Here is a 57,671-nt window from a genome sequence, read left to right on the forward strand (position 1 = left end):
AGTTGAAAACCGAACCGATAAACGTCCACAACTCTCCGACTTACGTGAATCTGGTTCAATTGAGCAAGATGCCGACATTGTTCTGTTCGTTTATCGTGAAGAATATTATCTCAAAAATGAAGAACCCAAAGAAAGCACTGCTGAGTATAACAAATGGCAAGAGGCAATGGAGCAAGCCAAGGGTAAAGCCGAGGTTATTATAGCAAAACAACGCCATGGTCCGACAGGAATCGTTCCCCTTGCCTTTCAANAATGCGTTAAAGAGAGCTTTAAATACCCTTTGAAAAGCATTTGAAGACCCTTTGAGAACATCTTTAAAACTCTTTGAGAAAAAATAAATTGGTACAAAACCTAGTGGCAAAATATACAAAACCTGCTGGCAAGCTACACTGCTGGCAAGCTACAGCTACACTGCTGGCAAACTACACACACAATAAAAAAGTAATGGTAGCGGAGGAGGGATTTGAACCCCCGACACAAGGATTATGATTCCTCTGCTCTAACCTACTGAGCTACTCCGCCAAAATAAGCAATCATAATTGTCAATAATTACATCTTTTGCGGATATAAGGGGTAGAATAGTAAGATGTCAAGCATCGTTTTTAAGCTTTTCTCTTGTCATTCTATTTTATCCTCGATATGTAAAAGTGTAATTTTCATATGATAAAGTAAGGTAAGGCATGAAAATGGTGCCACGTGTAGCGGTTTTAGGATGCGGTCATTGGGGTGAAAATCATATACGGACACTCCACTCTCTCGGGGCTTTAGCAGCAGTTTCTGATATTGATAATGATCGTGCTGCTAGTTTTGCAACACTGTATGGTGTAGAGGTTGTTACACCAGATGATCTTTTTACTCATCGAGATATTGATGCGCTGGTATTAGCGTTGCCGCCACAATTGCATACGCAAAATGTGCTCCGTGCTGTTAAAAATGGTAAAGATGTTTTGGTGGAAAAACCAATAGCCTTGAATGTTTCTGATGCTAAACGCCAAGTTCAGGAGGCTGAGGCCTATGAGCGAGTTTTTATGGTGGGCCATATTTTGCGTTTTCATCCAGCTTTTGAAAAAATGTGTGAATTGGTGAAAAACGGAGATGTGGGAGATGTGCGATATATTTATTCTCATAGATTAGGCTTTGGAAAATTTCACACACACAGTGATGCTTTATGGGATCTTGCCCCTCATGATCTTTCAATGATTTTGGCGTTGACAGGATGTGAACCTTCCGAAATTCGCGGTGAGGGGGCTGCTGTCGTTGATCAGATTTCTGATTTTTCTCATATTCATATGATTTTTCCAAATGGTGTGCGTAGTCATCTTTTTACTTCACGCTTGAGTTCTTATCGTGAGAGGCGTTTAACTGTTGTTGGAACAAAGGCTATACTCGTTTTTGATGATATGGAACCGTGGAGTCGTAAATTGGCAATGCACCATTTTGCCGTTTGGAAAGAAAATCAAGAGTGGGCTTTTAGCATGGATGAGCTGAATTACATTGATGTTTGTGAAGATTTGCCGCTTACTTGCGAATTACGGCATTTCCTTCATTGTATTGAAACGCGTCAATCACCTCGTACAAATGGTGATGATGCTGTTGCTGTTTTACGGATTTTAACAGCTGCTGATGTCAATTATGATAGATAAAAGAGATAGGTAGCGCTTTTGCATTCTTGTGATGATCAATGGAGTTAATATGCAATTCATCGACCTTGGGGCGCAGCGTGCGCGTATTGAAGATAAAATTAATTCTGCAATTGCGCATGTAGTCGCTAGTGGTAAGTATATTTTGGGGCCAAAAGTAACGGAATTTGAAGAGAAATTGGCAGAATATCTTGGCGTTAAACATGTGATTGCATGTGCTAATGGAACAGATGCTTTGAAGATGCCTCTTATGGCTAAAAATATTGGTCTAGGGGATGCTGTTTTTTGTCCTAGTTTTACATTTTCAGCAACGGCTGAAGTGGTTGCTTTGGTGGGGGCTGAACCTGTTTTTGTCGATGTTTTACCTGATACATTCAATATTGATGTTGAAAAACTTTCTCACGCTATCGAAATGGTAAAAAAAGAGGGACGTCTAAAGCCAAAGGCTATTATTGCCGTTGATTTATTTGGGCTTTCTGCTGACTATGTGCAAATTGCTCAAGTGGCTGCAAAGGAAAATCTTTTTGTAATTGAAGATGCTGCTCAATCTATGGGGGGGAGAAGCGATAATACTATGTGTGGTGCTTTTGGTGATGTGGCTGCTACAAGTTTTTATCCTGCAAAACCATTAGGATGTTATGGTGATGGAGGCGCTATGATGACCAATGATGATCATTTTGCAGAACTTTTACGCTCTATTTTGTTTCATGGTAAAGGTGAAACGCAATATGACAATGTACGTATTGGTATGAATTCGCGCCTAGATAGCATTCAGGCTGCAATTTTACTAGAAAAGTTTGCGATTTTTGAAGATGAAATGGAAAAGCGTGTAGAAATTGCTCAACGCTATTCCAATGGCTTAAGAGATATTGTTACAGTTCCAGAAATAGGAGAAAATATTCGTTCTGCTTATGCACAATATACGATTAAGGTAAAAGAACGGGATAAATTAAAAGATTTTTTACAAAAAAATTCTATCCCTACAATGATTTATTATAAAACTCCTTTACATCAACAGCCAGCTTATAAACACTTCCCTTATGTAAAAGATTCCCTTTCTGTTTCAGAGTCTTTAGGAGAGTGTGTTTTAAGTTTACCAATGCATCCTTACTTGACACAAACGGATCAGGATATGATTATCAAAAAAATAAGAGATTTTTATCACTCTTGAGAGCGTGTTTTTATCCTTAAAATTATGGTCAAAGCTTTATTGGTGATCCATCTTAGAAGGTATTTTTTGTTAGAGTGTGTGGCCAATGTTTTGGTATTATTTCCTTTCTAGGACCTATGAAATGTTGTCCTTTAGAGCGGTGATATGATTAGAAAGTGAAGCTTCTAGACAAGAAGATATTTTTTAACAGAACGGTATGGGCTAAGAAACTTTGTCCTTTAGCTTAGCAAAAAAGTCACGTTTAGTAAAAAGGATTTGGGTTATGAAAGTTACAATGAACCTTTGTTGATTTTACTCTTCATTTAAGGTGTTTTAAAAGATAACTTATTTAACAGGGCTTTTGGAGAGAAAAGTTATTTTTTGGCGAATACGTGATGCTAGGTCATTTTTGCTTTTGGATTTTTGAATCAATGTGTTGATGGGTGATGTATTCCCCTCTTGTAGCGCTATTTGAGCTGCCAATGTTGCTGCAAGTTCTTTTGTTTCTTCTCGGAGTTCTTCTAGCAATTGGTGGTTGGCGGTCGTGTCCAGCTCATGAGTTTGGATTTTTTGTAAGCGTTGCTGATAGTGTGCGACTTTTTCACGCATCATTTGTCTTTCCTTTGGAAGTGTATAGTGTGGCGATATTTTGTTTGATTGCTATCGCTTCTTTGGTGAGAGTATCTTTTGTGGGGAGGCATAGCCGATAAAATTGTTCTGTTACTTGGCTCAGTTGTATTTTTTGTTGGACATATTTTTTTTGCAAAAATTCGTACTTTTGTTGGTTGTTTGCTAATTCTACAGCATGTTGTGCACGAAGAAAATCGTGATTTGCTTCTATTTCCGCGAGTGATAATGGCATTTTCGCACAAACATCTTTATACGCAAAATGAACGGCTTTACGCCAAATAAAAGGAGATAAAAGCACCAGTAACCAGGAAGTGAAAGCAACTCCAAGTATAAAAAAAAGAAATGATTGAATAAGCATAATACCCCTTTTCAAATAAGAAACCGTTTAAAACGGATTCCATGTCGGTCTATGTGTTAATTTTAAATATCCTATATTGATACCAAGGCGTGCGCCGACTCCTGTACGTATTGGGATTAACAAGGTATTGTGGTATTTTAGGACATGAAAACCAACACCTGCAATTAAATAGGCCGAACCTGAAATACCACCATAGCGTCTCCATAAATTATTTATGCCATTAAGATTGTAAACTAAGATCATTAAACGGGAGCCTTGGCCGCCAAAATCCCATCCTACTGAGGGACCTTGCCAAAAAACTTTATGTTGACCATAGCTTTTGGTAAAAACCATTCCTTCGCCATAGGTTAATCCAGCAAAAAAGGCACCAGAAGCTTCTTCTCCTAAAATATAGGCATTGGGATAACCGTATTTTGAAAAAATATTTTGAATTGCAACAGCCAGACCACTGGCTGTTTTTCCAAAAAAAATATGACCAGAATCAATAATTTCTTGGAGTGAATAATGAGGTTCGTTTTGCTCTATTGGTTTTAGTCGAGCTTGTGTAGTGTTTATGGTGATGAATAAAAGGAAGATTAAAGATATAATATTTTTGTACCAGTATTTGAGCAGAGAGAGAGCCATGGAGTTTTCTCCTTTTATTAGTGATAAACAAAAAGATAATATTAGAATTTTCATTCTATTCAAATAAAAAATAAGATATAAGGTTATTTAAATTCTTGAATTTATTTCTGAATTTTTTAGCATGATTGTTAATGTTTCCTATTATGCATCAGATGTTAAGAGTTTTTCTTTAAAATAAAGTTTGTTTTTTTGAATCTAGGAGTTTTCAATCATTATGACGTTAGATATTTCTTTGAAGCCTATGGATCTTGCTGCTTTGCTTTGTAGTCGTATTTGCCATGATTTGATTTCACCTGTGGGGGCTATTCAAAATGCAATGGAGCTTTATGATGAAGGAGGAGCTGAAGAAGATGCTTTACAATTGGTGCGTTTATCCGTTGCGAGTGCTGCTGCACGTCTACAATTTGCGCGATTGGCTTTTGGTTTTGCTGGTGCAAGTGGAGGACAAATAGATACACGGACTGCAGAGCAGGTTGCTCAACAATATATGAAAGAAGAAAAAGCAACTTTAAAATGGCAAGCTTCTTCTTTATTGTTAGAAAAAGATGAAGTTAAACTTTTGCTTAATTTATTATTGATTGCAAACGCAACAGTTTCTCGTGGTGGTGAAATTGTTGTTATGATTTTGCAAGAAGAAAATAAACGTTCTTTTCGATTTGAGGTTTTCGGTAGAACTCTCCGTATACCCCCTCATTTTCTTGCGTTATTTTGTGGAGAAGTTCAAGAAGAGCTTATTGATGCACATGTCATCCAATTTTATTACACAATGTTACTTGCTCAGATGACAGAGATGAAAATAAATATTGATGAAAGTGATGGTTGTATTGTTTTAGAAAGTGTAAAAAAGCTTTGAATAAGAGAGAAGCGCTTAAGCTGTGTTGGGAAAAGTGGCTTCGATTGAACTTATGAGCGATAAGGTTATATGTGTAAATTGGGTGTGGTTACTTCTTAAGCTTTAAGCGCTTTCTATATGAGATTTTTGGTGTGCGAGTTTTCTATTTTTAACAGAGAAAAGATCTCGGGAAAAAATCTCGGCCCGCTACACTCCGAGATTTTACAATGTGCATGTTCACTGCTTAAGCGGTTTTTCGTACGTTCTCTTCAACTGGATCACGTAATACATAACCACGTCCCCAAACTGTATCAATGTAATTTACACTAGAAGAGACTGCTTCCAATTTTTTCCGCAATTTACAGATAAAAACATCGATAATCTTTAGTTCTGGTTCATCCATTCCACCATAGAGATGATTGAGAAACATTTCCTTGGTAAGGGTGGTACCTTTGCGTAAAGAGAGAAGCTCTAACATTTGGTACTCTTTACCGGTTAAATGAACAGGGCGCCCTGCAACTTCGACAGTTTTTGTGTCAAGGTTAACGGTGAGATCTCCGGTAACAATAACCGATTGTGCATGTCCTTTTGAACGACGAACAACTGCATGGATACGTGCAATGAGCTCATCTTTATGAAAAGGCTTCGTCATATAGTCGTCTGCTCCAAAGCCAAAACCACGAACCTTGTCTTCAATGGCATTCATACCAGAAAGGATTAAGACAGGAGTTTTTATTTTTGCTAACCTTAGAGTCCGCAAGACATCATACCCTGACATGTCAGGCAAATTCAGATCAAGCAAAATGATATCATAATCATAGAGTTTTCCTAAATCGATACCTTCTTCACCCAGATCAGTGATATAAACATTAAAGTTAGCCGACTTTAACATCAACTCAATGCTTTGAGTAACTGCTCTATCATCTTCAATTAATAATACGCGCATTTTAGATCCCTCACTTTGCTCCTTCACGAATCATAAGGAGCATTTCTATTTTATATCAGTTAGCAAAACCACTGTTATAAAAACAATTCATTAAATCAAACACTTATAACAAAGCGTTTATGAACATTTCAGTAGTACGCGTAACAATCACTACTAAATTCCCCACTATCCATGATAGTGGTTAACAAAATATTTTTATTTTTGAAAGAGGCTACAAAATTATTTTAGAAAAATCCTATATTTTTTAACATAATAAAAAAGGAGGGCTTTTTCTATAAACTTTAACTTAAAAAAATTTGTAAAAGAGCTTTATAAATTACTTTTTTACAATTTCAGTGTTTATTTACTGAGCTTTAAACCTCTTCAGTTTATAATGGGGGAAAAGTTAAAGAAATAGTTATTGCTCTTTAAAGCAGATTGTATTTTCAGATGCTTTAATGCAAGGCAAAAATTATTATAATTTCAAGTTAATAGACTGTTTTTGTCGGATAGATATATAACTAAAAGATATTTATTGGGTGTGAATGCGAGTTTTGAGTTGGCGCAATCAAGGAGTAGTGAGTATGAAGCCACGAGAAAATATGGTGCGATTGAGGATGTTTCAAGTGCGTGGAAAGCGCCGTGAAATTGCACAGCTTGAGATGATGATCGCAGAATTTGAACGAATGGTGTTAGAGTTGGAAGCACAGATTACTCATGAAGAACGTAAATCTGGAAACAATGATGTTCACCATTTTGCTTATTCTGCTTTTGCGCGTGCAGCGCGGCAAAGACGTGATAATCTGATCAATTCAATTCGTGATTTAGAACTTCAAAAAACAAATGCTGAAATTGCTCTCCATGAAGCTAATACAGAGCTGCAACGTGCACAGCTTTTGGAAGCACGAGAAAAGAAGATTGCTGCGGATGATAAGGATATTTTGATTCAATCTAATTCAATGGTTGGCTAATTTAATGGCTGGATGATAAAAGCAATTATTGAAAAATCCATTCTTTCAGGTTTATCTTTTGGATATAGTATAAAACAGCCAAACTTTTATCAAGTTTGGCTGTTTTATAGATTGCTTTATGTTATTAATCAATGGCAACTTAATGCCTGTAGTGTTGAATCTTGGTCGTTCGTAATCCCGCTAAACCGTGTTCATCGATTAAACTTTGCCATGAAAGAAATTCTTCTACGGTCAAAGTATAACGGTGGCACGCTTCGTCAAGACTTAACAATCCACCTCTGACAGCCGCAACAACTTCAGCTTTGCGACGAATCACCCAGCGCCGTGTTGTTTGCGGCGGTAGGTCGGCAATTGTAAGCGGACTTCCATCTGGCCCAATAACATATTTCATTTGTGTTTTTATCAAGTTGCTCATTCGTATCCTCTACCTTTAGTCAAGGACTTGATTCGTTTATAGAGCATGAAATTTAAAAAAGAGCTAAAAGCGCTGAAAGAAAAAATTAATAAAGTGATTGGGTATGTAAAAAGAAGCTCAAGTTGAAGTGTGTAGAAGAGATTCTTGCAATATTTTACCGGATTTTTCAAAAGAGAAAAAAGGTTTTCTCCTAAACGATTACCATTATGCCTTATTTCTATCATTCTTTTTTTGTTTGCAGCAGCTTTTAAGAAAGTAATGCCTATGGTTGTGGAAAGGATAAAAAAATAATATAAAGGCAATCAAACGTGTAAAAGTGCTAAAGAGCGTGCATCAGAATGTCAACATATGGCTAGCCATTAAACAGAGCATTAAATAGAGAATGAATACATGTTTTTAAACAGTCTTGATTTACCAGGACAACCTGAGGATTCTCGCATTGTTGTTGCAATGTCGGGGGGGGTTGATTCATCGGTTGTTGCAGGTCTTTTGAAAAAGGAAGGGTATAATGTTATTGGCATTACGTTGCAGCTTTATGATCATGGGGAAGCAACGCATCGGGTGGGGGCGTGTTGCGCAGGACAAGATATTGAGGATGCACGCCGCGTTGCAGAAACACTAGGAATACCGCATTATGTTCTTGATTATGAAAAGCGCTTTCGCGAAGCTGTTATTGATCCTTTTGCAGAAAGTTATGCTCATGGAGAGACCCCAGTACCATGTATTGCATGTAATCAAACGGTTAAGTTTGCTGATTTATTAACAACGGCACGCGAATTGGGAGCAGATGCTTTGGCTACGGGACATTATATTCGTTCGCGTTCCCACGGAGCGCATCGAGCACTCTTTCGTCCTCTCGATAATGATCGTGATCAGAGTTATTTTCTCTTTGCAACGACACAAGAACAGATTGATTATTTGCGTTTTCCACTTGGTGACCTTCCAAAAGCCCGCGTTCGTGAAATGGCAGCAGAAATGGGCTTTGTGGTTGCCAATAAGCATGATAGTCAGGATATTTGTTTTGTTCCACAAGGAAAATATTCAGATGTTATCGCAAAACTGCGTCCAGAAGCAGCTAATCCTGGCGTTATTGTCCATATTGATGGAAAGATTTTAGGTAAACATTCGGGAATTGTTAATTATACGGTTGGTCAACGTCGTGGTATTGGGGTATCAACGGGTGAAGCGCTTTATGTGGTTTATCTCGATGTGGAAAATGCACGTGTTATTGTTGGACCGCGTGAAATGTTAGAAACGCATAAGCTTTTTTTACGTGATGTGAATTGGCTTGGTGATGAGTCGTTAGATAATTTCCCTTCTCAAGGTATTGAGGTGGCTGTAAAGGTGCGTTCAACGCGTCCTCCTCACCTTGCGCGCTTACATTATAAAGAAGGTATTTTTTCCGTTGATTTATTGGAATGTGAAAATGGTGTGGCACCAGGGCAAGCTTGCGTTCTTTATGATGGAAATGGTCATGAGGCGCGTATTCTTGGGGGAGGATTTGTAACACATTCAGAACGTGCAGCCGATACTGAAATGATGTTGAAGCGCGTTTTATGTAATCTCGAAACAAAAGATTCTGTTTCCTCAGAACTAAAAACAACAGCTTTATAAAGCATAGTAAATTGATTTATAATGATATTTTTTAATCTTAAACTTGAATGAGAGACTTCCGGAAGATTTTCTCATTGAAAGTTTGTTTTATGATTGAATCCATCAAAATTATATCTTTTACACGTCATAAGCGGGGTTAGGGTGTGGAAAGTGATGATAAAGAAAATGTAAAAATGTTTTTTATCAATGCTTTCAAAGGCTAGGGAACGGCAATATTATTGGAGACTGATAGATAACATACAACATTGGGTATGTTTTATAACTTGAAGTGTTATCATCTTTAGTGGTCAAAGTTGGTAAAATGAGCAAGTGCAATACCTGAGGCTGTGGCAACATTAAGGCTGTCAAAACCGTCAGTCATGGGAATACGTAAGGTGTTTGATTGTTGTAGTATATGGGGTGGTAAGCCATCGCCTTCTGTTCCAAAAATAAGTGCCATTCTTTTGGTTTTGTTGGCTTGCTTGAGAGTGTGTGAGGCAGAAGGGGAGAGTGCATAAAGATGAAAGTTTTCATCGTTTAGAGCAGCTATAATGTCATCTATATCAGCGTTTTGCGTATAGGGTACTTTTAAAGCAGCGCCGGCAGACACTCTTATTGATTTGCGATAAAGTGGATCGCATGAGGTTTTGTCGACAATAATGCCATTACTGGCAAAGGCTGCTGCATTACGAAAAATTGATCCCATATTATCGTGATTCGAGATACCACATAAAACAAGAATCAAAGCTTTTTCTGGAAGATGTTGTAAAAAACTTTGTAAGGGTGGCAGTATTTTGCGTTTACCAATACCCAGAACACCACGATGAACATGGAAGCCGGTGATATTATCCATAACTTTTTGTGGAACGCAATAAATGGGACATAGAGGCTGTGTTTTTTCTAAAAGCGGTAGAAGTCCAGAGAGACGGTTTGCTACGATGAGCAGTGAGATGGCAGAAAACTCTTTCGAATGTAGTAATGCGGACAATGTTACTTTGCCTTCAGCAATAAATTGATGTTGCCGTCCAACAAGATCTTTTTCACGGATATTATGATAGGCTTTTAGGCGTGGATCATCTGTTTCATTGATTGTTATGATATTCAAATGCATGCGAGATTTTTAGTGCTTTTTTCTTATGATTTCCAGATGTTAGAATTTGTTTTATTTAAAAAGAAGAGATAAAAAAATATTTCTTAAAACTTATGGTAGAATTTATGTTGACAATATACAACCATAGGTATAATGTAAAAATACTGATACGGAATCATATATTTTTCTTGTATCGGGTGCAGTGTCTTGGGTCCCCGCTATTTCCCAAGTTCTGTATGCCCTTAATTTCTAAGGGAAAAGAATCTGGGTCCCCAATGCCCAGATTCTTTTTTTTGAGGGTAATCATTGTTCTTCTTTTTATATCTAAATTTTTTAGTAAATCATATTTTAAAATCCTATTGACCTGTAAGATTACCGTAGAGTGCTAAGATATTTTTTCTAAGGTGCAAAGATGGCTTATAGATGGGTTATAATGCACATCATAAGACTGAAAAATAATGCATGATCATGATAGATTTGAGCAAAAACAAGTTTTTCGTTTATGAGAAGTGAGATGGCTTTAAGTTATTCAGAAAACGATTAATAATGAAGGTTATGTGTTTGATTGCTCTTGGGAAAACTCTTCTTTCTATTATTTTCTCTCTTCTTTATTTATTGGTGCTGTTCGTGTAACTGAGCAGTTTTTACGATAATAATGGTGAGCTGAGGCGTTTATTGTATGATGAAGCTTCTGTAATATTGAGGAAAGATCGTCGTTATGCCAAAAGTATAATGATATGGTTGAAAATATTAATTCCCTATTTCGTGAAGAAAAGGATGAGGTTCATGGATGTAAAAATCAATATACAAAGCTTAACTTTATACTCTATTTTTATTGCGTGTATTGTTTTTGCTTTGAAATATTGGGCATATCACATCACAGGTTCGGTTGCACTTTATTCTGATGCATTGGAATCAATCGTTAATATTCTTGCGTCATTAGCAGCATGGTGGGCTGTTAAAGTGAGTATGAAGCCAGCAGATCATGATCATCCCTTTGGGCATCATAAAGCGGAATATTTTTCCGCAATTCTTGAAGGGGTACTCATTATTATTGCGGCAATTGTTATTTTAAGAGAAGCATGGATAGCTCTTTCTACCGTTAAATTGTTGCAGAAGCCTGGAATATGGCTTGCTATTCATCTTATTGCAACTGTCATAAACTGTATGTGGGGAATGGTTCTTATTGGGCAGGGAAAACTCCATCGCTCACCGGCTCTTAAAGCTGATGGAGTACATTTTATAACTGATGTTTTTACGTCGCTTGCAATTTTAATTGGTTTGATTGCTGGTTTTGTCGGAGGATGGGGAGCTTTAGATCCAATTTTAGCGATAATCGTTGCCGTTAATATTCTCTTACAGGGCTGGAAGGTGATTAGAAGTGCTGTTCAGGGATTAATGGATGTTGGCGTTGAATTGAATGAAAGCATGCGGATTCGGGAGCTGATTTCTGCAAATGCATCGGGTGCGCTTGAGGTCCATGATTTACGGACGCGTGTTGCTGGGAGGGTTACTTTTATAGAGTTTCATTTGGTTGTGCCTGCTATAATGCAGGTAGGAGAAGCACATAAAATTTGTGATAAAATCGAAGCTGTTCTTCAAAAAGAATTTGATAATGTGCGTATTTCTATTCATGTCGAGCCTGAAGATGAGGCAAAATTGCCTCCTGGTACAACGGTGATCCCTTTTATATAAAAAGATTTTTTCAAATTGTCTGTTATGTTATAAGGGCTGTTTTTTTATGATGGAGCGATTCATACCTTTCGAAAATACGATGATGCTCTTTTGTTCATTTTATTTTTGCATCAATCAAGTATACAAGGTTAAACAGAGTATTTAAGGCAAGATTTATTCTATTTCGTTAAAACACTGTCATTTAAGGTGTGGTGAGATAAGGCATATAAAATTGATCTATTAAGTGTTTTTAGAGTATGGAGTAAATATTCAAAATAGGACTTACCGCTGTATTCTTTTGTAAGTGAATCTCATGAAATGGTTAGCAGCTTAAATCCACTTAAGAGAACGGATTGTTTACAGACTTTCAGGAGTAGATGTTTCGTCTCTTAGGGCGAAGAGGAGTGAAGCCTTCGTAATAAGTTTAATGAGATTTAATTATAAATTTTATATAAAAGTTATGAATAGGGTTTTAAAGTTTGTGATCATAGATTAATCATCATTATTGTTGCTAATAAATGTATTGTTTTATCGATACAATGGATTCTGTTTAGAGTGTTCTTTATTGCATGAAGGATGGGGACTCATTAAAGAATGAAAAAAAATAATGCTCATGTCTCTACTCTTTGAAGGATATTATTGTCGTTGCTGTAGAAAATCGCAAAGCTGAACTAAAGAATGATGCTAAAGATAGAAACTGGTTTTAATTGATGCTTTCATATTTTCATTCCAATCTGGCATCAAAATTTTACAAGGACTCGTACAGTATTGGTGCATCCTAATCATAAATATGCTTCTACATTAGAGCTATTTTAATTGATAGACAATAACAAAAAGCAAAGACTTTATAAGGAAAACAATGCTATAAAGTCAAAAATTTATATGCAATAAATTAGAGAGGTAGATTGAATTTTTATAAAATACTTTATGAAACAACACCAAACATATCTGGCTTTACTTTTACTTATTTTTACAAACGTTCGTTTGTGTTTTTTGCGTTATATTCGTAAAGATCAGATTAGCGGTAATCTAAAGATAACTCTTGGTTGAGAATATGAAAGGAAAGCGTGATACTATAATAGAGTCTTTTCTGTCTTTAATCTTTCAACCAGTAAAAGTGATTACAAATCCGTGATTTCTCAAAAAATGATTTTGTCATACCTATAAACAAAGTTAGATCAAAACGACTTTTTTCTCTTAAAACTGTAAACAAATATATTATATCCGTATAGCTTGAACGAAGTTAGATGTTTACCTGAATAACGACAGTATATATTTTAAGAATAGAGAAGATATTTCATATCGCTATGATGTTATTCAAGAGCTCTTAAAACAATGATTCCTGGTGTTTTTTCAACATAATTCATAAAAGGAGAATCAACGACTTTTTCGTTTTCTTTTCGTGAAGAAGCATTTCTTAACATTGGCCCTTTATCTGTCATGATAAAGAAGCCCACATGTGTTACATCCAATCCAGCAAGTTTCGTATAAATACCAATGAAATCACCAGACTGTAAATGACCTATAACCTCCTCATTAATAAAGTTACTTAGAATATACGTTATCGTGCGTTTCACAACTGGCAACCCTGGTAGATAGCTTTCACCATCAGCTTTTTTGTTGAGATATTTTTCTATTTTTACCGCATGGGGACTTATTTCAGCGGTAATATCAGTGGCGAGTTTATATTCTCTATAAGCCCAATCTGTAAAAAAATGTTTCCGATTTAAAAAATGAACATTACCGTTAATATAACGTGTTTTTATGACGTTATTTATGAATTCTGTTTGGGATGTTGATTTGCGCAATGCTTCAACATAATCCAGATAAGTGAAGCAATCTAAGCCTCTAAAGTCAATAATCAGTTTTTCTGGTGTATTTTCTGAGCCATGTAACATATTTGCTTGGTAAGGTGTCCCTAAAAAAGCTTCAGAAAGAAAGTCAATTAGTGCCCCTTTTTCCTGATAATTTGTTTCTGAACGTTTTTTGAGAAGAGTATTTAATTTATTTAGAGTATAGGGATCTAGGTTTACGTTGGTTGTTTGTTGTGTTTTTATTTTATTTTCTAAAATACTCTCTTGTGAATCAGAATCCTGAACATCACATCCTGTTACCAACATTAATATGAGAATTAATAGGGATATTTTTCGCATTTTATACACCATTTTTGAATTAAAAATTCATGACGAACTATTTCTAAAAGTGCTATTTTTTTAAATGCTTATCATGATCATCGTTAGATTTAATGGTAGCATACAATCATTAAGAGTATCAATGAATATAAAGATAAAATAAGGTTCCACAAATTGCAAGCGATATGAATATTTTCTAAGATTATAGAATTAAAGAACTTTCTCTATAATATACTTATTTTTTAATCAAAATTATTGTCAAATAAATACTTTTAAAAATATGATGAGCTTTTTACGTTGTTAAGCTATTCTGGTAATGCTGCTTTAACCTTATAGCATATTCTGAGGGTAAGAAAATTTTTTAAGAGCTTATCTTTTAAAAGGTTTCAATTACTATAGTATATCTAACGTATCTGATGGAATTGAGATTCCTGAAAACGGTGGGATGAGAGGGGGAAACGATGTCTGATAAAATTCATCATAATGTCTCTAAAACTATTGGAAATACTTTGTGTTTCATGAAATTTTGTTCATGAGTTTGTCGCACAAATATTTTGTTCGTATAATGCAAAAAAATTTTTATTCTTTGACAATGAGATAGCAATTAAATATATACCAATTAAAACGTAATTTTATAGTTTTATCTTGACTCTTACTTAAATTTTTACTTTGTTATTATTTTGTATGTGAAAAGTATACGGTATAGAATACTTTTAAAAGGAAACGGGAGTTAAAAGAGAGCGGGGGAGTCATTGTATGCGTAAAATAGTGTGTATGTTATGCCAGACCAAATGCTCAATCCGAAATTTGTTCAGCGTGGGCTCGTTTTAGTGTTCATCACTTTATTGTTAGATATTCTTTGTATTGCGATCATTTGTCCTGTTTTGCCTGAATATTTTTCTCAATTAACTGGAAAAGAGGTCAGTACATCTTTTGTAGAAAGAGGAAAATTACTTGCAGCTTATTCAGTGATGCAGTTTTTGTTTGCTCCTGTTATTGGCAATCTCTCTGATCGTTATGGTCGTCGTCCTATTTTGCTTCTCTCTATTATTTGCTTTGCTCTTGATAATCTCATATGTGCTATAGCATGGAGCTATTCTATGTTATTTATCGGGCGTCTTTTGTCAGGGATAAGTGGCGCTAGTTTTGCAACTTGTACAGCTTATCTTGCGGATATATCTGATGATAAAACCCGTACACGCAATTTTGGTTTGTTAGGCATTGCATCCGCATTGGGGTTTATTTTAGGATCGTTTATTGGTGGTTTTTTAGGTCAGTTTGGTCCGCGTATTCCGTTTTATTTTGCTGTTGGTTTTTCACTCATTAATTTTATTTTTTCTTGGGTTATGCTTCCAGAAACCCTTTCTTTATGGAATAGGCGCTTTTTTGATATTAAGCGGGCAAATCCCTTAGGTGCTTTTTGGCATCTGAAACAATACCCGATGGTTCTTTGGGTGTTATTGGTCTTTTTTCTTTATTGGTTTGCGGAATCTGTATGGTTAAGCATTTGGGCTTTCATTGCAAAAGAACGCTATGATTGGAGTTCTTTTTCTATTGGACTCTCCTATAGTGTTTTTGGGATAGGCCAATTTATTGTAGTCGCTCTCATTTTGCCTTATTTTTCTAAACGATGGAGTGATTGGCATATTGTTATAGTAGGGCTTTTGTTTGCCTCTGTTGCTATGCTGGGTTATACATTTGCGACGCAGGGGTGGATGGTTTATATGGTTTGTGTGTGTACTATGCTTGAGTATCTTGTTCATGCACCTATACGTGCTATTGCTTCAGCGCAGGTACCGACAAATGTACAAGGAGAACTGCAAGGAGCGATGACATCTGTTATTTCGTTGAGTTTAACATTTGGTTCTGTTTTTTATGTGTTTCTTTTTGAATGTTTTACAGATAAAAATGCACTGTTTTATTTTTCTGGTGCTCCTTTTGTTGGAGGCTTTTTTCTTCTTGTTGTTGCGACAGTTATTTTTGTCTTGCGGGTACGTTAATTTGTTGAGAGGGGCTGGTACGTACTATTTTGCTAAAGAATGCACAAGATAAACAAAATGTATCATTTTATAGGCAGAAAGTTTTTGTGATATTTGTTTCACAAAGTGTTGTATAAAATATCGATATATCCTTCTCATTTAGTAAAAATAATTTTTTTATTTTGTGATATTGTTTGTAGAGGGGGAGTCCGTATTTTTTCTATTGCTTGCAAATTAATATCCAGTGCTAATGCAGCAGCATATTGAAAACAAAGATTAAAACGTATCTGAGTTAGATGTATCAGTATTGTATGAACAATTCCAAATTTTATATGGCAAATTGGAAGTAAAATATTGCTTATATTTGTTGGCATCACTTCTGGAATCGAAAGAAAACCTCATTTTGGAAGAATATAAAGTTGTAAAATTGAAAAGATGTTTTCTGTTTTGCTATTACTTTTTTATTCGGCTTTACAGTTTTCAAAACCATCTACGGCAATATCTTTTAAAAAGTAGAGATTTGTTGCATTGTCTCACACTTTAATTTTTTTTTTATTCTTTAGGAGGAGTTATGCTTCTCATGCACAATAGAATGCTTAAAATTGTATTGTGAATCAAATGCTTATTTGAAGTTTAGACACTTTACTCTTTTTAAAAATAGTTTTTATCGATACACTTACCTTGCTTGGGGGGAGAAGCCAATGATTTTGATGGATACGACCTTAAGAGAAGAGGAGGGAGAAAAATTTAAGTTATTCAGTGCGCTCTTTTTAGTTTTAGAATGATCAATAAGAATATTTATTCAATAAGTTGTAGGTATAAAAATAATATAATTGTGCGTAGGAAGATGATATAATTTAAAGGAGAGAAGTTAAAAGGTGAGGCTTTTTATTTTAAGATATTTTTTTATAATTCATAATGAGATCACTAAAATGCTGAAAGAGGTAGTGGCTATCTTGTGGTCCAGGAGAAGCTTCGGGGTGATATTGAACAGAAAAAACAGGTTTTCCAATGATTCGAATACCACAGTTTGAACCATCAAAGAGAGAAATATGTGTTTCTTGAACATGTTGTGGTAAAGAGGAAGAATCTACGGCAAAACCGTGATTCATCGATACAATCTCAACTTTTCCAGTGTTAAGGTCTTTAACTGGGTGGTTGGCACCATGATGTCCTTGGTGCATTTTCACGGTCTTTGCACCAACCGTAAGAGCGAGAAGTTGATGACCAAGACATATTCCAAAAATTGGTAAATTATGATCAATTAATGTTTTGATTGTTGGAATGGCATATTGAGCCGTAGCTGCGGGGTCTCCTGGTCCATTAGAAAGAAAAACGCCATCAGGGTTTATTGCCAGAATTTCTTTTGCAGTTGTGTGAGCAGGCACAACAGTAATGCGTGCTTTTTGTGTTGCCATAAGGCGAAGAATATTACGTTTAATACCGTAGTCAATTGCAATGATATGAAGATTGTGCACATTGTTTGTACCGTATCCTTTATTCCAACTCCATGGTTTTTCATTCCATTGCATTGATGATTGAGATGTCACGTCTTTCGTAAGGTCAAGATTGACGAGACCTTGCCATTTTTGCGCACGTTTCTTTAAAGAAGGAATATCAAAGTTTCCATTAGCATCGTGTGCAATGACAGCATTTTGTGCACCTTTTTCACGAATAAGAATTGTGAGTGCACGTGTATCAATACCACAAAGTGCAATAATTTTACGCGTTTTAAGCCATTGATGAAGATTTTCATTGGATCGATAATTTGAGGGATGTGTAATGTCTGCTTTGAAAATAGCGCCAACAGCACCATGACAATTGAGAGGAGAGAGATCTTCAATATCTTCGCTATTTGCCCCTACATTTCCTATATGAGGAAAAGTAAAATTAACGATTTGTTGTGTGTATGACGGGTCTGTGAGGATTTCTTCATAGCCTGTGATGGCGGTGTTAAAACACACTTCAGCTTCAGCTATACCTGTAGCACCTGCTCCTTTGCCTTCAATAACGGTTCCATCTGCTAAGACTAAGAGGGCTGTCGGTTTTTTGATACTCCAAGGGTGGCTGGGTGAAGTCGCTTGTATCATAGTATGTATCCACAATTTATTCTCTGAAAGGTATAATGATCAACTTTACACAAAAATCATACCTTTAGCAGATGCTGTGTATATTATTCTGGTAACGTTTCGCTTGAAGTAGGCAGTATAAGTACATTCCATGAAGAGGTAAAGTCTTGTTTTAGCTTTTCGAAGATCGAGTCCTTAATTATTTTTTATTCTCCATTGCAAGATGGATAAAGATTGGTTAAAAGGCATCTTCTTCTTGAACAAAAATTGGATAAATTTATGTTGCGTAACCAGATTGATGGGGCTCTTAGGGCTGCTTTGAAAGCGCAAGATAGTGCGCGTCTTGCTACACTTCGTTTAATGAATGCTGCAGTTAGGGATCGTGATATTCTTTATTATGATGAAGGGAAGCTAGAAGTGGATGATCAGCAGATACAGTCTGTTTTCACTAAAATGCTTCAACAGCGTGAAGAATTGATGCGAGCCTATAAAGAGTCTGGTTGCTTGGAATTGGCAGAGAGAGGACAAGCAGAAATAGAAGTTATTCGTGAATTTCTTCCCTATCAACTTAAGGAGATGGAAGTAGAACAGGTTCTTTGTGAAGCTTTGGCACAAACAAAGGCAGAAAAATTACGCGATATCGGTAAGGTGATGGCATGGCTTAAGGAACGGTATGCGGGGCAAATGAATTTTTCTAAAGTGTGCAATAGTCTTCGTCAAAAATTGCAATAGATCTTGTTAATTCAAGGGGATTGGAAAATATTTTTTATTGTGCGTCGCCTTTGTAAGTCAGTAGGATGTTGATAAATATCATTTATTTTTTATATACATACTATTATCAAAAAAATATTTTTTTGATATCAACTAAACTTTTTGGGCTCTCATAGAGCAATGAAATATCTTTTATGTATTATATTTTTCTGTTCTTCAAAGCTGTTAGACCATTAAAAAACAAAAAGATTATAGAGTTTTTACTTTTTTAAAAAGATCTATTGTCAGCACTGTTAAAAATTTTTAAACAGGATGATTAAGCTAATTGATACAGATTTCCAATTTTGGGGAGTGTATTATTGTCTTTTTTGCTGTTTCAAAGCATTTGTTTGATAAAGAGTTACCGTATTTTAGAGTGGTGATTATTCAGCAAAAAATTTAAACGTAGATGGTTTTATCAATATGGTGTGTATCTTTTTAATTCAAGTGCTGGTTTTAATGATAAGAAAATCAGAACTTTAAAACGTTTTTTCTAGGGGAGACATTTTTAAGCTGAGTTGATGAAATAAAAGGATATTTTGAAAAGAAATCTTTGTTTTTAATGTGTTCTTGAGATAATTTTGAAATTCTTTTCTCTGATTAAATCCCTTATAAGCTATATGAAATCTATAAGTTATGCAGAATAAAATGAGTAACCTCTATTTGTGGGGATACAGTGGTGAATCTGTTAAAAATAGTTCAGTTAGCAACAATGGCTTACCCGTTAACCGCAAACGGGAACGGCGTGCCCATAGCGCACCTTGTTGACCAATATGAATGTAATCGCGGGTTAATTTGTCATTGTTAAATAAATAATGTCCTAGAGGTACAGTTCCCAAATGCATCAAGGCTTGATTGTGTAGGAGGGTTTCTTGTGGAATTACAGTGCGTCCAAGGAGCCAAGGTTTATTATCTCCCATTAATATGACTTCGCGTAGCCAATAACGCGCATTTTCGGGGAGATGCTCTGCTTCTTCTGTTAATTTATCTCGCGTAATAAAACATTCGCGTTGTGGTTGAACTTGGAGGCAGGTACAATATTTCTTTAATCGAAGCGTCATTGAGCCCGATTCCATGAGCCAATCGCGAACATTTTCTGGTATTGGAGGATTTTGATCAGAGAACCACTTTAGAGGTGGTAAGATGGAATCTTCAAGATCAGACATCGTTTTACTCCACAGCTAAAGTCTTATTCCATATGTTATGTTGGGTTAAATAGATAGCTCTATTGTAATACAAGGAGTATAAAAGCAGCAAGATTTTAACAGGAAGATATCAAAGGGAAAATCGAAAGCAAAGGTCTTTAAAAGAAGATATGCAGGAAGTATATATTATAGGATTATTTTCATTAAAAAAGCAAATAAGGTATTATGTTTTATCCAAGGTACTTTCACAATGCATTACGGAAATTTCTTTATCGCATGAGAGCAATGGGAAAAATGTTTCGTGCTTTAAAATTCGTTTGTAACGCATATAAAGAAGAGCTAAAAATTCATCTATGCAAGATGATATAAAGAGGAAGTTTTAAGAGGAACAAAACTTTATTTTATACTTTAGAAAGTGAAGAGATATTCAAATCTTTTGAATTGAGATGTAAAGAAGATCGTATTATTTATAATAAAGAAGTTTATATTAATGCATATATTTTGATAAACTTTAAAATATATTATATTGTTAAATATTTTGAAATATTACATCACATAATGTTTAGTAATTATATAATAAAGTTGCATTAATATTATTCATGTTTACTTATATATTTTTATTATTAAAAATAAATTTAAAACAAATCATAATTTAATTTTCATATTTATTTTAGATACTATTTTATTTCATAGATTAGAAAAAATATTTATCATTTTATTCTTGCCGTCTCTCTTTATTTCTTAAGAATGTAAAAAAGCGCTTCGAGTTTTTCGGTAAAAAGGGTATTGTTGATAGAGTGTATAGGTGTTAAGCATTATACGGTAGAATTTTTAATCATCGTTAGTGATTTTTGTAACCTTATGAATTGTTATTACAGTGAGATATGCTGGATTTGCGCACGTGGTACATAAATCAGTTCGTATTTCGTTAAAATAACGCAACATATCTCTCCTGATATGCGTAAGTTTATATAGGTATGAAATGGTGCGTTATAAAGTTCTTTACTGCATTTCGTTTTATAATACGGTGATGGTGTATGCCTAAAATCGCAGCTTAAGCATCTCACTATCATATCAAAATTGGTAACACCAAGTTACAAGAAAATATTTCAAACTCTGCTAGTTGTTTCCTAGTTTTGTATTGAATTCCAAAAGGTGTAAAAAATAAATACTCTATGATCGAATTTTTTGTCCTATCCATATAAGAATACAGGCTCCTATAAAACCTGAAATAAGATAGCCAAGCCAACCAGCAAAACTTACACCTAAAAGACTAAAAAGAAAGCTTGCTAGCGCAGCGCCAATAATTCCTAAGATAATATTTAACAATATTCCTGTTTGGCTTTTCATAATATACTGTGCTGCCCAACCTGCAATCCCGCCGATAATAATAGCAGCAATCCAACCGATGTTTGCATTTTCCATGATACCCTCCTTTGCCTGAATTTAAATTGTAACTAGAGTAAACTTTGTAAAAATCAAGGTTTATTCCTTTTTTAACCAGTGGAAAGGATATTTCTTTTAGATATTTTACTTATTACTTTCCTTTATATAAAAATAATATTCACATTTATATCATAATAATACTTAATAAGTATAAATATACAACATATTTTAATTTATAAATAAATTAATTAATTGATAAATATGAATAAAAGAAGAAAATATTAGTAGAAATGTTCTAAGAACTCATAAAGTGTATTTATAAGCTTTTTAAATCTCTCTCTTACATTAAAAAACAATTGTGATTAAAGCAATAAGTAAAATGGATATTTAAAAGTTTGGAGCTTGCCAATTGATATCAATGATGTTTGAAATGAAAACTGTTTCGTTGATACGTTATAGCATGGCTGTATAGGTTGAACCTCTACCAATCTTGATATAAATGTTGCATTTTTGTGGGGTTTTGTATTTCTTATAGAGTATTTCTGTTTCGCTGCTACTGTGAAGCGGTTCCCTTTTTACAAGGCGGGTTTAGGTTGGAACTATCATACTCTTGACCTACTCTTTATGTGTTTAACAGTCTTGGCTTTGAGATGGTTAGGCATTTTTACGTCTTTCTTCAAGAGTTCTATTCTACATGCTGCTTTGTTTGTAATGTGCAAGCAGATGACTTTGAGCAATTCATCATGTATAGATTTTAAATGAAAGAAACTTACGATGCAGAAAGCTCATTTAAATTGTCGAATAATAAGATATTTTGATTAAATCAATATCTTGACCATATTCAAAATTGAATAATCGATGTGATGTGTGTTTTATTCAAGTTATTTGAAAGGTTTAAGTTTTTTCTGTTTGTTCTTCAGCAGGGTTGCGTAGACGAGAACTTTGAAGAAGTCCCTGTTCTTCTAAAATGGGGTAGATCATTGAGGTCAAAAGAGAGTTGATTTGTTTGAGGTCGCGCACAGTGTCGAGATGAAGACTGGATGATTCTACATTTTTGAGATCCCCTTCACGCAGACGTTTAAAATGTTTTAAACTCATCTCTTTTTCTAAGTTTCGTAGTTGATCTTTTTTTTGTACCAATAGGTGTGCAGTGTGTGTATCACGTGAGACGAGAACGTTAAATGCTATATGCGCGTTAGCTAGTACAATGGCGTGGAAACGAAGGAGGTCACTCCAGCCCTCGCTGCTGAACTGTAAACCTTTTTGTTGTTTCTTTTTAACCAGCATCAACATATTATGAATAATGATATCGCCTGCTTGGTCTAATTTTATACAGGCACCTAGAAGTTCTTGCGTTTGAAGAGCTTCTTCGTCAGATAATTTTTGTCCCGCTAATCGTGCAAGATAAAGTTTGATGGCGATATGTTTTTTGTCCAATATGGTGTTGAGTTGGTTGAGTTCACGAATAATATTGGGATCAGGCTTTTCATAAAGTCCCATAATTTTTTCTAGCATGATGTCTACAAGATCACAAATATGAATGACTTCACGCATGACATTCGAGAGGGCGAGAGTTGGGCGATCAAGAACACTGTCATCAAGAGCTGTTTGATCGGATAAATTGAGCGTTTTATCGGTTTGCGTTTTTTTTGCACTGATATGAACAATTTGAGTGGTCAATTTTAAAACCCACTTTGAAAGCGGTATTCCAGCAAGGAGAATGAAAACATTAAAAATGATATGGGCATTAATCACTTGAGTAGGGGTGTTCTTGCCAAGCCATGTGATGGGTGGTTGAAAGGAGAGAAATAAGACAAGTACAAGGATTGAACCAGCTCCACGCATGAGTAAATTTCCCAAGGGAACGAGGCGGGTATTAGGAGAAGCGTTGCGCGTTAAAAGTGGTGCTATAAGAGAAGAGCCAAAGTTGACACCAAGAACCATAACAATGCAAAGTTGCGTATGGATAAGATCGTAGTTGGCGAAATTGACCAGCAAAATGATTCCTGCAATGGATGAATGTAAGAGGTAGGTTAAGGCTGCAGCCAACAAAAAAGTGGAAACAGGATCGGTTGAAAGATAACGAATGATGCTAGGCAAAATTTTGCTATCGCGTAGAGGTTCTGTCGCTGTACTTATCATTTGTAAAGACAAAATCAAAAGACCAATGCCGATGACAATACGTCCTATTTGACGCCATTCACGTTTTTCTGTTGTCATGAAGATACAAGTGCCAATTAAAAGACAAAGGGGCACCACAAGTGTGAGATCATAGGTTAGGATTTTAACAACGACTGCTGATCCTAATTCTCCTCCGCGTACAGCCATCAGTCCCGCTATTCCAGAGACAAAACCAGATTCAACGAAAGAACTAACGAGGAGTGTTATGGCTGTAGAGCTTTGTAAAATCATGGCTGTAAAAAGCCCAAAACTTACAGCAAACAATGGTTTTGAAATGATGTAGCACATTTTATATTTGAGCCTGTCACCATAGGCGCGTTCAATTCCTGTGCGCACCATGCGTGTGGCCCAGAGAAGTAAAGAAATAGCGCCGGCAAGATGAAGGAGTACCAATGAACCGTTCATGATACTTTATTCTTTCTTTGTTGGTATGAATATGGTTGCCTCAAAATTAATAAATTGAAATTTATCGTTTTTATTTCACTTTTAATGCTTGGTTAAAATCATAACCGCTTGGATTTTGAAAAACCTTTAGACCAAAAAAGGGAAGAATGGAATAAAGGTGATCAAAAATATCACCTTGAATTTGTTCATAGTCGATCCAAACGGTGGTGTTCGTAAAGCAATAGATTTCTAAGGGTAAACCATTTTCTGTAGGAGGTAATTGCCGTGCCATGAGGGTCATATTAGGGTTGATGTTTAGATGCTGTTGTAGATAAGCAAAAACATAAGCACGAAAAGTTCCAATGTTGGTTAAACGGCGCGTATTGGCTAAGACATCATGATTTTTATCTAATTGAGCGTTCCATTGTTCGATTTCTTCTACTTTTTGCGTGAAATAACTTTCTAATAAATTAAATCGGGAAAGATATTTTTGTTCTTCTTTTGTGAGAAAATGGATACTTGATTGATCAATAAAAAGGGAGCGTTTGATGCGTCTGCCACCCGATTCTTGCATTCCACGCCAATTTTTAAAAGGGTCGGTCACAAGTTTACGGATAGGAACTGAGGTGATGGTGTTGTCGAAATTTTGAACTTTAACAGTATGCAAGGCAATTTCAATAACATCACCATCGGCACCGAGATTGGGGATTTCAATCCAATCCCCAACACGAACCATATCAGTGGATGAAATTTGAATACCGGCAACGAGAGAAAGAAGCGTATCTTGAAAAATTAACATGAGAACCGCGGCCATTGCACCAAGACCGGAGAAGAGAATAAGAGGGGAACGGTCAATCAATGTAGCGACCATTAAAATTGTTGCAACAGCAAAAAGTGCAATTTTAGCAATTTGAATATAACCTTTTATTGGTTTTAGTCGTGCTGTTGGTCGTTGTTCGTAAAGGATGTTAATGACATTGAGACAGGAAGAAATTGTCAGGACGACAAAGAAGATAATGAAGGCGTTGGCAACATTACTGATGACAGTGCTAAATGCATCGGGCAATGTTGAGATAAAATTAACACCAATTGAAAGAATAAAAGCTGAAATGATATCCGCTATGTATTGAATAGCATTATTAATATCGATCGTTGTATTTTTGGGGAGAAAAGAAGAGAGTTTTTTTGCTCCGTGAATAAGTAATTTTCGTCCTAGAAAGTTCACTAAAAGGGCAGCTATAGTAAGAATAACAAGCCAAGAAATAGCCTCTAACCACGGATATTGAGCAATAAATTCGATCACTTTTTATTCTCCATTTCTAAAAATATATGCAGTTGAGGGTTTAAAATTTTACAACTGCTTAAGAGGAAGTATTGGAATTATGCTCTAAAGTCGTTAAATATGCAAAAAAGAATTTTCAAACTCTGTGAGAGATAATGCGTTTTCCGCCCGATTTCCTTAATGAATTGCGTACGAGACTCCTAATTTCAACAGTGATTGGGCAACGGGTGGATTTTGATCCTCGAAAAAGTAAGCCTTCACGGGGAGACTTTTGGTGTTGTTGTCCATTTCATGGTGAAAAAACGCCAAGTTTTCATTGTGATGATCATAAAGGGCGCTATTATTGTTTTGGTTGTGGTGTAAGTGGAGATATTTTTACCTTTTTGTGTGAGCTTGATGGATTGCACTTTTCAGAAAGTGTAGAGCGTTTGGCTGATTTTGCGGGAATAAAACTCCCTATTTTGGATTCACAAAGTCATAAACGTCAACTGGAAAAAGCTGACCTTTATGATGTGATGAAAATTGCTACAGATTTTTTTCAATATAATTTACGCGATAAAGAAGGTACGCAAGCACGTCGTTATCTGGATGCACGTGGTGTTACACCAGAGCTTGTAGAGCGTTTCCGCATTGGTTTTGCACCGGTAAGGCGTACAGCTTTGAAAGAAGCTTTGAGTGCACGGGGCATTTCAATAAAGCAAATGGAAGAATGTGGGCTTCTCTCAGTGCATGAGGAGAGCGCAGATTCTTATGACCGATTTAGAAATCGCATTATGTTTCCTATCGAAGATTTGCGCGGACGTGTGGTGGCTTTCGGAGGGCGTGCATTAGAGAAAGAGACACGAGCAAAATATCTCAATAGCCCTGAAACAGTGCTGTTTCATAAAGGAAATATACTTTATAACGCGGCAGCAGCTCGCAAAAATAGTCGCTTTGTTGGCGATGAAAAAATTCATTCACTCCTTGTTGTTGAGGGGTATATGGATGTCATTGCATTGACTAAAGCTGGTTTTGAAGGAGTTGTAGCGCCCTTAGGGACAGCATTAACGGAAGCGCAAATTGAGCTTTTATGGCAGATGGGGAAGGAGCCTATTTTGTGTTTTGATGGTGATGATGCTGGTTTAAAAGCTGCTTTTCGTGTTGCTGATCGTGTGTTGCCTCTTTTAAAGGCTGGGGTTTGTGTACGCTTTGTTTTGTTGCCACAAGGGAAAGATCCTGATGAAATTGTTTGTGCTGGTGGAGCACAGCTTTTTTCTTCTTTTTTGCAAAAAGCTATTCCTTTGAGTGAGCTTTTATGGTGGCGTGCTACCTATGGAAAGCATTTTGAAATTCCAGAGGCACGAGCAGCGCTAGAAAAACAACTAAAACAACAAATTTTTACGATTAAGGATGAAGATGTCCGTCGTTATTATTTGCAAGATGTAAAAAAACGCCTTTTTGATTTTTTTCGTCCCTCTTTTTCGAAAAAAAGGGGGGAAGGGCGATATGGTCAATCTTCACCAAATAGGACCTTTAAAGATCAAACCTTTTCTCTGTTAGCAAATTCTGAAATAGTACGAAATTCTTCGCAATCTATCCCTTTGCGTGAAGCAGTGATTTTACTTACTTTAGCTTACTATCCTGAGTTGTGGTATGAAAATTTTGAAATTCTTTCTGAGTTAGAATTAAAAAATACTCAATTGATAATTTTTCATCAAGCTATGTTGGAAATTCTTGGGGACCAACAGCTTCATGATAAAGAGACGATGGTTGCGTTCTTAGAAAAAAGAGGGCAAAAGGCTCTGTTAGAGCGTATGAAACATCTTGTGCAAAATATTGGTATGCGTATTATTCCTGGTGGAGCCCCTATAGAAGATGCGCGTGCTATATTAAAACAAGCTGTCTACTTGCATCTTCAAGAACACCACCTACATAAGAGGTTACAGGATATTGAAGAGCAACTTGTAGAAAATCCTAAGAGTGAGGTTTTTGATCTGCTTCGTGAGGTAAAAAATGAGCTGGAGCAGATGCAGGCAACAGAAGCGTTAATTGAAGGATTTGGAAGTTGGTTGGATGAAAAAATAGACGGGAATACACAAGATACGATAAAATGATTCGCTTTTTTAATGCGAATCAGTCACTTAAATTTTAGATGAGGAAGTTTATGTGGAGTGACATTTTTATAAAGATGACAATTAAATTTTAGGAAAAGCGGGAAATTGGTTCTTACGATAGGGTGCAGAGATTATCTCAGAAGGGCTGAGAGGTGTCGGGGAAACTTCTGGAGTTTTCCCGCGTTTTTGTCTGGATGTCAAGTTTGTCTGGATGTCAGGGCGTATACAAAATGTATTCTTTCCAATGGTAATCTCTTAACAGGAAGTATATATGAGTAACTATTGGTAGATTTTAGTGAGAACAAAAAAACTGGTCACATGGAAACTATGGTTACATGGAAACTGTGAAGTGATCGAGTGGAGTTATGGTATGGCAACAAAGGTTAAACAGAAAGATAATGCAGAAGTAACAAACCAAGCGAGTTTGGATAGTCCTCTTCTTGATTTTTCTGATGATGCCATCAAGAAAATGATTAAACTTGCCAAAAAAAATGGTTACGTAACAATGGATGAACTCAATGCTGTTCTTCCTTCTGACGAGGTTACATCCGAACAAATTGAAGATATCTTGGCGATGTTCTCTGAGATGGGGGTTAATGTTGTGGATGATGAGGATGAAGTTGAGTCTGAAAATTATGAAGAAGAAGTTACGGTAGAGGGGGGTGATTTAGTAGAAGCCTCTAGCCACGCAATTGCAACGACAACGAATAAACGCGAAGTAACAGATCGTACGGATGATCCGGTGCGTATGTATTTGCGTGAGATGGGAGCTGTTGAGCTTCTTTCGCGGGAAGGCGAAATTGCCATTGCTAAGCGTATTGAAGCAGGGCGTGAGACAATGATTGCAGGACTTTGTGAGAGTCCTTTGACTTTTCAGGCTCTTATTATCTGGCGTGACGAGTTAAAAGAGCAGCGTATTCTTCTTCGTGAAATTATTGATCTTGAAACGACTTATGCTGGTCCAGAAGCAAAGCAGGCTCCTGTTATTGAGCGAAGTGAAGTTGATAAGACAGTAGAAGAAAAAATGTCTTCTGGTATACGTAATATGGGGGAGAGCGCAGGAGAGAGAAACATTGAAGACGATGATGAAGAGGACGAGGACGATGTTAACTTATCGCTTGCTGCAATGGAAAATGAACTTTGTCCTCAAGTTATGGAAACATTGGATTTTATTGCTCAAACCTATGTGAAATTACGAAAATTACAAGATCAGCATGTTGAAAGCAGTTTGGCAGAGCGTAAAGAGGGGGCTCTTACATCTTCTCAGAAGAAGAAATATATTCAATTAAAGGGTGAGTTGATTCAAGCAGTAAAATCCCTTTCTTTAAACCAAAATCGTATCGAAGCTTTGGTTGAACAGCTTTATGACATTAATAAGAGATTGATTCATAATGAAGGTAAGCTGAAACGGATTGCCAATAGCTATGGCATTGGCCATGAGGACTTTTTAAAAGAATACCAAGGGCGTGAATTGGACGCGGATTGGATGAATTATATTTCTGCTTTGCCTACACCTGGTTGGAAAGAGTTTTCGGTGCGTGAAGCAAAAGAAATCCAAAAACTGCGAAGTGAAATACAAAATCTTGCGCAAGAAACGGCTATTTCGATTGGTGAATTTCGTCGGATTGTTATGCAGGTGCAGAAAGGTGAACGCGAATCAACAATTGCGAAAAAAGAGATGGTAGAATCTAATTTGCGTCTTGTCATTTCAATTGCAAAAAAATACACCAATCGTGGTTTGCAGTTTCTTGATCTTATTCAAGAGGGCAATATCGGTTTGATGAAGGCTGTGGATAAGTTTGAATATCGGCGCGGCTACAAATTTTCAACTTATGCAACATGGTGGATTCGTCAAGCTATTACACGTTCAATTGCTGATCAGGCACGTACAATTCGTATTCCTGTTCATATGATTGAAACAATTAATAAAATCGTTCGTACCTCGCGTCAGATTCTCCATGAAATTGGACGAGAACCAACACCAGAAGAATTATCTAGCAAGCTTTCTATGCCGTTAGAAAAAGTACGAAAAGTTCTTAAAATTGCAAAAGAACCTATTTCTCTCGAAACGCCTGTTGGTGATGAAGATGATTCCCATTTGGGTGATTTTATTGAGGATAGGAATGCGTTATTACCAATTGATGCAGCTATCCAAGCTAATCTGCGAGATACGACAACACGCGTTCTTGCTTCATTAACACCACGAGAAGAACGTGTTTTGCGGATGCGTTTTGGAATAGGGATGAATACAGATCACACGTTGGAAGAAGTAGGACAACAATTTTCAGTTACAAGAGAGCGTATTCGTCAGATTGAAGCAAAGGCACTTCGTAAATTAAAACATCCTAGCCGTTCACGAAAATTGCGCAGTTTTCTCGATTCTTAAATAAAAGAATTCGTGTGCATTTTAATAACTCCCTCTTTCTTCCTAATGAAGGGGGGAGGTGCTTCATGTTGTACTTGGATACTTTTTTGAGAAAAACATAGGAAGAATTTGAACAATCTAGAAAGTTTTCGATGTTTAATGTTTTTCTTAGCTTTGGGGCTTTATACTTCTCTTTCTCAAAAGAATAGATATAGGGCAAAGGGTGGTTATGGAGTAGAGAGTAGGGGGCTTTCAAGAAATGAACGATAAAAACATTACCTTGCGTATAGCGCGGCTCGTTTTTAAGAAATGAGATCTATTAGGAGTAAACTTATATTGCAACATACGGACTTTTTGATGAAAAATGTATGTTCTTTGCAGAATTTTTCTATCATTTTAGGTGACGCATTTTATTCTTCGTTAAGTTTACAAAGAGATGTTTCAATAGGTTATGTTCATTTATATGCGCTATTTTTGAATATTCTCTTTTTATTCAGATAGCTTTTAAGAACATGGTTTAAAGTATACATTGAGTTGAATCTTTTTAAGAGACAGAAATAGATAAAATTATAGAAATTAAACGTTTCATTTTTTATAGATCGTCTTAATTAAAAAAGGTGTGTCTGAGTTTATGAGTGGAGAACTTCCCTTTTGGAAAGTAAAAAAATTAGAAGAGATTTCCATTTCTGAGTGGGAGAGCCTTTGTGATGGCTGTGGCTGTTGTTGTCTCCATAAAGTTGAGGACGATGATACGGGTGACCTTTATGCAACCAGTATTGCTTGTCGTCTTTTAGATGGGGAAACCTGCAGGTGTCGAGATTATGCTCATCGTAAATCAATTGTACCAGATTGTATATCGCTAGACATTACGACAGTTAAAACAGCGCGTTGGCTCCCAGAAAGTTGTGCTTATAGATTAATTTATGAGGGAAAAGATCTTCATTGGTGGCATCCATTGGTATCAGGGGATTGTCAGACGGTACATACAGCGCATATTTCTGCACGCGGACAAATAGAGATTTACGAAGACGAATTATTATCTGAGGAAGATTATCTTTATCATATTACTGGTCTTCTACGTGAAGGCCAGTAATATGATTTTTTATACAACTTGTTTGTGACTTAATCGATCGCAAAGACGACAGTGACGCTCACGTTATAATTTAATTCACCACCTGCAAAATTTGTATTTGCGTAGCTTACATCTGCTGCTCTACTCATGAGACGTGGTGTTGGGTGATAGTAATCATCCTTTTCATTGATTTCAATAATTTTTCCTAATTTTAAATCGGCTGCTTGCGCTATCGTTTGCGCTTTTTCAATGGCTTCAGTAATGGCTTTTTTACGTGCTGCTTGATAAAATGGCTTTGTATCTGCGTTGGTAAAAGTAATGCCGTTAACTGAATTAACACCTAGTGTCATCGCTTGATCAAAGATTTTACCAGCATTGGTAAGATCACGAATGCGCACGGTTAAAGAATTTGAAACATGATAGAGTTTTTCATTATTCTTTTTTTCGTGGTGTTTATCAGAGGTTGACTGATAAATGGATAAGCCTGATGTTTGCAAATCATTTGCTTGGATGCCATTGTTTTTAAAAGCGTTTATAATATCATTGATGGATTGATTATTGGAAGCTAATGCCTTTTGGGCAGTTTTGTCATAGGTAACAACGGCTAGATTAATAATGGCCATATCCGGTGCTGCTTGACTTTCTCCGATTGCTGTCACTGTAATCGTTGCATTTTTCATTTTATTTTCTTCAGCATAAGCACGTACAGTCAACGATGTGGCTAAGAGTGTAAATGCTAATATAACTGTTTTAACCAGAGAACTCTTCAGTGGTTGAATTTTCTTTTCTATCATATCTATACCTTTATATTTGTCAGTTAATTATTCTCTCATTTTTAAGAGTTTTTGTAAAGAAATTAGAGCACTGAAAAAAAAACCAATAGAAAAGAGAAAAAGATAGGTTATAATCTTTGTCAGCTCTTGTATCATAGGGCATTTTAGTTTAGAGAGAAACAACCTATTTAGGGCCTGTAGCTCAATTGGTTAGAGCCAGCGGCTCATAACCGCTTGGTTGGGGGTTCGAGTCCCTCCGGGCCCACCAATAGGGAAATGTACAATAGAAAAATGGATCGCTTATATAAAAGTTTTGAGATTCTACCTTTTTCGTTTTTTATTTATTTTCCTGTTTGTTTTAGAAGCTTTTGGTCGTTGTTTGTTGCTGTTTTTTCTCTCAGTCGCTTTAATATGATGGTATGTTTTCTTAGTCTCATCAAAGAAGTTCTCTCATTTGCAACCTTTTAGCATTTGGATTAACTGATATGGGTCGCTATTTACTTTCTTAATTCATATACTGTTTTGTACTTTTTCTATATGGTGTTCTTCATAAAATAGAAGGCTAAAAGCTTCATTGGATAAGTTTATTTATACTTGTTCTGCAAATAAACAGACCTCAATAAAACTAATTTTAAAGATTGTACCTGTTCAGAACAAATGGCTCAAAAAACATTTAGTGTAAATTTGCTTTTTTCTAAGTGATGTTAATGTCTTTTAGACGTTCGAATAGCATCATTGTGATGAAAGGTTAGTGTATAAGAGAATGTGATCTATGGGCATTCATATGTATCATGGGGGCAACGATGATAACATTTGTTGATATTTTCTTTTTCCCAAGAAAGGAATTCTATTTAATATCTTGAGAAATATTGTTCATAGTGACGGTGGCGTGTTTTTTGAAAAGAATTTTATTAATTGTTCTTTGAAAAGTCAATTGAGTGATTGTTTCTATCGCTTTGCATCATCCAGATTCTATTGTAATAAGCATTTTATTATTCTGTAAGAAATGTTTTCTATGATATTGGAAAATTTGTTAAAATGCCATTTTCTGTTTTTGTGTATTTTTTGCTTAATGTTTAAATTATAGAGTTTTCATGTGATCCGAATTATTATTGAAGAGCAGATGTCTTTTTTGATTTTACTCTGATAAGGAATTGGCAATATTGCGGTAACCCTAGCACTTTTTTGTATTGATAACATTTTTCTCGTATTGATCGTATAGAGAGTTTTATCTTTATTATGAGTTTTTTCTCTTATGAAAAATTATTGGCAGGGAGGGTGTTTTTTTGGAAAAGTATACTTCTTCTTCAAAGCCATACTTTTAAAATATAATTCTTCATTTGCATAAGGGAATTTCTCTCTTGTTGTGAATCTGTATAAAATTTACGTACAAAGATTGTGCGTGGTGATTCGTTTTATTTTTTTGATAGTATCATTTTTGCTTATGATAGAGACTTATATTAGTATTTACAAGGTGCGTTTAGAGGGGAGGTTACCTGTAAATGTGTTACAGAGTTTTAGGTAGTGTGGCTCTGTTTATAAGAATTTATTCCTATAACATTGTTATATTCTCGCTTTGCAATATTGTTAAAAAAACATAGATGGTGCTATGTAGAATAAATTGTGATGTATTTTTTTCAAAAAAGCTTTTTCGTGTTCTCTTATATAGAGTTCAGGAGTGTCTTCAGGGATATTTTCACATTAGTTTTTATTGGTCCGAATCGCAAGATCTGCGTAACATTATTCGCGTTTTTGATAGATTATACCAATTTTCATAAGAAGGTCTGGATCGTGTGATGCTTTCTGTTTCACCATGGTACATGACTAATAGAACTTCATCTGATTTTGTAAAATAAGTTTGTACACAATTGCTTCCATACTGCCTATTGCAAATATTTTTTTCTAAGGTATGAGATATATTTTAAACGCTTTAGCGTTATATAGTGTGACTACATGGAGTATGACTATGAAGAATGATAAAAAATTTGAAACAACTTTATCTGATATTATTGTGAAATGGGAGTCTTTATCGACGTCTCAAAAGCAAGCGATATTGGATAAAGTAGAAAATGCTACAGATTCTGCTCATTCAACAGAACATTTAAGGCTTCAATCTTCTTTTTATCTCCAGACGAAATCAAAGTTATGAGTTTTAAGTCTTCATCGGAGATGTTGAAACCAGTTATTACATATATGGCACTAGCATTTCCCAGTGTATTCAAAATAGCCATGAGTTTATCTACAGAAGGTCTCTTGCCTCCATTTATCATTTGTTGGACGTAATTTTGTCCACAGCCTGCAGCTCTGCTTATTTCAATCATTGTTCGTCCGTCACTTTTTATCAATTCAACTAAGCGTTGGAACCAATCTTTTTCAGTCTTTGTCATTTTTAGACCTTTACATATTTACGCTATAGCGTTAATATTGCGTTGCGAATCCAGAATATATGATACAAGGAGCGTGAAAATATCCATGTGTAGCTCTTCGCTAAGGAAGCATATAGAGTTGTTTTTAACTAATAACAAAATGTCCCCATACACTTTCAGATTCGAATCAATAAAAATGGTTGCTTAGTTCCACGGTTGTGAAAAAGTAAATGTGTATACCAGAAAGGGCGATACACACTCGTATGTTTATGAGATTTCACTATGATAGTATACGTAGCAGCATTATAAATCAAGATATACCCCAACATCAGAATTTGTAAAAAAAAATTCTGCGTTGAGGTAGTGTGTGAATATAACGAAGCTTTAGAGCCTTAAGAGATAGGATAATGGCTGTAGAAAAAATGTAAATTGCATAGATAAAGAATACTGATTTCTTCTTTATTGTAATAAATTAGATCACTATCAGATGGTATATCGTATATATGCGTAAAAAAATGGGAAATATCAAAAAAGTGATCTTGGATATTTTATTAAACAGGAAGGTAATCTGATCCACAAAGGTGGTTGTTTGGTAGAATTGTACATTCGATCAATGCCCTTATGGGGATGAATGTGTTTTTATGATGCTGCGGTTTATAATGAAGTCTGTGTTTATAATGATATTGTTATTGATAACAATGCATTAACATATGGTTGTTTAGTTGTTCGTAAGAGTTCGCATGTTTATGAAAAATAAGAACTTTACCGTTATTTGAATATGAGTGGAGATGCATATGCTAATGCTAATGCGGTCTTTTTTGATCAAGTTTTGAATGCTCAATGTATTGAATTTTGTGGTGATACTCGTGATTTTAGAAAGGCTCGAGTTTATAATGATGCTTTAGTTTGTGGTGATGTAAAGATTTGTGGGAAGGCAAAATTTTACAGAAATGCTGTGCTTTGTGACACTGAAGATTTTTGTAATAATGAAAAACTTTCATATATAGCCGCATTCCACATGGCGTAAAAAAGGAAGATAGGAACGATTTGGGCAAGGCTTGTATGATTGGATTGCGTCGTTAGTTTTATTTGACGTTCCTTATTTTTTGTATTTTGTGTCAATAAATGTGTCGCAAATAATTGGTGTGAGTGTAGATTTAGCCGCTTTCAAAGATTTGTTTGCGTCATTTATCAATGCTTTAATGGAGAAAATAAGAACGCCGAGAGTGATTGTTCACACTTGGAACATGCAATTTATTGCATTCTTTTTTTGATTGAGGATGAAACAAATTGGTCAAGATCATCACTTGAGCGACAATTAAGGGAGATCCAAATGAGTGTAAACGAAATTTTATTGGGAGCAATGATTGTTGTTTTGTTGTGCAGCGGGGTTATATTTCGATTTTCTTTATATTATCGCAGTCAAGTGAAAATTTTAAAAGAGGAATCTAGAAGAATAAAGCATGAGTTTTTAAGAGATTCTATGAAGATGACTGAAGAACGAGATAGGGCTATTAGAGAGCAAAGTATGGTGATTAAAAGACGCGACCAAGCAATTGAAAAACTGAAAAAACAAATTAAGCAATATGAAAAAAATGAAAAGAAATATAAAAAAATGCTTAAATCTGAAGATGATAAAGAGTGATTGTATTCATATTTTGCATTAAAGGGTTTAGAAATGTGTTAGGAAGATTGGAATGACGAGAGAGATAAACTTTAATGAAGCCAATTATGGTGCTGATGGAGAGATTGTATTGGAAGAGAATATTCAAGTTTACTCTGATTTTATGACAACATTTAAGGTTATAAGACAGAGCGTCGTTGATCATAAAATAAGAGTTTATGATGATAAACCAGTTTATAGGTAGGCTAGTTATTAAAAAGCGCGTCTATACAATCCAGCAATTTTATATTATTGCTGGAAACAGTTTTGCACGTTCTTTTTAGATGTAAGGTATAAATGCTACGATAGTTTCAGCTAATAGGTATAAAAAATTGCATGATAATAGAAAGAAAGAGATATTTGCTTTTTATGAAGATGAAATGGGTAAGTCAGTTATGATTATCAGATACAGAAGAGGAATATGAACGTAAAAGATATTAATATCTTTTAGAGTAAATATATTTCTCATTGATGATTTATCTTCTCTTCATGTGCGTTTATTTTTTATGAAAAATACAAAACTTAAGAGATTTTCTTTTTGATAAAGGCTATAGAGATTTGAGTATGATTGAAAATAAACATATAATCTGTAAGAATATGAATGTTCTTTGTGAGTGTCAGAAATAATACAAAAACTTCCTCTCATTGAGGGCAAATCAATCACTTTTCATTTATCACAAAAGTAACTACCATACCATTATACAAAATAAACGCTTGTTTTAATGGTAAAGAACGTTAGGACTGTAGTTCTCTAATAAGAGCCTTATGTGTAATTTCTTTTATTTGCTCAATATTGATTAGGATATCTTGTTTTGTTGGATAACCTTTACTAGAAAAAGCAATTTTTTGTGCATCTCCTGAGATTAAACGCCAGTACCATTGATTGTGAACTCCTTGAAACACCTCAAAATACATGCTTCCCACCTCATAAAATAGCTGATAATTTTCAGGATAAATATTTAACTAATCCGCTTGTAAACATTAATGTATGTCTCTCTAGGAAGTCGTCAATATATTCCCCTTAAATTTTCTGACCTTAAAAAATAATTTCTATGAGAGCTATTATTCTTTTAACAAGAAAAAATTTATTGTCAATAAGATATGAATGAGAATTTTATACTATAAAATTATTTTTTTTAATTTAAAGACACTATACTTTCATTTACAACGCAAATATTTTTCTGTCGTTACAGAAATAAAGTTTATAAATTATATAAAACTTCACCAGCACGGATAAAGTAAAAAAATACTTCTTTCCATACTGGTGTTTAATCATTTCTTGCTTTTTCTTTTGAAATAGACGTTTATTGATTAGCTATAACCTCTTTTTGGGATACGCTTCGAATGAGTAAATCAATGAATAAGCTAAGGGTATAAGAATTGGCCATTTTAGCTTTCATATCGATAAGAGAGGTTGTAGTTTTAGAGTTAAAACCATTTGATAAACCTTGTCTTGACAAATATTGCTGCAATTTTTCATAAGAACTGTCGATTTTTTCTTGATTTAGTTTTTCGTTACGATCACTATCGGCAAGTGTTTCTTCCAGTCCCTCGATTTTTTTAATAAAATAATTCCAGTCAAAATCACCTTTTGTATATTCGGTGTCAAACATTTTTCCTTGTCCAGTTAAAAGCCAATTAATATTGACACCATATAACGTGCGGTATGTTTGTAAGACACTAAGATTGGGTTCTCTCTCTCCACGCTCATAAAAAGCAATGGAATTTTTTGTCATGCTAAAACTTTTAGCTAAGGTTTCACGCGATGGATCGCCTAAAGCAAGACGTACATAACGTAAACGTTTTCCAAATATGGTTTTTGATTCAGTTTCAGGACGTGCCACGAATTATCTCCCTCGGTAAATCATCATGGTATAAATCATTAAATAATAAAAGCACACTATGTATTAATATTCTATGATATAATGTCAATATTATAGCTTTAATTTCTTGTTATTTTTTTATTTGTGTAGATAGAAAGCAATCTTGCACTTATTGTATTGACAATTGATATTCACTTCAAAACAAAATTCCTTGTTGCTACATTTGTCTCTTGCTTTTTTTGAGAGAATTTTCATGTAACTTTACCATATATATTCTATACACCTCTGCATTAATAGATGCAACTTTAAAGAGATGCAAACTTTGGATTGGTACTGGGTGTGCTTAGATGAAGTAGAAAATAAACTTTGAGGAATGATCATGTCCCTATTACGCTATTTTGGGTTTGCTTTTTTTTTCACGATTATTGGTGTCTTTTTAGGAGGGGTTATTGGTTGGTTTGAAACGGAAAGTATTACTGGTTTTCTTAAATATTTTTTTATTTGCTTTGTTTTAGGAATTTTGGAAATTTCTTTATCTTTTGATAACTCTATTATCAATGCGCGTGTTCTTAGTAGAATGAGTCCATTGTGGCGTCGTCGTTTTCTTATATGGGGTATTTTGATAGCTGTATTTGGGATGAGAATTGTTTTTCCATTATTGGTGGTTGTCGTTGCTGTTGGGATTAATCCAATTGCGGCAGTCAAATTAGCGATATGGGAACCACATCGATATGCTGAAGTTTTAACCGATGCGCATATGGGGATTGCTGCTTTTGGAGGAACTTTCCTTATGATGGTTGGCTTAAAATATTTTTTTGATTCTGAAAAAGAAGTGCATTGGCTTAATGTTATAGAGAGATCTGCTCAAAAGTTTGGGGCGCTTGTTGGAATTGATATTGCAATTGTTTTGATTTTGATCTTATTTGTTTCAGCTCAGATTGACGCAGAAAATAAAATAACTTTTTTATTAGCAGCACTTTATGGACTTTTGACCTTTATCGGTGTTGAAGTTGTCGGTCATCTCTTGGATACTCCTCAAAAGACTTTAACAACAGTAGCTCACGGGGGAGTAGGGGCGTTTCTTTATTTAGAAGTTCTTGATGCTAGTTTTTCTTTCGATGGCGTGGTTGGTGCTTTTGCCTTTTCACACAACCTTTTTATTATTGCGATAGGTCTTGGTATCGGAGCATTTTACGTTCGTTCTATGACAATTATGTTGGTTGAATCAGGAACATTATTGCATTATCGTTATTTAGAGCATGGTGCTTTTTATGCAATTCTAGTTCTTGCAGTGATTATGTATCTGCAAACGATTATATCGGTTCCTGAAGTTTTAACAGGACTTGTGGGAGTCTGTATTATTGGAATGGCATTATATTCTTCGATTCGTTTTAAGCATCGTCAATTAGATAAACATGTTGTATCTAAGTAATGGAGATTTCTTCCTTTTTCACACTTTTGTTTATCGCATATCTTTGAATAGAAAGAGGTCTTTTGTGCAAAAAATGCCATGTTATTGCTTATTGATGTTTTTGTTTTAAAGAGGAGATCATTGCACGATTTCCCCTCCATGAGGGAAATAATGTATAATCTTTTGGATAACTTTTGACGTATAGAGGCTTTTTGACTTCAATATAAGGTGCAAGTTTACGCTATACTTTTTACCAGCTTTCAGTATCATAACTGCCCTTGCATTTAATGATTCATAAGAAGCCTTTTGGCTGTTTTTTTTGCAAGATTTTTATTCATACATCAATCCTATTTGTGATGTTTTAAGAGAATGGTGTTGAAATAGGGTTGAAATGAGAGAATTTTACGATATTTCCGTTCCTTACTTAAATAGGTAAAAAAATTTATTCATTATAAATCAGAATGTTATAATGGTAGATGAGAAAAGAATATTTTAGGAGAGCATTAACAGTTCTATCCCTGCTTCGTTCATAGTTTTAAGCATAGTGTTTAGTGATCCGTTTACATCAATACCAGCACAAGCATTTAATGAAACACTGACTTTAAAACCGTATTGTATGGCGTGAAGAGCAGAGAATCCGACACAAAAATCAGTTGCTAAGCCACACATAATGAGCTTGGTAAAACCATGTTCTTTGAGATAAACATGTAAACCTGTTGGTGTTTTTTGATCATTTTCAAGAAAAGCAGAATAGCTATCCATTTTTTGATTATAGCCTTTTCTAAGGATAAGTTGTGCCTTTTCTACTCTAAGAGATGGATGGAATTCTGCTCCTTGTGTTCCTCGTATGCAATGATCAGGCCAAAGTATTTGAGGACCATAGTCAAGAATGACTGTATCATAGGGCTTTTTTTCAGGATAACAGGAAGCAAAGCTGCAATGGTTTTTGGGATGCCAGTCTTGGGTTAAGATAACGTGGTCAAAATGATTTATGAGATTATTGACGGCGGGTAAAATAGCATCACCTTGAGGTACGGCAAGTGCTCCACCTAGTAAGAAGTCATTTTGAACATCAATGACGATTAAGGCTTTTTTTTCCATAAATATATTCCTATACGAGATGAGCTTTTATCGTATTTTTAAAAAGCTATATGTCGTCTTGAAGTTTTGAAATGATGTGCTGGATATTGATATTATTTTTATAATTATCAAGCCAAAAGAGGGGGATGGATAAGTTTTTACAATTGGTTTTATAGTTTTTTACGAATTGTAACCACGTACCAATGGGAAGTGCGCTGTAGTCATTTGTTGCTACGTGTTGATGCAAAGCTTTCATGATCATTGGACTTGGGACGTCAGATCCCATAAGGCGGCGGTCGTTTTGTAAACGTAATTTAAGCCATATCAAGGCAAGGGGTGAAGTCCATTGCTTTCCGTAGCAAAAAATCGATGAAAAAAGAGAAGGATTTTTTACTGCGTAATATAAAGCCCATAAAGCGAGAAAAGAAGGCGCATAGAGAATTGCTTTTCTTTGTGGTATCATATTACATTGATAAGTCGGTTTAATACGATAAAAATACAATGTTATATCTGGTATGGAAAAGAGAGGCAATGTTTGATAACAGGTTTCAGGTACAGCTAAAAAGATTTGCTTTTTGCTCTTTAGGGGGATGTTTTTTTGCATTCAGGACCATACTGGGGCTTGTGAGATTAGAAAAAATGTACCAATATAAAGCGAAAGCTTTTGATACGACGTAAGTGCTATTTACTGTACAGTTTCAAAAAGCAAAAGCAGTTTTTTCAAAATCCTAATCTTTAATATCGCATAATATAAAGAGAAATTTATGGCACGTCAATTTATCTATCATATGGCTGGGCTTAACAAGTCTTACGGCAATAAAAAAGTTCTAGAAAATATTCATTTGTCTTTTTATCCAGATGCGAAGATCGGTATTTTAGGGCCGAATGGTGCAGGGAAGTCAACTATTTTACGTATTATGGCTGGGCTAGATAAGGAATATACCGGAGAAGCATGGATTTCTGAAGGAGCACGCTGTGGTTATCTACCACAAGAACCTTTGCTTGATGCGAGCAAAGATGTACGTGGTAATGTGATGGAAGGTATTGCAGATAAACAGGAAGTTCTTGAGCGTTATAACGAATTGATGATGAATTATAGCGAGGAAACGGCTGATGAAAGCGCACAGCTTCAGGACATTATTGACAGTCAGAATCTTTGGGATTTAGAAAGTCAAGTGGAAATGGCTATGGCTGCTCTTGGCTGTCCGCCAGCCGATGGGGATGTAACAAAACTTTCGGGTGGTGAGAAGCGGCGTGTTGCACTTTGTAAATTGCTTTTGTCAAAACCTGATTTATTACTTTTGGATGAACCGACAAACCATTTAGATGCTGAAACGACGGCTTGGCTTGAGAGGCATCTACGTGAATATCCTGGGGCTGTGCTTTTGATAACCCATGATCGTTATTTTCTCGACAATGTAACGGGTTGGATTTTAGAATTAGATCGCGGTAGAGGTATTCCTTATGAGGGGAACTATTCTGCTTATTTGGGGGCTAAAGCCAAGCGTTTGGCTCAGGAAGGCCGTGAAGAGGCAGCGCGTCAACGTGCTTTATCACGTGAGCAAGAATGGATTGCTTCTAGTCCAAAAGGGCGACAAGCAAAGTCAAAAGCTCGGATTAAGGCTTATGATGAGTTGGTTCAATCAGCACGTGAGCGCCGTCCTGGAGAGGCGCAAATCATTATTCCTATTGGAGAAAGATTAGGACAAGTTGTTATTGAGGTTGATAATCTCTCTAAAGCTTATGGTGAACGTGTATTGATTGATTCTCTTTCTTTTAAACTTCCTGCTGGTGGCATTGTAGGCGTTATTGGGGCCAATGGTATGGGAAAGTCGACCTTGTTTAAAATGTTGACGGGACAGGAAAAGCCCGATTCAGGTCAGATACGTATCGGTGAAACAGTTCACATGAGTTATGTGGATCAGAGTCGCGATTCCTTGGTGGGGGATAAAACTGTTTGGGAGGAAATTTCTGGTGGAAATGACATTATTAAATTAGGCAAATATGAGATGAATAGCCGCGCTTATTGCGGGGCATTTAATTTCAAGGGGGCAGATCAGCAGCAGAAGGTGGCAAATTTATCAGGAGGGCAGCGCAATCGCGTACATTTGGCGAAACTTCTAAAAGAGGGGGGGAATGTGCTTCTTCTTGATGAACCGACAAATGATCTTGATACTGAAACATTGGGTGCATTGGAAGATGCATTGGAAAATTTCGCTGGTTGTGCAGTTATCATATCGCATGATCGTATGTTTCTTGATCGATTGGCAACACATATTTTAGCCTTTGAAGGTGATGGTCATGTAGAATGGTTTGAAGGTAATTTTGCTGAATATGAGGCTGATAAAGTTCGTCGTCTTGGGGCGGAATCTCTTAATCCTAAGCATGCAAATTATAAACCTCTTACACGCTAGAATTTTTTATCTTATCGCAACTTTGTTAGAATAATAGTGTATTTTATTGCGTTTGTTATTTCATAAATAAAGTGTGTGTGTACTCTGTGGGAGTTTTTATTCATTGAAAAGAGTAAGAGACACTTTATGAAATTATGACCTAAATAGGGTTATTTTACTCATGATATATAACCGGTTATTTTTTGTAAAACTGCAATGAAAAGGAGGGGATGGAGCGTATAGTATTACTTCTACAAATGCCTTGGTCATTGAGCATTATCATCTTTACTTAATAAAAATGCAAGCTGGCATTATCATGTTATTTTTTCTCAATAGTATGCAGTTCTTGTTTTTAGGTGGGCATAAAAGGTATTTTTATCCATCTGTCCCCTCCGTTTATGAGCTGTAAGAGAATGATTTGGATTGATTTATCATGAATAGATTTGAAATGAGAAAAATCTACGGTATTCCGGTTTTTTATTCAAGTTAAAAATGAATTATTATTATAAATCAATGTATTCTCATTATAACGAGAAGCAGGGAGATAAGATCTGTTCGTTTTTTACATTAGTCTATTTTTTTCATAGTATGATAAAATAGAGAGAACAAAATAGATGAGAATATGCGTTGTATGCTTGACTTTTTTTCCTATAAACAAATGTTTATAGGAATGTTTAGGGGATAATTATGAAAAAAAGTGCAAGTTTAGATGCAATGATTGTGCTGCTGAAAGCGGTCGCAGAAGTAAGCCATTTACGTGTTCTTAGGCTCTTACATCATGAAGATTTAACAATTCCTGATTTTATTTTTATTCTTGATCAGTCGCAAGCGTGTATATCACGATATTTACGTTTATTGTACGAAGCACGATTGATTGAGCGTTATCAGAAGGGGGATAGCCTTTATTTTAAGCTTTGTCATGATTTTTGGGGTAAAGACATTGTGATGGGTATTCTTTCGTCTTTACCAAAGAATGATGTGTTGTTAGCGCATGATTTAAAACGTTTGAAGGATGTTAAAAAGCAGCGTCAAAAAACGAGGAAGAAGCATTTCTTACAAAATGCGTTGCAATGGGATGTATTACGGTCATCCTATATGGCAGATCATGGTGTAGAAAACGCTTTACTTGAAACCATTGGCGATAAACCATTTCAGACGATGCTGAATATTGGAAAAGGTGGAGACTCTATCTTAAAATTGTTTTCTAATCTTTATACGCATGCGGTTCAAGTCGTGCTTGATAGCAATGTTTTTCACTTGTCTGTTGGAGATACAACTTTTGATTTAGTTATTCTTCATTGGGTTTTACATTTTCTTGAAAATCCTGAAATATTCCTTCATGAGATATCAAGTGTTTTGCGTCCTCATGGCCGTTTATTGATTGTGGATTTTGGTTATCATGAAATTGAGTCTTCATATTCTGATCAAGTGCATATGCGTTTTGGATTTTCGGCTTTACAAATAGAACAATGGCTTAAAAATGCGGGACTTGTTCTAGAACAAACGGTTTGTCTTACTCCTATACAAAATGAAAACAGTGAGGAGGGGATTGCTACGCTTTGGCTTGCTCGTGATCCGCGTTTATTGGTTGACGATATTAAAGATAAACAAGTAGATTTTGCATAAATCGCGTTTGTTAACGTGCTTTATACTCTGATTTTTCTCAAGAAATAGCGTAGAGATAAAACTTTATTCAATCATTGATAAGCTATTGTTTTTTACATTTGTATTATGTTTTTATATGGGAGTATTGGTGTTTTATAGCGGCGTGTAGGCTGTATAATGAAGCACCTTCTATAGAGTTAAGCCTATGAGGATCATTATTTAAGGTGTTCTTGATATCATATTTATGTTATTAGCCAATATATTGATTTTAAAAGATCATTGATTTTTTTAGACTCAATAAGAGGTTTAAATACAGGAATGTTGTTTCATTTCAAATTTCCTGTTTCAGAATCCGAAAGAGTCTGTTTGTCTGCTACAAAAGAAGGTATTTATCTTAATGATACCGTTTGTAAAAGAAAATACATCTTCTAAATGTGAGAGCGGCTGCAATATGATATAATGCCGCACAATATAATCATAGTGAAGGCTCATACCTTCATAAATGTCAAAGATGGTGGTGCCCAATAGATCTTAAAATGTCTCTTTAAAACAGGTTTTTAGATAAGGAGTGCCTTGGAACTTTTAGTGTGGGTGCAAAAAGATGCTCTAAAAAGACGAAAAAGTAAAAGGGTAAGACAATGCATTATATTCATAAAAATAAGATCGGCGATGATCTAGGGATAGTCTGTGGCTGAAAGTAGGAAAGAAAAGTGTGATATTACACTAAAGTTTCGTATCTCTTTATCATGAGAAGTTATGAAGGTTATTAAATAAGTCCATTGTTTTTGCCAAAAGTATTTTCTTTCTTTTTATGTTTGCCGCTCATCTTATGACGCAGTCCGTGGGTATAGCGTAAAATTGATAGGGCACCATCGTCTTTAGTTTAAGTAAAAGTTGTAAGCCGGCATCATTGTTTTATGTTTTTTATCCATATGCTTCTTCTTGTTTGTGATGTGCGATAGTATGGCTATTCATTAATTCAATAGACGAAGATTGAAAATAAGGGAATCTTACGTTCTTGAGGTTTCTCATGTAAATTGTAAAATGATGAGTTATGATTGTAAATCAATGAATTGTTTACGTTAGAAGAACAGATTATAAAAATTTTTGAGCATAGAAACTACTGTGTGTAATTATTTTACGGGATCATTTAAATGATAGAGATTAAGAGAAAATGTCTGCATTGATTTCGGTTTGTTATGTTAAAATGCGTTAGAGACTGTTGGTTATTGTAAAATGGTCTATCGTTATTTGGAATGACGATGGGGCGTGATTCGAAACAAATATCTTCAGAGTTCTCATTTTCTCATAAGATTAAGCTGTTTAAGTTCCTCATTGATTGTTACATGAGGGATGTAACAATATTTTAATGATCATTTACAGAAATTTTTTATAAGGGTAGATAAGATTTTATTTTCTCTAATTTATTGTTTTAATTTAAATAATTCATAGCTTTCTTGCAAGAAGATATTTTCCATTTTTTACGGTTATTTGTGTAAGATTTTAAAAATCTACGTTTTTCTTTTTGTGGTGATTGCTGTTGGAAAAGTGATTCTACTTTTACGTAGTTTGATTTTTATAGGGTGGATACGTAGAAATTACTGTTTTTTAATATGATCATCAGAGTTATGAAAGAAACTATTTAAAAGTTATAATGATCGTAGATTCTAATTGATGCTTCTTGAAATAAAATTGCTTCAAATTGGGTCATTTTGAACTTTTTTTGCCTAAATTTAAACATTTTTAAATAATTTATAATTCTTTTATGTTTTTTTGCGTAGAAGATGATAAGAATTTCTTGTTGTTTAAAGAATTTTATTCCATAGCAAGAATATTGCATCGGCTATCTTAGTGGTTGATGTAAGAGGACAATCGGGGAACCTCCTCCCCCCCCCCCCGCGTGGATCCCCTAGATTGTCTGGCCTGACTGAGGATTTCCTCAGTCAGGCTTTTTGTAATTATTTTAGGAAATGTAAGGTGTTATTAGGGGGGGAAGTGTAAGATTTGTTATTGTTTCGCCTATAGTACCTAAATACATAGAGGGGCGAGTCTTATTGGGCGGATAGTGTTAGCGTATTCATTTTTAATAATTTGATTTTTCTTTATTGAGGCATTGTTGAATGCTATAAGGGGAATCATAAAAGGAAGCTATGTTTGTATTCTGTGATCTTTAGGTAAGAGATAATGGGATCTTTTTCGCATCGTATTATTTTTATTTTATTCGTATTTTTTATTTTTGGCGCTGTCTTTTTTGCTTCTCGAAGTGGTGTTTTTTATCAGTTTTTTCCCGGTCGCTCTTCTTTTTCTTCTCAGCAGCTTGATGTAACAGAGGAGGAGTTATTAGAGAGATTATCCGTATCTTTTCCAGATATTATCAAGCATCTTTCTAAAATGACCCCTCAACAGCAAGAGTTGTTTATTGCGCAGCTGCGTCGTGATGTAATTGCGCTTGCTTCTAAAAGTGGTCAGAGTCGTGAGCAGGCTCAAAAATCTGGTGAAACTGTTGCTATGGCTCTCTCGAAAGCGATTTCTCGTCCTTCCGTTGCTAATGCTTATTTTTAGCTATTTTTTTAATCGCGCTTTTGGGTTTTATTTTAAGGAAAAAGAGCTTTTCGTGAAATTTTGAAAAGTGCGAGGAGATAATCAATTTGTAAGGTATTAACAAAATTTATCTCTCAAAAGGTAAGCAATTGGAGTATAAGGGTAATGTTGTAATCATTACAGGAGTGATAGAAAGTCTATCAAGGGTATTGGTCCAAGTTAATTGCATTATCAATCGCTACAATGACAAAAGCAGTATTGATTATAATAAAACACGTTAACTGCATTTTATATGCCGGTTATTTTTTTATTTGATATGAGAAAATAAAATTTTTTAAAGGATTTAAGCTTTTTTGTTCTGCGGATTTTAGGATATTTATCCACTTGTATGATTTCTGAAAATGAGGTGCAAGACTAATAAGATGATAGTCTGTGACAAAGAAAAAATATTTGAATGAAGATGAGAGGTCTATTTTTATTTAAAAAGGCTTTGGGGGTATTGAGTTTTCTAACATTTTTCAAAAAAAATAGACCAAGTAATTGTTAAGCTTTGTTGTAGGGATAAAAACGGATATAACTTTTTTAGTATATTGTTTTATAATGATAATTTATCATTTTATATTGAATGAGAATCTTAAGAATTGTAAAATCCTCTCATTTTTAATTTATCCATGGTGAAAAAATTAAAATCAGTTTCTTGTATACCACAAGTAGAGGCTTGTGTGGATAAAAACTCTTTTAAAAAGGAATTAAAAAGCTTCTTTGAGACATCTTGAGAGCTAAAAGTCTGTTGCAATATTTTGAATTGGTAAAGAGTATGATGGTTTTAGTATATTTATGAATTTTTTATGCGCAATGATGGGGGGATTTGTTTTGTGATTTTTTGAGGTTTTATCGGACATAAAGAGTGCAGTGGGTGTTTATTAATCAGAGAGAAGCGTTGATAACGGTTTATATTTTTTGTGAACCTTTTTTGATATCGAGCATCTTCGGTAAAAAGATGCTCTTGTTTCTCTTTCTTTGAGGGATTGATCTCAATAAAAAAATTAATAATCTTATGTAAAAAATATTACATCTAGTTCAGATGCTATTTTTTTAATATAAAAATTGATTGATACAACAGAGATAGCCGCAAGTTATAGATTATATCATTTTATTTGATACGCTATAAGATTAATTATAGTCTTTTTATTTTTTTATTTTATGATATAGAGAAATCTGAGACTTGTGCATAAAGATATATTCTTTTATTTCATAATTTTAGCTTGAAATTGTCTTACTATTTCCTTTTTAAAGACGTTCTTTTGCTTTCTTTTTTGTATAATACATTTGCAAATTACTTGCGGCTAGAATTTGAGAATGTTTGAGTGAAGAGAAAGAAAATGCAATTTTTGAAAATCTTGTTAAATACAGCATGTGCTGTATTTTTTGTATTTGATATAAGTTGGACTCATAGTGTCTTAAATGTTGCGGAATCAGGAGAAACCTCAGTGATTGTTGCTTCTAAGATTTCTGCTCGTCCTTATGAGTTTCTTATTCAGAAACTTGCGAATAAATATAATGTTCCCGTTAATTTAGCACATGCTGTTGTAAAAGTTGAAAGTAATTATAAGGCAGGTATAAAGGGGGCTGCTGGCGAAATAGGTTTGATGCAAATTAAACCCTCTACGGCACGAGGGTTGGGCTTTAGTGGTTCTGTACAGGATTTGTACGATCCTGCGACCAATCTTGAATATGGTATGCGTTATTTGGCAAGGGCCTATAAACTCAGTGGTGGAAGTACGTGTGGTACAATCCTTAAATATAACGCAGGTCATGCTGCAAAAAAAATGAATTCCATTTCAGCGAAATATTGCGCAAAAGTAAAGACTTATCTGGCTTCATTAAAATAAAAACATCTGTGAGAGAGGTTTGTCATAAAATATTTTAAGATGCTATTTTCACGGAGCAGAAAATGTTTTATAAATCAGTATGTCAGTCGGCTGGGCAGCCGCGCTTGTCTGATACTGAAATACGGCAGGTGAGGAAAGTCCGGGCTCCATGGAAAGACGGTGCCGGGTAACACCCGGCAGGGGTGACCCTAGGGAAAGTGCCACAGAAAGTAAACCGCCTATTTTTATAGGTAAGGGTGAAAGGGTGGAGTAAGAGCCCACCGCGCATTCAGTAATGAATGTGGCAAGGTAAACCCCACCGGGAGCAAGACCAAATAGAAATGACGTGCAAAATTTAATTTGCAGCCGATTTCCGGGCGAGTCATTCGGGTAGGTTGCACGAGGCGGATGGTAACATCCGTCCCAGATGAATGGTTGCCATGTAAAGTGTAAGCTTTACTCTACAGAACCCGGCTTATAGGCCGACTGATATTTCATGATGATACGCGATATTTTATAAGATCGGTTACATATAGGCTTTCATGGAGTCGGTGTGTTTGAAATGGACACTTGAGCAAAGGGTGTTTAAAAAAAATAACATTTCTTTAAGTATAATGCGTTAGGATCTGTTTTGGGATAACTTTAGTTTTTTCGTTCATTGTGATTAATGTGAAAGTTGAAGGCCAGGTTATTCTAAGATCAGTTGCCATGAGAGAGCTGTTGATTTAAGACAGTATAACTTCAAGACGGATTATTTTGATAAAGCAGGATCAAAGAGCTGAACGCCATATTCCAGTGTTGTTACAGCCAGTTTTGGCTGGGCTTATGCCATTGGTTGGAGCAAAAGTGATTGATGGCACCTTTGGTGCTGGTGGGTATACGCGCGCTTTATTAAAGGCAGGAGCACAGGTGATTGCTCTTGATCGTGATCCTCATGCTATCAGCGCGGGACAATCGCTTGTTGATGAATTTTTTCCACGCCTTCGTTTGGTCCATATGGCGTTTTCACAGCTCGATCGTGTCGTTGAAGAGAAGGTGGATGCAGTTATTTTGGATATTGGTGTCTCTTCAATGCAGCTTGATGAAGCAGAAAGAGGTTTTTCTTTTCAAAAAGATGGTCCATTGGATATGCGAATGGCTCAGACTGGTTTTACAGCCAGCGATGTTGTCAATCATTTAAAAGCAAGGGATTTGGCATGTATTTTTAAGATATTAGGGGAAGAGCGTTATGCGGGGCGAATTGCACGGATGATTGAAAAGCGTCGTGTTGTGCAGCCTTTTTTGCGTACAGGTGATTTGGCGTATGCTATCGAAACGTTGATAGGACGTAAGCCGGGAGATCGTATTCATCCGGCAACACGTGTATTTCAGGCTCTTCGTATCTATGTTAATGATGAAATTGGTGAATTGGCATGTGGTTTATTTGCTGCTGAACGCGTTTTAAAAGCTGGAGGCCGTTTGGGGGTTGTCAGTTTTCATTCTCTTGAAGATCGTATGGTCAAAAGATTTTTTTCGGCTCGTTCTGGAGAATGTATGAGATCACGCTATCTGCCAGAAATAAAGGCTACTCCAGCAACATTTTTTCCTTTGTTTAGAGGTGGGATTACGGCAACTAAAGAGGAGTTACAGAAAAATCCTCGTTCACGTTCTGCGAGGTTGCGTATTGGTGTACGGACTGAAGCAGAGGCTCTTGCAGCAGATATGAAATTATTTGGTTTAGCAGAGATTGCCAGTTTTGAAGGCAGCAAAAAATGACAGTTTTTCGTACATTTGATATGATTTTAGTGTTGATTATGATTTGTATGGCAGGACTTACTTATAAGGTAAAATATGATGTTCAAAAGCGAATGAACGAAGTTCTTCATCTTGAGCATGAAATTGCTGCAGCAAAAAATACGGTAAGTTTGCTTCATGCTGAGTGGGCTGTGATGATAAGGCCTTCACGCATGCAAAAACTTGCGAAACGTTATCAGAAAGAACTTGGGTTAGAGGTTATACAGCCGCGTCAAATCGTGGAGTTTAAAGACATTCCGGTAAGGGTACATGATCAAATTGAAGAAGTGATTAAACAAAATATCTTGGAAGATAATCAAGATATTTTGACAAATAATCGGGCTTCTCAGATCAATAGTGTTGTCCAAAAAGGCGCGCAGTAATGAAATCGACTTTTTTATTCTCACAGAAGAAAAAGCGCTTAAAGAATTCGTTGAATAATCATAATGTTTCTGTTCGTCGTCCCTATTCTAGTCGTCCACGTTTGCTTTTTTCGTTGTTCTGCTTTTTAATTTTATATGGCATCATGGGGGCTTGCCTTATTTCTTATGGGTTGGAAGGTGGACAGATTGAAGAAGCAAAAGGGCCTGGAGTTCTTCAATTGATGGCACGGCCTGATATCGTTGATCGTAATGGTCGTTTATTGGCAACAGATATTAAAACTTATTCACTTTTTGCTGAGCCACGACGTATTATTGATGTGGATGAAACAATTGAATTGCTCTCAACAGTTTTGCCTGATCTTAATTGGCAGGAAACCTATAAGCGCTTAAAAAGAAAATCTAGTTTTTCTTGGATACAGCGGGGGTTAACACCAATGCAGAAGACGCAAATTATGGCTCTTGGTATACCAGGAATTGGTTTTCGGACTGAAATTCGTCGTTTTTATCCTGATGGACCTGTAACTTCCCATATTCTCGGTATGGTGAATGTTGATAATCAGGGCATTGCAGGTATGGAAAAATATATTGATGATGCGGGGTTGAGTGCTTTGCGTGCCGCTGGTCTTGCCATGGAAGAATCATTAAAACAAGTTCAGCTTTCGATTGATGTGCGTGTTCAGGCAATTGTTCATGATGAACTTATTCAGGCTATGAAGCGTTATAAGGCAATTGCTGCAGGAGCTGTTATTTTAAATATACATACGGGGGAAGTTTTGGCTTTGGCATCACTACCAGATTTTGATCCTGGAAATCCTATCGAAGCTTTAAAAAGTGATCGTCTCAATCGGATAACGGCAGGAGCTTTTGAAATGGGATCAATTATTAAAAGTTTTACGACCGCCATGGCACTTGATTCTGATATTTTTCATTTAAACAGTATTATTGATGCTTCAAAGCCAATAAAAGCAAGTAGTGGGTATACTATTCATGATTTTCATGGAAAAAATCGACCCTTAACGTTATGGGAGGTTTTTATTTATTCTTCTAATATTGGTTCTGCTAAAGAGGCATTGGCGATAGGGATTGATAAACATCGTGATTTTTTGCAAAAACTTGGGCTACTGGATCGACTCGCAACAGAGTTGCCTGAAGTTGCTCATCCTATTGTGCCACATCATTGGAAGGATATCCAATCTATGACGATTGCTTTTGGGCATGGTATGGCAACAACTCCCTTGCAAACAGCTGTTGGGGCTGCTGCTTTAATGAATGGTGGTTGGTTAATTGCTCCGACATTTTTAAAACGGACAAAAGAACAAACTTTGCACCATGCAAAACGGGTTTTGCATGCTAAAACAAGTCAAAATATGCGTTACCTTTATCAATTAAATAGTGAGATTGGGTCTGGACGTAATGCAAAAGTAGAAGGTTATCGTGTAGGTGGTAAGACAGGAACAGCTGAGAAAGTTGAAAATGGAAAATATTCTAAAACAAAAAATTTCAATAGTTTTCTTGCTGCTTTTCCTATTGATGATCCTGCTTATGTTGTTTTAACAATTATCGATGAACCAAAGCCTGCAGAGGGACAGCGTTCAGCAACAGCGGCGATGAATGCTGGACCAATGCTTGCTAATATTGTTCGTCGCACTGCTAGTTTTCTTGGTGTAAAACCCGATTTTAAAAAAGAATATGAGCCTCTTTTAAGTAAAAAGAGCAATTCAAGTTTCGTTAAACAACGGTAAAATAAATATAAAGGTGCGTTATCATGTTGTTGGGAACAGTTTTTACAGAATGTGTTGAAGATGAAAGTCTTTCTTCAATAGAAATAACAGGAATAAGTGTGGATTCTCGGCAAGTTTTGCCGGGCTATGTTTTTGTTGCTGTTCAAGGGAAAAAAAGTGATGGAAGACACTATATAGATGACGCGATAAAGCGTGGCGCACGAGCAATCGTTACAGACTGTCATGCTGTTCTTGAGGATTTATCTGTTCCCATTTTACGTGTTTCTAATGTTCGTCATAGTTTAGCGTTGGCAGTTGCACGTTTTTACGGATCTCAGCCGGAAACAGTTGTTGCTGTGACTGGTACAAGTGGTAAAACATCTGTTGTCTCTTTTCTTCGGCAAATTTGGACTTATGCTGGATTTTGTGCTGCTAGTATAGGAACGGTTGGTGTTGTTTCTCCTAAACGGAATGTTTATGGTTCTCTCACAACACCTGATCCGGTCGTCTTGCACCGTCTTCTTTATGAAATTTCTTATGAAGGTGTGACTCATGCAGCTCTTGAAGCTTCTTCGCATGGGCTTGACCAAGGACGACTTGATGGAGTCCGTTTAACGGCTGGTGCCTTTACTAATTTAGGGCGAGATCACATGGATTATCACACGGGGGTAGAGGATTATTTGCGGGCTAAAATGAGGTTGTTTGATACACTTTTGCCTGTATCTGCTCCTGCTTTGATTTTTGCTGATGATGTTTATTCACAAAAGGTTATTGATGTTGTTACACAAGCGCGCCGCCGTGTCTTGACAATTGGTCGTAAGGGGCAATTTATCACGATTAATCGTGTCGAACATCAACGCTCAAAACAGTGTATTGAGTGTCGTGTGGAAAACAATATTTATACATTTGATTTGCCTTTAGCTGGAGATTTTCAGGTCGCCAATGCGCTTATGGCAGCGGGGTTAGCAATTGCAACGGGCGTTTCACCTCGTAAGGTTTTTTCTGCGCTTGAAACTTTGCAGGGGGCACCTGGGCGGTTAGAGTTTGTGGGAAAGACAGAAAATAATGCGCTTGTTTACATTGATTATGCCCATAAACCAGAAGCTTTGGAGCAGGTTTTACTTTCTGTTCGTCCCTTTACGCAAGGGCGCTTGATCGTTGTTTTTGGTTGTGGAGGAGATCGTGATCAAGGGAAAAGACCTTTGATGGGAAAAATTGCGGCGGATAAAGCGGACATTGTTATTGTAACGGATGATAATCCTCGCACAGAAATGCCAGAAAAAATACGCAAGGATATTTTACAGGCGGTGCCAACAGCAATAGAGATAGCAGATCGTGGAGAGGCTATTTCTTACGCGGTGGAGCTTTTGAAAGTTGGTGATACATTAATCATTGCTGGAAAAGGTCATGAAGATGGCCAAATTATAGGGCAGACAACTTATCCTTTTTCAGATCGTCTGAAAGCGATAGAAGCTTTAGAGGACCGAAAGAAATGACAGCTTTATGGGATAAGCAAGCACTTGTTGCTGCAGTTGATGGTGTTGTAATGGGAAGCCTGCCAGAAACTTTTTCTGGGGTTTCCATTGATAGCCGTACTCTTGCGGAAGGGGATGTTTTTTTCTGCATTAAAGGGCATCATCTTGATGGTCATGATTTTGCTGCGCAAGCTTATGAACGAGGTGCAGGCGTTCTTATCGTTGCGGAACACCGTTTGAGGGATATGAAAAAAATATCGGCTCCACTCATTGTCGTTCCTGATGTTTTGAAAGCCTTAGAACAACTTGCACAAGCTGCACGCAAACGTTCAAGAGCTAAGATTATCGCGATAACAGGATCGGTGGGAAAAACAACGACAAAAGAAGCTTTGAAACAAGCACTTGCAACGGCTGGGAATGTTCATGCGAATCTCGCTTCTTTAAACAATTGCTGGGGGGTTCCACTCACTTTAGCGCGGATGCCTATGGAGAGTGATTATGGTATCTTTGAAATTGGCATGAATCACAGAGATGAAATTCGCCCTCTGGTCAAACTGGTTTGTCCGCATATTGCTCTCATTACGCATATTTGTGCAGGACATATGGGTTTTTTCAAGGATCTTGAAGAAATAGCAAAGGCAAAAGCTGAAATTTTTGAAGGATTGGATGAGGAAGGCATTGCCATTTTAAATGCGGATAGTGATTTTTTTTCTTATCTCGTTCAAAAAGCAAAGAAATGCGGTGTAAAAAAGATCTTAAGCTTTGGTGAGACTAAAGATGCTGATTATCAAGCGCATGATATACGTCTTCTAACCGATAGTTCTTCTATGATTGTGCGTATGGGGGGGCGGGATAGGGAGGTCCAAATTGGTGCTCCTGGGCGCCATATTGTGCAAAATAGTTTAGGGGTTATTGCTGCTTGTGATGCTATGGGGGTTGAGTTAGAGCCTGTTTTTCTTTCTTTTCGCCATTTTTCTTCTCAAAAGGGGCGAGGTGTTCGTTATCGACTGTCTTTATCAAATGGGGGTGAATTTTATCTCATTGATGATAGCTATAATGCAAATCCTGCTTCTATGCGTGCTGCACTTGAGCTTCTTGCTACAGGACCTGTAGGGAAAGGGGGGCGGCGAATTGCTATTTTAGGAGATATGCTAGAGTTAGGGGAGTATAGTGAAAAGCTTCATCGTGATTTAATAAAACCAATACGTCTTTCTGGTGCTAATCCGGTTTTTCTATTTGGTGAGGCGATGAAATCTTTAGTCAGTGATTTGTCTGCTGGTGTTAAGGTTCATTATGCTGAAAATATTGAGAAAATTTTATCGCTTCTTTTAGCAGAAATTTCTTCTGGGGATCTGCTTATGGTTAAATCATCCAATAGCCTTTGTTCATCAAATATTGTGACTGCATTGTTTGATCGCTATAAAGCGGTTTCTTCATAGTTTTAAGAGGTTTTTTTGTTCCATGATGCTATTTTTTTCTTCGTTTAGTGATTGGCTTCCAGGTGTGAATGTATTTCGTTATATTACTTTTCGCACGATAGCGGCTATGCTTACTTCGGGGCTTATCGTCTTTTTGTTTGGACCTAGCATCATTGCTTCTCTTAAATTGCGGCAGGGTAAGGGGCAACCGATTCGTGCTGATGGTCCTCAAACACATTTTAAAAAGGCTGGAACACCTACAATGGGTGGATTGATGATTTTAACCGGCATTGTGGTATCGGCATTTTTATGGGGTAATTTATCGAATATTTACTTTTGGGTATCGCTATTGGTTATGCTTTCTTTTGGGGGAATTGGATTTTATGACGATTATCTTAAGGTCACAAAACAAACAGACAAAGGATTTTCTGGGAAAGCACGATTAAGCTTGGAGTTTTTTGTTGCGGCAATTGCTGCTTTTGCCATCTTGAAAGTTGGCTCATCTGGATTAGCTTTGCCTTTTTTAAAAGATTATCTTATCAATTTGGGCTGGTTTTTTATTCCTTTTTCTGCTTTCGTCATTGTTGCGACGGGTAATGCGGTTAATTTAACGGATGGACTCGATGGGCTTGCTATTGTTCCTGTGATGGTTGCAGCTTTATCTTTTGCTCTGATTGCTTATCTTTCTGGTAATATGAATTTTGCTGATTATCTCCAAATCCATTATGTATCGGGAACAGGTGAATTGGCTGTTTTATTGGGAGCTGTTGTTGGGGCAGGGCTTGGTTTTTTATGGTTTAATGCACCACCTGCAGCTATTTTTATGGGAGATACTGGTTCATTGGCTCTTGGAGGACTCTTAGGGACTGTTGCGGTTGCTACGAAGCACGAAATTGTTTTGGTTCTTATTGGTGGACTTTTTGTTGTGGAAGCTTTTTCGGTCGTTATTCAGGTTGGTTATTTCAAATTAACAAGAAAACGCGTGTTTCTTATGGCACCGATACATCATCATTTTGAGAAAAAAGGTTGGACTGAAAGCCAAGTGGTGATACGCTTTTGGATTATTTCGATTGTTCTTGCTCTCATAGGTCTTTCAACACTTAAATTGCGGTGAGAATGTGATTTCTGTTACGTGTTATAAAGGTCAAAAAGTTGCTCTGTTTGGATTGGGGCAGTCTGGATTAGCAACGGCACAAGCATTAATGTGTGGTGGTGCAGAAGTGGTGGCGTGGGATGATAGTCCTTTAAGCGTGCAAATGGCTTTTCGGCACAATATTCCAACACGAGATCTCCGTTATGAAGATTGGTCAGAATTTGTTGCATTGGTTCTCGCTCCTGGAGTTCCTTTAAATTATCCTCAACCGCATTGGGTTGTTGAAAAGGCACGAAAAAAAAATATAGAAATTATTGGTGATATTGAATTGTTTGTTCGTGCACGCCATGATTTTTTACAGCATTATGGTTTTTGTGACCAAGATGTTCCGTTTATTGCGATTACGGGGACGAATGGAAAGTCGACAACAACGGCTTTGCTTACGCATTTATTGGAAAAAATGGGCTATGATGTGCAGATGGGGGGAAATATTGGAAAGGCAATATTGACGCTTAAGCCATTTGTTAAAAAACGTATTTATGTGATTGAATGTTCATCATTTCAAATTGATCTTACTCCCTCTCTTCAGCCGACCATTGGACTTTTATTGAATTTAACACCTGATCATATTGATCGACATGGGAGTTTTGCCTGTTATGTGCAAACCAAAAGGCATCTGATTGCTCAGGCTTCTCAGGCTTTCATTTCAGTTGATGATGCAGCTTGTCGGGTTTTATATCAACAGTTACTTCATGATGGGAAGCAAATTGAGGCAGTTTCCAAGGATCATTTTGTTGAAAATGGTTTTTATGCAGATGGAACAAAGCTCTTTTCTGTTCGTCAAGGACAGCGTCATATGCTTGCAGATCTTGCTCCTATGGCGGTGTTACGTGGGAGTCATAATGCGCAAAATGCCCTTATGGCATTAGCAGCATTGCAGGCTTTAAAAATAACCGATCCTTCTGTGAACAAGCATTTGGCAAGTTATAAAGGGTTGGATCATCGTATGCAGCAGGTGCGTAAAATGGGGGCGGTTTTGTTTATCAATGACAGCAAGGCGACTAATGCAGATGCAACAGCTCCTGCGCTTTCCACCTTTAATGATATTTTTTGGATTGTTGGAGGACAGGCAAAAAAGGGAGGGATAGAGTCTCTTAGAGAATTTTTTCCTAAAATTCGTAAAGCTTATTTGATTGGGAGCGCGGCGGAAGAATTTGCTCGCACTATTGGATCTGCTTTTCCCTTTTCTATGAGCTTAACTTTGAAAAATGCGGTGCGTGAAGCAGCTGTTGACGCAATGGGTTGTAAGGAAAAAGAGGTGACGGTTCTTTTGTCACCTGCTTGTGCAAGTTATGACCAATTTAAAAATTATGAAATGCGAGGCGAAGCATTTGTCTCTTTTGTGATGCAGTTACAATAAAAAAGCATCAGTTATAAAAAAATATTTTTGCGTTAAGACTCCAGAATCTTTTTTTATGTAATTTAGTTTTTAAAGTGTTTGTTAAACAGGCTGGGGAACCATATCACTTTGAGATAATTTAT

General features: G+C 36.0%; 47 protein-coding genes, 2 tRNA genes and 1 other RNA gene. 31 read left to right on the forward strand and 19 right to left on the reverse strand.

Annotated features, from left to right (window positions below):
• Positions 1-295 (forward strand): DnaB-like helicase C-terminal domain-containing protein (locus ACFIKX_RS01980; RefSeq protein WP_375661196.1); only part of this gene is annotated, 295 nt, incomplete at its 5' end.
• Positions 296-445: 150 nt separating this feature from the next.
• On the opposite strand, the gene ACFIKX_RS01985 is transcribed toward ACFIKX_RS01980, so the two are convergent.
• Positions 446-522: transfer RNA gene (locus ACFIKX_RS01985), tRNA-Met, on the reverse strand.
• Between the two features lie 164 nt (positions 523-686).
• Here ACFIKX_RS01985 and ACFIKX_RS01990 point away from each other — a divergent pair.
• Positions 687-1,643 (forward strand): Gfo/Idh/MocA family protein, encoded by a 957-nt coding sequence (locus tag ACFIKX_RS01990; protein ID WP_375612035.1) that lies wholly within the window; start codon positions 687-689, stop codon positions 1,641-1,643.
• Between the two features lie 49 nt (positions 1,644-1,692).
• Entirely contained in the window at positions 1,693-2,811 is a 1,119-nt protein-coding gene (locus ACFIKX_RS01995) for a DegT/DnrJ/EryC1/StrS family aminotransferase (protein ID WP_375628772.1), read from the forward strand.
• A gap of 324 nt (positions 2,812-3,135) precedes the next feature.
• Here the strand turns inward: ACFIKX_RS01995 and ACFIKX_RS02000 are convergent, their stop codons facing one another.
• Genes ACFIKX_RS02000 through ACFIKX_RS02010 form a run of 3 tightly spaced genes read right to left on the reverse strand, consistent with a single transcriptional unit; the run spans position 3,136 to position 4,402 of the window.
• A complete protein-coding gene (locus ACFIKX_RS02000) occupies positions 3,136-3,402 on the reverse strand; it encodes a hypothetical protein (RefSeq protein ID WP_375611955.1) in 267 nt (88 codons plus the stop codon).
• Positions 3,392-3,778 carry a hypothetical protein gene (locus ACFIKX_RS02005; protein ID WP_375628774.1) on the reverse strand — a complete coding sequence of 129 codons (387 nt, stop codon included), beginning with the start codon at positions 3,776-3,778 and terminating at the stop codon, positions 3,392-3,394. The genes ACFIKX_RS02000 and ACFIKX_RS02005 overlap by 11 nt, the downstream gene beginning before the upstream one ends.
• Positions 3,779-3,805: 27 nt before the next feature.
• Positions 3,806-4,402 (reverse strand): DUF1134 domain-containing protein, encoded by a 597-nt coding sequence (locus ACFIKX_RS02010; protein ID WP_375613340.1) that lies wholly within the window; start codon positions 4,400-4,402, stop codon positions 3,806-3,808.
• A gap of 214 nt (positions 4,403-4,616) precedes the next feature.
• On the opposite strand from ACFIKX_RS02010, the gene chpT reads away from it, so the two are divergent.
• Positions 4,617-5,255, forward strand: a complete 639-nt coding sequence (gene chpT / locus ACFIKX_RS02015) for a histidine phosphotransferase ChpT (RefSeq protein ID WP_375628776.1) — start codon at positions 4,617-4,619, stop codon at positions 5,253-5,255.
• Positions 5,256-5,478: 223 nt separating this feature from the next.
• On the opposite strand, the gene ctrA is transcribed toward chpT, so the two are convergent.
• On the reverse strand, positions 5,479-6,180 hold the full coding sequence (ctrA, locus tag ACFIKX_RS02020) for a response regulator transcription factor CtrA (protein ID WP_273790819.1): 702 nt from the start codon (positions 6,178-6,180) through the stop codon (positions 5,479-5,481).
• Positions 6,181-6,743: 563 nt separating this feature from the next.
• Here ctrA and ACFIKX_RS02025 point away from each other — a divergent pair.
• Complete coding sequence (locus ACFIKX_RS02025; RefSeq protein WP_375606932.1) at positions 6,744-7,130, forward strand: flagellar export protein FliJ; 387 nt, start codon at positions 6,744-6,746, stop codon at positions 7,128-7,130.
• A 139-nt stretch (positions 7,131-7,269) separates the two neighbouring features.
• On the opposite strand, the gene ACFIKX_RS02030 is transcribed toward ACFIKX_RS02025, so the two are convergent.
• Positions 7,270-7,545: a DUF1153 domain-containing protein gene (locus ACFIKX_RS02030; protein WP_273790817.1), complete on the reverse strand. Its 276-nt coding sequence runs from the start codon at positions 7,543-7,545 to the stop codon at positions 7,270-7,272.
• Positions 7,546-7,935: 390 nt separating this feature from the next.
• On the opposite strand from ACFIKX_RS02030, the gene mnmA reads away from it, so the two are divergent.
• On the forward strand, positions 7,936-9,159 hold the full coding sequence (mnmA, locus tag ACFIKX_RS02035; protein WP_375628779.1) for a tRNA 2-thiouridine(34) synthase MnmA: 1,224 nt from the start codon (positions 7,936-7,938) through the stop codon (positions 9,157-9,159).
• A 280-nt stretch (positions 9,160-9,439) separates the two neighbouring features.
• Here mnmA and ACFIKX_RS02040 read toward each other — a convergent pair whose 3' ends face one another.
• Positions 9,440-10,249, reverse strand: a complete 810-nt coding sequence (locus ACFIKX_RS02040) for a TrmH family RNA methyltransferase (protein WP_375628781.1) — start codon at positions 10,247-10,249, stop codon at positions 9,440-9,442.
• A gap of 765 nt (positions 10,250-11,014) precedes the next feature.
• Here ACFIKX_RS02040 and ACFIKX_RS02045 point away from each other — a divergent pair.
• Positions 11,015-11,923, forward strand: coding sequence for a cation diffusion facilitator family transporter (locus ACFIKX_RS02045; RefSeq protein WP_375628783.1), 909 nt, complete (start codon positions 11,015-11,017; stop codon positions 11,921-11,923).
• A gap of 1,292 nt (positions 11,924-13,215) precedes the next feature.
• On the opposite strand, the gene ACFIKX_RS02050 is transcribed toward ACFIKX_RS02045, so the two are convergent.
• Positions 13,216-14,055, reverse strand: coding sequence for a DUF1460 domain-containing protein (locus tag ACFIKX_RS02050; protein ID WP_375661197.1), 840 nt, complete (start codon positions 14,053-14,055; stop codon positions 13,216-13,218).
• A 758-nt stretch (positions 14,056-14,813) separates the two neighbouring features.
• Here ACFIKX_RS02050 and ACFIKX_RS02055 point away from each other — a divergent pair.
• Positions 14,814-16,034 carry an MFS transporter gene (locus ACFIKX_RS02055; protein ID WP_375628786.1) on the forward strand — a complete coding sequence of 407 codons (1,221 nt, stop codon included), beginning with the start codon at positions 14,814-14,816 and terminating at the stop codon, positions 16,032-16,034.
• 872 nt (positions 16,035-16,906) lie between these two features.
• Here the strand turns inward: ACFIKX_RS02055 and carA are convergent.
• Positions 16,907-18,103 carry a glutamine-hydrolyzing carbamoyl-phosphate synthase small subunit gene (gene carA / locus ACFIKX_RS02060; protein WP_375628787.1) on the reverse strand — a complete coding sequence of 399 codons (1,197 nt, stop codon included), beginning with the start codon at positions 18,101-18,103 and terminating at the stop codon, positions 16,907-16,909.
• Between the two features lie 213 nt (positions 18,104-18,316).
• On the opposite strand from carA, the gene ACFIKX_RS02065 reads away from it, so the two are divergent.
• Positions 18,317-18,814: a GatB/YqeY domain-containing protein gene (locus tag ACFIKX_RS02065; RefSeq protein ID WP_375611965.1), complete on the forward strand. Its 498-nt coding sequence runs from the start codon at positions 18,317-18,319 to the stop codon at positions 18,812-18,814.
• A 677-nt stretch (positions 18,815-19,491) separates the two neighbouring features.
• On the opposite strand, the gene ubiC is transcribed toward ACFIKX_RS02065, so the two are convergent.
• The 4 genes from ubiC to ACFIKX_RS02085 all read right to left on the reverse strand — a co-directional run bounded on the left by ubiC (position 19,492) and on the right by ACFIKX_RS02085 (position 25,231).
• A complete protein-coding gene (gene ubiC / locus ACFIKX_RS02070; RefSeq protein WP_375611966.1) occupies positions 19,492-19,998 on the reverse strand; it encodes a chorismate lyase in 507 nt (168 codons plus the stop codon).
• Between the two features lie 1,152 nt (positions 19,999-21,150).
• Complete coding sequence (locus ACFIKX_RS02075) at positions 21,151-21,402, reverse strand: GlsB/YeaQ/YmgE family stress response membrane protein (protein WP_375611967.1); 252 nt, start codon at positions 21,400-21,402, stop codon at positions 21,151-21,153.
• Positions 21,403-22,257: 855 nt separating this feature from the next.
• Entirely contained in the window at positions 22,258-23,949 is a 1,692-nt protein-coding gene (locus ACFIKX_RS02080; protein ID WP_375628790.1) for a Na/Pi cotransporter family protein, read from the reverse strand.
• 70 nt (positions 23,950-24,019) lie between these two features.
• Positions 24,020-25,231 carry a mechanosensitive ion channel family protein gene (locus tag ACFIKX_RS02085; RefSeq protein WP_375628791.1) on the reverse strand — a complete coding sequence of 404 codons (1,212 nt, stop codon included), beginning with the start codon at positions 25,229-25,231 and terminating at the stop codon, positions 24,020-24,022.
• A gap of 134 nt (positions 25,232-25,365) precedes the next feature.
• Here ACFIKX_RS02085 and dnaG point away from each other — a divergent pair, with 134 nt between their 5' ends.
• The 3 genes from dnaG to ACFIKX_RS02100 all read left to right on the forward strand — a co-directional run bounded on the left by dnaG (position 25,366) and on the right by ACFIKX_RS02100 (position 30,761).
• The gene (dnaG, locus tag ACFIKX_RS02090) at positions 25,366-27,303 is read left to right on the forward strand and encodes a DNA primase (RefSeq protein ID WP_375628793.1); all 1,938 of its coding nucleotides are present in this window, start codon (positions 25,366-25,368) and stop codon (positions 27,301-27,303) included.
• A 370-nt stretch (positions 27,304-27,673) separates the two neighbouring features.
• The gene (gene rpoD / locus ACFIKX_RS02095) at positions 27,674-29,689 is read left to right on the forward strand and encodes an RNA polymerase sigma factor RpoD (RefSeq protein ID WP_375613401.1); all 2,016 of its coding nucleotides are present in this window, start codon (positions 27,674-27,676) and stop codon (positions 29,687-29,689) included.
• 610 nt (positions 29,690-30,299) lie between these two features.
• Positions 30,300-30,761, forward strand: coding sequence for a YcgN family cysteine cluster protein (locus ACFIKX_RS02100; RefSeq protein WP_375628795.1), 462 nt, complete (start codon positions 30,300-30,302; stop codon positions 30,759-30,761).
• A gap of 29 nt (positions 30,762-30,790) precedes the next feature.
• On the opposite strand, the gene ACFIKX_RS02105 is transcribed toward ACFIKX_RS02100, so the two are convergent.
• The gene (locus tag ACFIKX_RS02105; RefSeq protein ID WP_375628797.1) at positions 30,791-31,534 is read right to left on the reverse strand and encodes an SIMPL domain-containing protein; all 744 of its coding nucleotides are present in this window, start codon (positions 31,532-31,534) and stop codon (positions 30,791-30,793) included.
• A gap of 170 nt (positions 31,535-31,704) precedes the next feature.
• On the opposite strand from ACFIKX_RS02105, the gene ACFIKX_RS02110 reads away from it, so the two are divergent.
• Both ACFIKX_RS02110 and ACFIKX_RS02115 read left to right on the forward strand, forming a co-directional pair.
• Positions 31,705-31,781, forward strand: a tRNA-Ile gene (locus ACFIKX_RS02110).
• A 1,698-nt stretch (positions 31,782-33,479) separates the two neighbouring features.
• Positions 33,480-33,662 carry a hypothetical protein gene (locus ACFIKX_RS02115; RefSeq protein ID WP_375611974.1) on the forward strand — a complete coding sequence of 61 codons (183 nt, stop codon included), beginning with the start codon at positions 33,480-33,482 and terminating at the stop codon, positions 33,660-33,662.
• Here the strand turns inward: ACFIKX_RS02115 and ACFIKX_RS02120 are convergent.
• Positions 33,586-33,900, reverse strand: a complete 315-nt coding sequence (locus ACFIKX_RS02120; protein ID WP_007347852.1) for a helix-turn-helix domain-containing protein — start codon at positions 33,898-33,900, stop codon at positions 33,586-33,588. The genes ACFIKX_RS02115 and ACFIKX_RS02120 overlap by 77 nt on opposite strands.
• A gap of 610 nt (positions 33,901-34,510) precedes the next feature.
• Here ACFIKX_RS02120 and ACFIKX_RS02125 point away from each other — a divergent pair.
• From ACFIKX_RS02125 to ACFIKX_RS02140, 4 genes are all read left to right on the forward strand, one after another.
• Entirely contained in the window at positions 34,511-34,636 is a 126-nt protein-coding gene (locus tag ACFIKX_RS02125; protein WP_375613352.1) for a hypothetical protein, read from the forward strand.
• Positions 34,637-34,651: 15 nt separating this feature from the next.
• Positions 34,652-34,906 (forward strand): hypothetical protein, encoded by a 255-nt coding sequence (locus ACFIKX_RS02130; RefSeq protein WP_375628799.1) that lies wholly within the window; start codon positions 34,652-34,654, stop codon positions 34,904-34,906.
• 306 nt (positions 34,907-35,212) lie between these two features.
• Entirely contained in the window at positions 35,213-35,524 is a 312-nt protein-coding gene (locus tag ACFIKX_RS02135) for a hypothetical protein (protein WP_375613354.1), read from the forward strand.
• 52 nt (positions 35,525-35,576) lie between these two features.
• Positions 35,577-35,747: a hypothetical protein gene (locus ACFIKX_RS02140; protein ID WP_375613355.1), complete on the forward strand. Its 171-nt coding sequence runs from the start codon at positions 35,577-35,579 to the stop codon at positions 35,745-35,747.
• Positions 35,748-36,277: 530 nt separating this feature from the next.
• On the opposite strand, the gene ACFIKX_RS02145 is transcribed toward ACFIKX_RS02140, so the two are convergent.
• On the reverse strand, positions 36,278-36,457 hold the full coding sequence (locus ACFIKX_RS02145) for a DUF1508 domain-containing protein (RefSeq protein WP_142416545.1): 180 nt from the start codon (positions 36,455-36,457) through the stop codon (positions 36,278-36,280).
• A gap of 389 nt (positions 36,458-36,846) precedes the next feature.
• The gene (locus ACFIKX_RS02150; protein ID WP_375628802.1) at positions 36,847-37,386 is read right to left on the reverse strand and encodes a helix-turn-helix domain-containing protein; all 540 of its coding nucleotides are present in this window, start codon (positions 37,384-37,386) and stop codon (positions 36,847-36,849) included.
• Positions 37,387-37,744: 358 nt separating this feature from the next.
• Here ACFIKX_RS02150 and ACFIKX_RS02155 point away from each other — a divergent pair, with 358 nt between their 5' ends.
• Complete coding sequence (locus ACFIKX_RS02155) at positions 37,745-38,797, forward strand: DUF475 domain-containing protein (RefSeq protein ID WP_375628804.1); 1,053 nt, start codon at positions 37,745-37,747, stop codon at positions 38,795-38,797.
• A gap of 471 nt (positions 38,798-39,268) precedes the next feature.
• Here the strand turns inward: ACFIKX_RS02155 and pncA are convergent, their stop codons facing one another.
• Positions 39,269-39,877 (reverse strand): bifunctional nicotinamidase/pyrazinamidase, encoded by a 609-nt coding sequence (gene pncA / locus ACFIKX_RS02160; protein ID WP_375628806.1) that lies wholly within the window; start codon positions 39,875-39,877, stop codon positions 39,269-39,271.
• Positions 39,878-39,923: 46 nt separating this feature from the next.
• Positions 39,924-40,460: a hypothetical protein gene (locus ACFIKX_RS02165; protein ID WP_375611982.1), complete on the reverse strand. Its 537-nt coding sequence runs from the start codon at positions 40,458-40,460 to the stop codon at positions 39,924-39,926.
• 160 nt (positions 40,461-40,620) lie between these two features.
• On the opposite strand from ACFIKX_RS02165, the gene ettA reads away from it, so the two are divergent.
• From ettA to murD, 12 genes are all read left to right on the forward strand, one after another.
• Positions 40,621-42,270, forward strand: coding sequence for an energy-dependent translational throttle protein EttA (gene ettA, locus ACFIKX_RS02170; RefSeq protein WP_375628808.1), 1,650 nt, complete (start codon positions 40,621-40,623; stop codon positions 42,268-42,270).
• 666 nt (positions 42,271-42,936) lie between these two features.
• Positions 42,937-43,875: an ArsR/SmtB family transcription factor gene (locus tag ACFIKX_RS02175; protein ID WP_375628810.1), complete on the forward strand. Its 939-nt coding sequence runs from the start codon at positions 42,937-42,939 to the stop codon at positions 43,873-43,875.
• 2,163 nt (positions 43,876-46,038) lie between these two features.
• On the forward strand, positions 46,039-46,416 hold the full coding sequence (locus ACFIKX_RS02180) for a hypothetical protein (RefSeq protein WP_375628812.1): 378 nt from the start codon (positions 46,039-46,041) through the stop codon (positions 46,414-46,416).
• Positions 46,417-47,777: 1,361 nt separating this feature from the next.
• Positions 47,778-48,287, forward strand: coding sequence for a lytic transglycosylase domain-containing protein (locus tag ACFIKX_RS02185; protein WP_375613362.1), 510 nt, complete (start codon positions 47,778-47,780; stop codon positions 48,285-48,287).
• A gap of 82 nt (positions 48,288-48,369) precedes the next feature.
• Positions 48,370-48,760, forward strand: an RNA gene (rnpB, locus tag ACFIKX_RS02190) — RNase P RNA component class A.
• A 262-nt stretch (positions 48,761-49,022) separates the two neighbouring features.
• Entirely contained in the window at positions 49,023-50,021 is a 999-nt protein-coding gene (gene rsmH / locus ACFIKX_RS02195; RefSeq protein WP_375628814.1) for a 16S rRNA (cytosine(1402)-N(4))-methyltransferase RsmH, read from the forward strand.
• Entirely contained in the window at positions 50,018-50,422 is a 405-nt protein-coding gene (locus ACFIKX_RS02200) for a hypothetical protein (protein ID WP_375611988.1), read from the forward strand. Before rsmH ends, ACFIKX_RS02200 begins: the two co-directional genes overlap by 4 nt.
• Positions 50,422-52,164 carry a peptidoglycan D,D-transpeptidase FtsI family protein gene (locus ACFIKX_RS02205; RefSeq protein WP_375628816.1) on the forward strand — a complete coding sequence of 581 codons (1,743 nt, stop codon included), beginning with the start codon at positions 50,422-50,424 and terminating at the stop codon, positions 52,162-52,164. The genes ACFIKX_RS02200 and ACFIKX_RS02205 overlap by 1 nt, the downstream gene beginning before the upstream one ends.
• A gap of 23 nt (positions 52,165-52,187) precedes the next feature.
• On the forward strand, positions 52,188-53,639 hold the full coding sequence (locus ACFIKX_RS02210) for a UDP-N-acetylmuramoyl-L-alanyl-D-glutamate--2,6-diaminopimelate ligase (protein ID WP_375628818.1): 1,452 nt from the start codon (positions 52,188-52,190) through the stop codon (positions 53,637-53,639).
• On the forward strand, positions 53,636-55,057 hold the full coding sequence (gene murF / locus ACFIKX_RS02215; protein ID WP_375628820.1) for a UDP-N-acetylmuramoyl-tripeptide--D-alanyl-D-alanine ligase: 1,422 nt from the start codon (positions 53,636-53,638) through the stop codon (positions 55,055-55,057). Before ACFIKX_RS02210 ends, murF begins: the two co-directional genes overlap by 4 nt.
• Before the next feature lie 22 nt (positions 55,058-55,079).
• Positions 55,080-56,150, forward strand: a complete 1,071-nt coding sequence (mraY, locus tag ACFIKX_RS02220) for a phospho-N-acetylmuramoyl-pentapeptide-transferase (RefSeq protein ID WP_375628822.1) — start codon at positions 55,080-55,082, stop codon at positions 56,148-56,150.
• 4 nt (positions 56,151-56,154) lie between these two features.
• Entirely contained in the window at positions 56,155-57,549 is a 1,395-nt protein-coding gene (gene murD, locus ACFIKX_RS02225) for a UDP-N-acetylmuramoyl-L-alanine--D-glutamate ligase (RefSeq protein WP_375628824.1), read from the forward strand.
• The last annotated feature ends 122 nt before the right edge of the window (positions 57,550-57,671 follow it).

This window comes from Bartonella sp. CM86QHHN, from assembly GCF_042194695.1.
Taxonomy (GTDB): domain Bacteria; phylum Pseudomonadota; class Alphaproteobacteria; order Rhizobiales; family Rhizobiaceae; genus Bartonella.

Excerpts from the sequence above, each read along its gene's own strand:
- ACFIKX_RS02005 (WP_375628774.1), bottom strand. The coding sequence starts at position 3,778 with ATGCTTATTCAATCATTTCTTTTTTTTATACTTGGAGTTGCTTTCACT.
- ACFIKX_RS02050 (WP_375661197.1), bottom strand. The coding sequence starts at position 14,055 with ATGCGAAAAATATCCCTATTAATTCTCATATTAATGTTGGTAACAGGA.
- ACFIKX_RS02205 (WP_375628816.1), top strand. The coding sequence starts at position 50,422 with ATGAAATCGACTTTTTTATTCTCACAGAAGAAAAAGCGCTTAAAGAAT.
- dnaG (WP_375628793.1), top strand. The coding sequence starts at position 25,366 with ATGCGTTTTCCGCCCGATTTCCTTAATGAATTGCGTACGAGACTCCTA.
- ACFIKX_RS01995 (WP_375628772.1), top strand. The coding sequence starts at position 1,693 with ATGCAATTCATCGACCTTGGGGCGCAGCGTGCGCGTATTGAAGATAAA.
- ACFIKX_RS02180 (WP_375628812.1), top strand. The coding sequence starts at position 46,039 with ATGGGATCTTTTTCGCATCGTATTATTTTTATTTTATTCGTATTTTTT.
- ACFIKX_RS02080 (WP_375628790.1), bottom strand. The coding sequence starts at position 23,949 with ATGAACGGTTCATTGGTACTCCTTCATCTTGCCGGCGCTATTTCTTTA.
- ctrA (WP_273790819.1), bottom strand. The coding sequence starts at position 6,180 with ATGCGCGTATTATTAATTGAAGATGATAGAGCAGTTACTCAAAGCATT.
- murF (WP_375628820.1), top strand. The coding sequence starts at position 53,636 with ATGACAGCTTTATGGGATAAGCAAGCACTTGTTGCTGCAGTTGATGGT.
- ACFIKX_RS02075 (WP_375611967.1), bottom strand. The coding sequence starts at position 21,402 with ATGGAAAATGCAAACATCGGTTGGATTGCTGCTATTATTATCGGCGGG.
- ACFIKX_RS02125 (WP_375613352.1), top strand. The coding sequence starts at position 34,511 with ATGTGTTTTTATGATGCTGCGGTTTATAATGAAGTCTGTGTTTATAAT.
- ACFIKX_RS02045 (WP_375628783.1), top strand. The coding sequence starts at position 11,015 with ATGGATGTAAAAATCAATATACAAAGCTTAACTTTATACTCTATTTTT.
- ettA (WP_375628808.1), top strand. The coding sequence starts at position 40,621 with ATGGCACGTCAATTTATCTATCATATGGCTGGGCTTAACAAGTCTTAC.
- mnmA (WP_375628779.1), top strand. The coding sequence starts at position 7,936 with ATGTTTTTAAACAGTCTTGATTTACCAGGACAACCTGAGGATTCTCGC.
- ubiC (WP_375611966.1), bottom strand. The coding sequence starts at position 19,998 with ATGTCTGATCTTGAAGATTCCATCTTACCACCTCTAAAGTGGTTCTCT.
- ACFIKX_RS02040 (WP_375628781.1), bottom strand. The coding sequence starts at position 10,249 with ATGCATTTGAATATCATAACAATCAATGAAACAGATGATCCACGCCTA.
- ACFIKX_RS02175 (WP_375628810.1), top strand. The coding sequence starts at position 42,937 with ATGAAAAAAAGTGCAAGTTTAGATGCAATGATTGTGCTGCTGAAAGCG.
- ACFIKX_RS02105 (WP_375628797.1), bottom strand. The coding sequence starts at position 31,534 with ATGATAGAAAAGAAAATTCAACCACTGAAGAGTTCTCTGGTTAAAACA.
- pncA (WP_375628806.1), bottom strand. The coding sequence starts at position 39,877 with ATGGAAAAAAAAGCCTTAATCGTCATTGATGTTCAAAATGACTTCTTA.
- ACFIKX_RS02010 (WP_375613340.1), bottom strand. The coding sequence starts at position 4,402 with ATGGCTCTCTCTCTGCTCAAATACTGGTACAAAAATATTATATCTTTA.
- ACFIKX_RS02055 (WP_375628786.1), top strand. The coding sequence starts at position 14,814 with ATGCCAGACCAAATGCTCAATCCGAAATTTGTTCAGCGTGGGCTCGTT.
- ACFIKX_RS02135 (WP_375613354.1), top strand. The coding sequence starts at position 35,213 with ATGAGTGTAAACGAAATTTTATTGGGAGCAATGATTGTTGTTTTGTTG.
- ACFIKX_RS02000 (WP_375611955.1), bottom strand. The coding sequence starts at position 3,402 with ATGATGCGTGAAAAAGTCGCACACTATCAGCAACGCTTACAAAAAATC.
- ACFIKX_RS02155 (WP_375628804.1), top strand. The coding sequence starts at position 37,745 with ATGTCCCTATTACGCTATTTTGGGTTTGCTTTTTTTTTCACGATTATT.
- ACFIKX_RS02165 (WP_375611982.1), bottom strand. The coding sequence starts at position 40,460 with ATGCAAAAAAACATCCCCCTAAAGAGCAAAAAGCAAATCTTTTTAGCT.
- ACFIKX_RS02120 (WP_007347852.1), bottom strand. The coding sequence starts at position 33,900 with ATGACAAAGACTGAAAAAGATTGGTTCCAACGCTTAGTTGAATTGATA.
- rpoD (WP_375613401.1), top strand. The coding sequence starts at position 27,674 with ATGGCAACAAAGGTTAAACAGAAAGATAATGCAGAAGTAACAAACCAA.
- ACFIKX_RS02210 (WP_375628818.1), top strand. The coding sequence starts at position 52,188 with ATGTTGTTGGGAACAGTTTTTACAGAATGTGTTGAAGATGAAAGTCTT.
- ACFIKX_RS02100 (WP_375628795.1), top strand. The coding sequence starts at position 30,300 with ATGAGTGGAGAACTTCCCTTTTGGAAAGTAAAAAAATTAGAAGAGATT.
- ACFIKX_RS01990 (WP_375612035.1), top strand. The coding sequence starts at position 687 with ATGGTGCCACGTGTAGCGGTTTTAGGATGCGGTCATTGGGGTGAAAAT.
- ACFIKX_RS02185 (WP_375613362.1), top strand. The coding sequence starts at position 47,778 with ATGCAATTTTTGAAAATCTTGTTAAATACAGCATGTGCTGTATTTTTT.
- mraY (WP_375628822.1), top strand. The coding sequence starts at position 55,080 with ATGATGCTATTTTTTTCTTCGTTTAGTGATTGGCTTCCAGGTGTGAAT.
- carA (WP_375628787.1), bottom strand. The coding sequence starts at position 18,103 with ATGATACAAGCGACTTCACCCAGCCACCCTTGGAGTATCAAAAAACCG.
- ACFIKX_RS02145 (WP_142416545.1), bottom strand. The coding sequence starts at position 36,457 with ATGTATTTTGAGGTGTTTCAAGGAGTTCACAATCAATGGTACTGGCGT.
- ACFIKX_RS02025 (WP_375606932.1), top strand. The coding sequence starts at position 6,744 with ATGAAGCCACGAGAAAATATGGTGCGATTGAGGATGTTTCAAGTGCGT.
- ACFIKX_RS02030 (WP_273790817.1), bottom strand. The coding sequence starts at position 7,545 with ATGAGCAACTTGATAAAAACACAAATGAAATATGTTATTGGGCCAGAT.
- ACFIKX_RS02115 (WP_375611974.1), top strand. The coding sequence starts at position 33,480 with ATGAAGAATGATAAAAAATTTGAAACAACTTTATCTGATATTATTGTG.
- ACFIKX_RS02200 (WP_375611988.1), top strand. The coding sequence starts at position 50,018 with ATGACAGTTTTTCGTACATTTGATATGATTTTAGTGTTGATTATGATT.
- ACFIKX_RS02140 (WP_375613355.1), top strand. The coding sequence starts at position 35,577 with ATGACGAGAGAGATAAACTTTAATGAAGCCAATTATGGTGCTGATGGA.
- chpT (WP_375628776.1), top strand. The coding sequence starts at position 4,617 with ATGACGTTAGATATTTCTTTGAAGCCTATGGATCTTGCTGCTTTGCTT.